A 57671-nucleotide genomic window follows, 5' to 3' on the forward strand; every position below is an offset into this window, starting at 1 on the left:
CAACGGCCCGTTTCCGCATGCCAGCCGACATCACCCGATTCCTCGACCTCGACGAATCCAAGATCAAACCAACGTGTTGATTCCCGGCAAGCCCTAAGCGGCAGCTCAAACTGCGATGAGGATGGTGTAGTCGACGTAGAACTTCGTGTCCTCGTCATTCGCGAGCTGGTAGATGAGGAACCGGAGCTGCTCGTTGGAGACGTCGCCGATCTTACTGTCGTTGTCGAAGCGGTGCAGCTGAGGCATGGTTCGGGAGTCCTCCTGTCCAGTCAGGTTAGGGTCAATGCCGCCCGGCGCATCCTGGGCCACACCAGCCTCGCCGTTTCGGTTGCGGCGGGCCCGGCTGGTGGAGCTCCATCCCAACTCCCCCAGATGCGTGGACTGCACGGCGGTGCGACGCTAGAAAGAGCGGACCGCACTGCCTGCCATCCGCCCCTATGTGGGAGAGAGGCCGACATGGCAACGACACCTCACGCCGGCTCCAGCACTGACATCTGCGCCAAGATGAGGCGCGATGCCGAGCTAAGCAAAAAGGAACTAAAGGATGAGAGAGAAAAGCTCTCCGCGCTCAAGCTCAAGCATGAAACGGATCCAATGAAGGCTCAACAGTTGAGGGAGGAAATTGAAGAACTTGAAGTTAGCATAAAGCTCGACGAAGCCCAACTCCAGGTGCAATTGGAAGACATTGCCGCCAATTGCAGTGGCCACTAACAGCGGCTCACAATGTGAGCCGCGTCGGCCTGGACGCCGCTGTGTCCTCGGCTGCTCACCGGCGATCTGTGGACCGTCAACACGATGCTCGCGGCCGCGCCCACGCCTGTCATCAGCAAGGTCCACCGCGGCACCGTAATTCGGACCGGGACGGCGGACAAGATCGGCGGCGGGACGGGCACGTCGATCGTGTCCACGGACATCGGCTCACCCGGGGCGCGATCAACCCTCGGCAGATGCGCCGCCGGCCCCCAGGCGGTCGGCCAGGCAGGCGAGGTACAGGGCCATGGTGGTGCGGTGTTCGCGCAGGGGACGGCCGGTGATCTGCTCGATCTTGTTCATCCGGTACACGACCGTGTTGCGGTGGATGTGCAGCGCCGAGGACGCGCGTACGAGGTTGAATCCGCTCTCGCACCAGGCGGTGATCGTGTCGCGCAGCACCGGCCAGTCGGGCTGGGCCCGCAGGTTCGCGGCGGTGCGCTCGATCAGGCGGTGGCGCGCCGACTGGCCGACGGCCGCCAGGACCTGGTGGACGCGCAGATCGGTGATCAGGTGCACGGGTGAGTCGCCCGCGGTACGGGCCCCGAGGCGGAGCGCGTCGCAGGCGTCCTGGTAGGAGTCGTGCAGGCCACCGACCGACGCGGCCGGTTCACCGATCCCCGCGCGCGCCGTCAGGCCGTCCTGCGCGGCGATGACGTCGATGATCCGCCGGCAGTCGCCGATCAGGGTCGTCACCTGGCGCGGGGCGGGGAGCCGGTGCAGTACACCGATCCATCCGGGAGCCGTGGAGGCGACGATGTCCTGGGGGTCGGCGAAGACCTCGCGGACCGTGCGGAGCAGTTCCGAGCGGACCAGGGCCATGTCCCGGGTGGGAGCGCTGTGACGCCGGGCGCCCTCGTCCGGCACCGTCACCTCGAACGCCATCGCGACCCGCCGCGGTTGCAGGTCGAAGCCCAGCTCGGCCGCCCGGAACACGAGGAAATCGCCCTCCACGACATGAGGGTCGTACGAGGCGATGTCGGCGAGCAGCTTCTCGGCCGCCCGCTCGGAGAGCAGGCGCGAGCGCAGCATCACGGACTCCCTGAGCAGGATCTCCGTCTGGCGCTTCACCAGAAGCCCGAAGCGGCGCACCTGGGCCGGTGTTCCGGTGATGCCGACCGTGCCCACCGCCTGCCCGTCCGTGACCAGCGGCAGGGTGACGCCGGGGCGCACTCCGCGCAGTTGCTGCGCCTGCGACGCGTTGTGCGTGGCGGGTTCCTGGGTGCGGATCACCTCGACGGACGCCTCGTGAAAGGTGCCGACCCGGCTGCTGTCGCCGCTGCCGATGACCACGCCCTCCGCGTCCGTGATCAGCACGTTGAAACCGATGACGGCGGAGGTGTCCCCGGCGATCTCCTGGGCGAGTGACGGGCTGAGCACGTGCGTAACCTCCCGTCGAGGGGGCCGGGTTGGACGCAGCGTACAGCCGGCCAAGCGTTTCCAGCCATAAGTTCATACGAAGTGAACGGTGACGCGTCGGTGACCTGGTCCTTAGCGTATGGGCCCATCACTTCCCCGCCCGGGGCACAGCGCGGTGACCGAGCGGGCCCCTTCAGCGCCGATCCGGAAGGACCAGGCCGATGACCCGTGTGCGTCCGCTTGCCGCCGCCCTGTCCGCGACCCTTCTCCTGCTGACCGCCTCCGCGTGCGGCTCGGACGGCGGCGACGCCCCGAAGAACGTCTCCGCCGGCACCGCCGCGCTGGGCACGCTCACGCCCGGCATCATCAAGGTGGCCGTGGAGCCGTACGCCCCGTACACCAGCGTCCGGGGCGGCAAGATCGTCGGCCTGGACGGCGACATCCTCAACTACGCGGCCAAGAAGCTGGGGCTCCAGGTCAAGCCTCAGGTGACGGACTTCGCCGGCATGCTCGCCGGGGTGCAGTCCCGCCGTGTGGACGTCACCATCGGCGGCGTCGCCTGGTCCGCCGACCGCCAGAAGCAGGGCCTGTTCACCGATCCGCCCTACTACTCGCCCCCGGCGATGGCCGTGCGAAGCGGGAAGACCTACAAGACGGTCGACGACCTCGAGGGCCTGAACCTGAGCACGGTCGAGGGCTATGTCTGGGTCAAGTCGATCCAGTCCGTGCCCGGCGCCAAGCTGCACGCCTACCCCGACGCCAACGGGGTGTTCGACGACCTCGGCGCGGGCCGGATCGACGTCGGCTTCCTCGACCCGCTGATCATCATCGCGGCTCAGAAGCAACGTCCGGACCTGAAAATCTCCACCGAGTACCTGACACCGCCGACCGCCGACCAGGTGAAGGCGAAGCCCGCCTACCAGTACTTCCAGCCGTACCAGACCGGCTTCTACCTCCCCAAGCAGGAGGCGAAGCTGGAGCAGGCGATCTCCGCGCAGATCGACGCCATGTACAAGAACGGCGAGCTGGAGAAGCTCGTGAAGAAGTACGACGGGGACCCCGAGCAGTTCCTCGTGCCGGACGCCGCGGCCGCCACCGCACGCCGGGGCGTGGACCGGCCCCAGGACTGGACGCCGCCGTCCATCGCCAAGTGAGGGGATGACACATGTCCGGCCTCTTCCAAGTGCCCTGGACCGGCTACGAGCACGAGCTCTGGCAGGCCGTCCGGCGCACCCTCTCCTACACGGCGGTGAGCTTCGCCGGCGCCGTCCTGCTCGGCCTGACGGTCGCCCTGCTCAGACTGAGCAGGGCGTGGCCCGCCCGGGCCGTCGCCGCCGTCTACACCGAGGTCTTCAAGAACGTCCCCCTGCTGGCCATCATCTTCCTGACCTACTTCGGCCTGGCCTCGGCCGGCATCCGGCTGGACGTGTTCACCGCCGGATGCCTCAGCCTGATCGTCTTCTACGCCGCCTACCTGTCCGAGATCTTCCGCTCCGCGATCAGCGGGGTGCACGCCGGGCAGACGGAGGCGGGCGAGGCGCTGGGCCTGGGCAGGGCGGGCATCTTCGGCCGTGTCATCCTGCCGCAGGCCGTCCGGCAGGCGCTGCCCGGCACCAACACGATGCTCGTCGACCTGCTGAAATCCACGTCGCTGCTCGTCACCGTCTCCGCCGCCGAGTTGATGTCGGAGGGCCGGCTGATCACCTCGGAGACCTTCCGGGCGCTGGAGGTGTATCTGGTCATCTCCGCCGTCTACTTCGCCCTGTGCTATCCGCTCTCCCAGCTCCTGCTGCTGCTGGAGCGCAAGGTACGGGCCGGGGTCCCGCTGTCCCCGTGGCGACGGCGGCGGGTGCGAGCGGCCCGCGCACTGCTCGCGGCCGACGCGCCGGACGGCATCAGCGGGACCGGCGGCACCGGTGGTACCGGCGGCGTCGAGAACATCGGCGACATCAATGACATCGCGCGGAAGGAGGCGACGGCATGACCGAGCCCGTCACGGCGAAGACGGTTGCACCGGCCCCCGCCGAGGCCATCGTACGGATCGAAGGACTGAGCAAGTCCTTCGACGGCCGCCTGGTGCTCGACAACGTGAATCTGGAGGTCGACCGCGGCCGCATCGTGAGCGTCATCGGGCAGAGCGGCGGCGGCAAGTCGACCCTGATGCGCTGCGTCAACCTGCTGGAGAGACCCGACCGGGGGGTGGTCCAGGTCGCGGGGCACGTCGTGCACAGCGGCGGCCGCACGGTCTGCCGCGACCTTCCCCGGCTGCGCCGCACCGTCGGCATGGTCTTCCAGCGGTTCAACCTGTTCCCGCACCTCACGGCCGTGGAGAACGTCGTCCTGGCGCAGCGCACCATGGGCGTACCTGAGCAGGAGGCCCTGGAGCGGGCCGTCACGCTGCTGCGCCGGGTCGGCGTCGCCCACCGCGGTCTCGCGCAACCCGAGCAGCTCTCCGGCGGCGAGCAGCAACGCGTCGCCATCGCGCGGGCCCTCGCCCTCAGGCCTGAGGTGCTGCTCTTCGACGAGCCCACGTCCTCCCTGGATCCGGAGGCCACCCGCGAGGTGCTGAGCGTGATGCGGGAACTCGCCGCGGACGGGATGACGATGATGCTGGTCACCCATGAACTGCCCTTCGCCCGCGAGGTGTCCGACCACGTCGTCTTCGTCGACGGCGGGCGGATCGTGGAGGAGGGGCGGCCGCAGGACGTCCTGGACGCCCCGGCTCAGGCCCGGACCCGGGAGTTCCTGGCCTCGTACGGGTCCACGACATGACCGGTCTGCCGCGAGCCGGCCAGGGCCCCGTCGTGGTCGTCGGGGGCGGTGTCGTGGGGCTGTGCACGGCCTACTATCTCGCCGAGGCCGGGCTTGCGGTCGAGGTCGTCGAGCGCAGCGGCCTGGGCTCCGGGGTGTCCCGGGGCAACGCCGGATGGGTCTGCCTGAGCCACTCGACGCCGGTCCCGGCGCCGGGTGTGGTGCGCTACGCCCTGCGTTCGCTGGGCCGGCCCGACTCGCCGCTGTATCTGCGTCCCCTGCCGGATCCGGCGTTCGTACGGTGGCTGTGGCGGTTCTGGCGCAGCAGCACACCTGCCGCGTTCCGGCGCGGTTACTCGGCGATCGCGGAGCTCAACCGCGACACCTTCGCCCTCTTCGACGGACTGCGTGAGGCAGGGGTGGCGACGACGCTGACCCGGCCCGGCATGGTGCACGCGTTCCTGTCGCCCACCGAGGCCCGCCATCACCTCGCGATCCAGCGGCAGATGGCCGACGACCACTACCCGATGCCCGACGACGTCACCACGGGGACCGAGGCACATCTGCTGGACGACGCCCTGTCGCCCAGGGTGCGGGCGGCCTACCTCGTCGAAGGGGAGGGCGTGGTCGACCCGGAGGCCTTCGCCCGGGGGCTCGGGGAAGCACTCGCCGCCACGGGAGTGAAGGTCCACGAGCACGCGGAGGTCATGGATTTCCGGACGGCAGGGGGGCGTGTCACCGCGGTGCGCACCACCCAGGGCGAGGTGCCCTGCTCGGCTGTCGTCATCGCCGCCGGCATGCGTTCTCCCCGGCTGCTGCACGCCCTGGGACACCGGCTGCCCCTCCAGGCCGGCAAGGGCTACAGCTTTTCGGTGGACCTGGATCCGGCACCGAGGCACACGCTGTACTTCGGTGAACGCAGGGCCGTCGCTTCACCCATCGGCGACACCACCCGGATCGGCGGCACCATGGAGCTGAGCGGCAACAACAACCGCCTCGACTGGCGCCGCATCGTCGCCGTCGCTCTCGCGAGCCGGCACTATCTGGGCCGCTGGTTCGACGATCCGGACGACCTGGTGAGCCTGATCCGTGACCCCTGGGTCGGTGGACGGCCGTTCCTGCCCGACGGACTCCCGGTGATCGACCGCCTCCCGGGACACGACAACGCCTTCACGGCCACCGGCCACGGCATGCTCGGCGTCACTCTGGGCCCCGCCACCGGTCACCGACTCGCCGAGTACGTCATCACCGGCCGCCGCCCCGACGTCCTCGCGCCGTTCCGCTTCGACCGTCTCCGCCACTGAGACAGCTCGAACTCCAGGTGCTCGATGTACGCCTCGATGTACACCTCCTTGAGCGCTTCGGCCACGATTTCCTTGAGCTGCTGCTCGGTGGCGCCGGCCTCCTGGGCGTCGAAGAGGCGGGCGGCGTAGCGGGACGGCAGCGGGGCGGCAGCGCGACGGTCAGGTGCCGGACGCGGTCCTGGTCCGTCGACCCGATCGGCGCGGTGCAGCCCACGCGGGCGCGGGTGTCGATGACGATGCCGCCGGTGGTCGCTGCCTTCGCCCGCGCCTTGACCCGGGCCTTCGCCCGCGCCTTGACCCGGATCTGCGGCTGCCAGCGTGCCTTCACCTCACGCTCCGGGCGGGCGGCGAGGTCCGGACGGGGCTTCCTGATCTGGTCCTTCACGTGCCGTTCCACGGTGCGTTGGGAGACTCGCAGCATCTGGGCGACGGCCTTCGTGCCCTTGAGCTGCTTGACCAGGTACCGCAGGCGCCGGGCGGGTGAACGCCTTCTGCACTGCGGCGTCCAGGCCGTCCCCGAACCCACTCATCGACTACGTACTCCCCGTTGTCATTGTTGGTGACCTCGCCCGACTTGTGATGTAGCGGGCGAGGTTGAGCTCCGGAGCCTTGTACTGCGCACGGACGCCCCCGCCCCACAGCACGCACTGGGTGCCCTCGTCCTTGACCATGCCGGGCGAGACGCCGATCCTCCAGCCGCCCGGAAGCGGCTTGCCCTCGCCGCGCGGCCGTTCCGCGAACTTGCCGATGGTGCCCTTCGCGGTCGCCTTGATGGCGTCCACGACAATCGCCGGCTCGGGGGCGATGGCCTCGTAGCTGCCCCGTACGGCGAGGAGCTCCTGCGGCGACAGGTCGGCGCTCGCGCCGAGGTCGGTCATCGAGTCGATGCAGGCATTGTCCTTCGGGACCGTTGCCGCCCTGCGGCGCCGATCCGGGGTGGCGCCGTGTGATGTGGGTGACGGGCCTCTTTCTGCCCGACTGAAACGCCACCCGTTGGGGCTAATCCGGGTGGCTGCAGGGAGCCGGAGGTGAGGGACTGAAGAGCACCCTTCCGTCCTCTGCCAGCTGTTCGCTGCCCTGAAAGACCGAGGTGATTGCGGGTGACCCCCAACTCCAGCACTCCCGTCAACGGCGACTACTACGACCCGAAGGACCTCACAGCCGCCACCACCTACCGGAGCGACGGCTCCGAGATCCTCCACGGCATCTCCCTGCGATGGACCACCGGAGGCAACTCCGGCGGCGACACCACCCCGCCGGACTGGGACGAAGGCCGGGCCCCGTACCCGCATGTGTACGAGGTGTGGCTCAACGGCCAGCCCGCCCAGACGCTCCATCTGGACTGGCCGACCTGGTGGGGCGGCTGGAAGCTCGCCGCCAACCACTGGGTCACGCTGGGAACCGATCCGGGCGACACCTACCAGGTCAGGATCCGGGCCAGGCGTGACGACGGCAGCTGGAGCCCGTTCTCCGAGGAGTGCACCGTGCCGGGCCGGGCCGACGACCCGTACCAGCCGATCCCGGTTGCGGTGCCCGACGACCGCGGCGGAGACCTCGCGCAGCCGAGGCACGGCAACATGGCCGACCCGCCGGGCCGCTCCGTGCTCACCCTGAAGCCCGGGGAGGGCGACAAGAGTCACGCCTGCACGAGCGCCTTCTGCGACCAGGTGCGTGCGGCCTGCGCTTCGGACGTGTGGTGGGCGGAAGTCGTCCCCGGCAAGGAGCGGATGTGCGCGGACTACCCGTGGAACCGGCACGGCCACTACCTGGAGTACCGGAAGTTCAGCGCCGGCGGCGACGACGGCAAGGTGGCCTCGGCGGGCAACCCCCGCTTCGCCGGCCTGGACCTCGTGGGTGACTGGCCCACCACCGCCCTCGACTCGGGCGCCCGGGACCTCACCTTCTCCTACGAGCACACCGCCAGCCACATCGGACCGACGTGGACGTACCAGTTCTTCGTCACCAGGGACGGCTGGAACGTGTCGGCCCCGCTGTCGTGGGCCGACCTGGAGCCGACTCCGTTCATGGTGGTCGTCCACGGCCGCGATCCCGAACAGGCATGGACCACGGCGGTGCTGGCCGGACGTAAGACGGGCCGGCACGCGATCGTGAACGTCTGGGGCGGTCACGGCGGCGTCTGCACCACCGGCAACCCGGAGAGGTGCTGCGACCACATCGACCAGGAGCAGCAGATGACCGGCGAGTTCTTCGTGTCCGTCTCGGACGTCGTCTTCGAGTGACCCCATGCGGGGGCTGCCCCGGTCCGGCTTCGCCCCCTGGGCGTCTCACGGCCGGCCCGACCATGGGGAGCGGTGAGGAGGGCCGGGGCACCCGGGCCCTCCTCACCAGTTGTCAGGGGCGGTGCCGACGGGTCAAGCAGGTCACGTGGGCCTGCCCGTATCGGCGCATTCGAGCGCGTGATGCTGCTGGTGACGTTGCGAGTGCAGGAGTTCGAGGTTCTTGAGGTCGTTCCCGCCGCCGTGATTGCGGTGCACGATGTGGTGCGCGTTGAGCGTCCGGCGGACGGCGTCGAACCAGGACACCGAGTCGTGGGACGCCTGCGCTCCGACGGCCGCCTCGAACACCTCGGACGCATCGACAGTCAGGTCAAGATCCGCTGCTTCCGGATCGAGCTAGACGAGATCCGCTCGGTGCTGCTGGAGGACCCGGGCGTCCGGACGGCAGCCGTGGTGGTGCGGCGCGACGACCCGGACGACGCCTTCTTCGAGCTGGGCGGCAACTCCCTGTTCGCTGTCCACTCGGGGCCGCCCTGCGCGCGAAGGGCTCGACCTCTCAGGACGGCTGAAGCGACCGAGGTACTCGCCGGTCAGGCATTGGCCCACTTCGCGCACACAGCACTGGCCGTAGTTGGTGAACCGTGGTCTCACCGCCGCGGCATCGGCTGTTTCCGCGTCGGCGTCGGCCACGGCCATGTAGGCGTCCGAACCGCCCGGTTCAGGTCCGGCCTCCATTCGCCTCCCGATGAGCTACATACATCAGGTCCCTGGCCCCGAGGCGCGCCTATACGGTGAAACGGCCTGGTCAAACAGGTCACAGCAGTCGTGGCCCGGCCCCGCGGCATGGCAGTAGGGTTTGCGGGTCAACCGCTGGAGACGCCGCTTGGGGAGAAGTACGTATGGACAGCGACGAGCAGGTGGCGGAGGCCTGGCGCTCCGGCACGCCGCTGCCCCGGTTGCGGGAACTGGCCGGGCGTGACGCCCGATTGGCTCGGATCGTGGCGTCCCGTATCGATCTGCCGTCCGAGTTCGCCGAGGAGCTCGCGGAGCGTGCGGCCGGGCTCGGCGCGCCGTGGCTGGGTGTACAGCGCGCGCTGGCCGCCCAACCCGCCACGCCCGCAGCCCGGTTGGCCCTGCTCGCGGCCCACCCCGACGCGTCCGTCCGCAGAGTGGTGGCCGTACACCGGGAGACTCCGGAGAAGTCGCTCACGGTGCTGGCCGACGACGAATCGGCCACCGTGCGTCGGTCGCTGGCGGCCCGTGAACGGCTCCCGTACGAGGTCGCCACCCGGCTGCTCGCCGATGAATCCGGCGAGGTCCGCCTCACCATGGTCCGTCGAGTCGACGCCCGGCCCGAGGAGCTGCGGGCGCTCGCCATCGACCCGGATGTCCGGGTGCGCCGGGTCGTCGCGGCGCTCGGGTACGCCGACGGCGCCGACCTGACCGATCCGGACGCGGGCGTGCGACGCAACGCCGTCCGCCGCCGCAGCTTCGCCGAACTCGCCCCGCGGCTTGCCTCTCTGGTACGGGACGAGGACCTCGGGGTCCGTGAGTTGGTGGCCGTGAGGTACCGCAACCAGGACCCCGTGGCACTGGCCGTGCTGGCCACCGACGCCGAGAGCAGCGTCCGGCGCGGGGCAGCGGGGAACCCGTTCACCCCGGTCGGGCATCTGATCGCGCTCGCCGATGATGCGGACCTGGAGGTGCTCTGCGCGCTCGGCCGCAACGAGTTCGCACCGGCGCAGGCGCTCGCCGGGCTGGTCGACACCATCACCGACCGCTACGCCGACGCGGCCCGGCAGGAGGGTTACGCTCTCGACCAGGTCGGCAATCTGGTCCACGACGTGCTCGGGCATCCGGCGACACCGCCGGAGTCGCTGCGCCGACTGCACGCTCTGGGGCCCTCCCACTTCCACGAGGGCAATGCCATGAGCCAGCCCAACTGGCCGGCCGATCTGCTGATCGACTTCGGTCTGTCGTACTGCGCGAGCACTGTCGACACCGACGAGGAGCGCGCGAGCTTCGCGGCGGTCGGCGCGGCCCGTCACACGGCGCCGTTGCAGGAGGTCCTCGCCTCGATGGTCCGCAGCCCGATCTACTACCTGCGCGGGGCGGTGGCCAACCGGCACGTTCCGCCCGAGGCGCTGGCCGAGTACGCCCGCGGAGCCGACCCTGAAGTGGATGGCTACCACCTGGACGACCTCGCCGCCAACCCCGCACTGCCTCTGGAGATCCAGCTCGCCTGGGCCACCAGCGGCAGCCGTTGCCGCGGGCTGCTGAAGAACCCGGAGCTGCCGGACGCCGTGCTGGCCGTCATCACCGAGGACGAACACTGGGCCGACGAAGCCCGCCTGATCGTGACCGTCCGCGCGCACCGCGCCGCAGGGGAGACTCCATGCTGACCATGTCCACCTGGCGGGCGCGCTTCGACCGCCTGCGCGACACCTCCGGGATCACCGAGCGGGTCGGCGGCCAGATGGCCGACTACCTGGAGGGCGACCACGCCTGGTATCTCCACCAGGGCGACCTGGTGGTGCCTGACGACCTCGATCTGGACATCGCGCTCATCGTCGACGGCGACCTGGTGGTGCACGGCTTCCTGGACGACTACGTCTCCGGCATCGGGGTGTTGGTCGTACTCGGCGACCTGGTGGTGCGTGACCTGGTGTCCTGGGGCTCGGTGTACGTCGAGGGCGACCTGCGGGCGCACGGCGTGGTCTACGGGTACTACAACGACTTCACCTTCGAGGTGAACGGCGCGGTGCACGCCCGGGCGCTGATACTCGGCGACAAGTCCGCCTCCTATGCGACCGGCGAGGTCGAGGCCGAGATCGACTCCTACCATCCCACCAAGGAGCAGTTCAGGACGGCCCGCGACATCCTGGTCCCCCAGGTGTACGACGGCTGGAAGAACCGCGCCAGGCAGGGGAAGCGTCCCAAGCTCCGCCGACCGAGCTACGAGCGTGTCTGCGCGCGGCTGCACGCGGGTGAGCCGCTGTTCCAGGACGACGAGAGGTGAGTCCGTCGTCAGGCGAGACTCCTGAACGGCCTATGCCGGTCGTGGTGAACACTCCCTCCGCGACCAGGAAGTGGCCAGCTTAGCCAGGCTCCAGTTCGAAAACGCAGGCCGTGCTTGGCCGGCCTGGACTTGGCGATCTTCTTGCCCCCTGCGGCGTTCGGAGGGTGAAGGTCTTCGGTCGGCCTCCCCGTACTTCGGGTAGAGAGTCGAAGCCGTCCGTGTCTTCGCCACCGGCCCGCCCTGCACGGACAGCACGATCGTTTGAGGCCGACGCCAGGTCACCACCGTTCCGGTGCCCTGGCGGAGAATCCACACCAGCCGTCGGCCCTCGCTGCCGCTACCTGACGCACTGCCAGCAGACAGCCCGCAAGTCGATCTCACGACTTGGGGAGTTCCCCCCGCTCGGTGATCATTCGCATCCACTCCTCCAGGGTGGCGACGAACTCCTCGAGGTCGGCAGTGGTGCAGGAGGCTCCCTCATGGTCCCAGTCCGGGTCGAGGACGACAACGCGGAAGCCGCAGCCGTAGTACCAGCCGGCGTCGATACTGATCTCCCGGGCCTGCAGGCCGCCCTTCCGCACCGCCTCCTGCTCGGTCAGCCACGGCGGTCGTGCGGTACGTGCCCAGTACAGATCCTCGGAGTCATTGACCTCGACTCTTCCATCCGGCAGGCGCCGGGCCATCAACGTGTTGTAGACGACGTTCCAGCCCATGGGGACGCGCAGCGGGAGCAGACTCCACTCCTCGGAAAAAGCCTCCGCCAGCGGGGATTGAGGCGGAAGCCGGAAGATCGCGTCCATACGCCGACAGCATAGCCAGGGGGTACGTCGTGCACACGGGTCGAGGCTCGAACGAGACCCTGACCCGTGGCGATGTCCGCGCCAGTCGGTGCCGCCGCCTCGCTGAGGCAGCCACGGACGGAACTTCCGGGCGGGTCCACGCAGCGCCGACGGCAGGCACCACTCTTCGACGGGCCGGTGATTCCGTAACGCCCCAGCGAGATGGGACGGCTGGCGGAGCGATCTCGTCGCGCGAGACGGAAGTGGCCTGACAACTGGGGACGTTCACCCGTACGCGACCGGGGAGAGAGACCCTCCGACAGCTTCGGCTGCCTCTCGGCTGACCCTCTACGTACATGCCCGGCCGGGCGCCCCGGGGCCTGGGGCTCCTGAGCGCCCTCCGCTCAGCCGGCGTTGAACGCCTCGGCGACGGTCAGCGTGTCCTCGTACAGGTGCATGCGAACGATCCGGCCGCCCTCGACCCCGAGGTGCATGGCCACCGGTGTGGTGAACTCCTTGCCGCTGGCCACGGCGGTGTGCGTGAAGACCGCCAGCAGCACCACGTCACCACCGTCGACGATGAAGCGCTCCAGCACGACCTTGCTCTGGCCGTGCGCGAAGTGCGGCCACATCGTGGTGAAGTACGGCGCGACCTCCTCCCGGCGGCTACGGCGCCCGGTCCAGGGCAGCACGTCACTGCCGGGGACATGCCAGTCGATCTCCTCGGAGAACAGTTCCTGGACGCCGTCGGGGTCCTGCCTGCCGAGGCGCTCCAGGAACTCCTCGGCCACGGTCCGCGATGTCCGAGTATCTGTTGTCATCGTTCTTGTCCTTGCCTCTTCATCAATGTAACTATTTTGGTTACATCGTTGGGTCTGGAATGCGGCTCCCCTCGATCAGGGAAGTCGACGTTTCGAGGTCAGGCGGCTTTCAAGACGTCCCGCAGCACGTCCTCCAGCGTGGTCTTGGCCAGCTCCCTGCGCAGGGCTGCCTCCACGTCGTCGTACACGGCGGTCAAGGCCGGCCCAATACCGTGGCCCACAACACACTCGGGGTCCGGTGCCGCGCGATGCAGGGCAAAGACCGGTCCCGGTTCGATCGCCTGGTAGACGTCGAGCAGAGTGATCGCCGCCAGGTCCCGCACGAGCATCCAGCCCGCCCCCGCACCTCGCCGTGAATCGGCCAGGCCGGCCCTGCGCAGCTCACCCAGCAGGCGGCGGATGACCACGGGGTTGGTGTTGACGCTCGTCGCGATCTGTTCGGAGGTGGCGACCTCGTGGCCGCGCCGTTGATACAGCCCGATCCACGTCAGGGTGTGCGCCGCGATGGTCAGCCTGCTGTTGGCACTCACGTCGGACTGCACCTCCCACACCTCTCGGCCCCAGTCGTAACTATAGATGTTACAACTTCATGCGACAGGACCCCAAGATCACCCGGTGGCGGGTTTCTGGCGTGTCCGGGTCATGCCCCGGTTCAGGGGCAAGGAGATGACGCCGGCCTTGGAAGCGATCAGTCGCGGACGGTTTCGCGGGAGGCCGGCTGTCCGTTTCTGCGTGAGCTTCGGCAGGTGATGTGCCTGGTCATGATGGTGATCACCGCCCAGGTGATCAGTGATTCCGAGTGCTGGATGAGCCGCCGGGGTGACCGCACAGCGACAGGCCCTTGGTGGGGACGACCAGGTGCCGCTTGCTTCCGCTGATCTTCTTCGCGCCGTCATTGCCGCGCGCGGATCACCCGAAAACAAAGGCACCCGAGGAACTCGTACGGAGCAGTCCAACACGCCGGAATTGAGCCGGTCACCGATATTTGTCAGAGAAGGTGGTACGGCCGGTTTTCTTCTTCGGTCGTGGACGCCGTGCGTCATGTAGTCGGCCAGGACGCACTAATGGCCGATTATCCGGCTCGGAATGAGTCGTTTCCGGGTGGATACCCTGTGCCGGAACCCCGGCCCGATTACGGCGGGCCGGGGTTCTGATCCTGCGAGGAGTGTCTGTCGCTGCGGTCAGACCACGCGGAAGCTGCCCACGATGATGCCGCCCGGAAGCGCGTCGAACGCCGGTGTGATCAGTCCGGGGACGGCATTGTTGGTGCTGCCGGGGCCGACCACGGCGACGGGAGCGCCTGCGTCGCAGGTGATCCCGCTGAAGAACTGGACGGTCCTCCTGCTGTTGTTGCGGATGTTGAAGCTGGTCGCGCCGGCGATCGGGTTGGCCACGTTGACGACCGCGATGCAGGAGGCGGGGTCTGCGAGGTACGAGCGTTCGTTGATCTGGATCCGGCCGTCGTCGTCCCTGGTGTTGTCCCGGTTGTAGCCGTAGCTGTCGTTGGCGTCACCGCCGAGCGGGGCACTGGCGGGTGCGGCCTCGTGGACGGCCTCGTGGACGGCGGGGGCGGATCGGGGTGGAGTCTCCGGGACGGCGTTGGCGTAGGTGACACCGGTGACGGCCGCGGCCGCCACACCCGCTGAAACAGCGATCACCGCGATGGTGCGAGCACGCATGACGTTCTCCTTTCTGTAAGGGGTCGGCAGGGCAGCCGACCGAGGATGAACGTAATGAGGCCCGTTTTCTGCTGTCATCTCGACATTCTTGGAATTCCCGGCGGATCGAACCTGACTGGGTGTATGGAAACGCGCCCCAATGAGCGACACAATCACCCCCTGACACACCGTCAAAAATGCGTTGAGCGTGAGCACTTCGAATGCCATAACCACCCGAGAGGGCTTTCCTTGACAGTCCGTCACTCTCCCGGATGCACCCTGCCCGCCCGGAAATGACGGAGCAGACCCCGGCCGGTGCACTGACGGGGCGAGCGGCGGGGTAGTCCGCTCGCTGGTGTGGGGTGCAGCACGCAGACCAGGAGGCCCGCGATGGCCAGGGCCAGTTCGGCCGGCCGAAGCATCACGCTTGCGGGCTAGGGCCGCCACGCACGGTGCCCTCCGCTGCCGGCTCAACAGCCCTAGCGCGCGCAGGCGCCACCTCCAGCCAGCGCGCCCCGCCGCTCAGTGCGCAACGCCGGGCCTCTTGCACCGCGTCAACGAAGTCCTGAGCAACAGCGTGCCGGCCATAGCGACTGCCGCAGTCGAGGCCAAGAGCGACAGCAAGGTCGCCGTCAAGGTCATGCACAAGGCCCCGGGCCAGGGGGAGGTCGCGGGCAAAGCAGTTCATGACGGCGAAGGCACAGGCGATGGATCTGCCGATCACGTTCCGGAGCCTCCGACCAGTCCGGGCCGCAGTACGAGCAGAGCGGTGTCGCTCCTGGCGGTCGCGCGGGCGGGGGCCTCGCGGCCGTTGTGCGCCATCGGGGTTCAGGCGGTGATATGGGCGGCGCCGACGGCCACACTCAACGGGGTCGGCGTCCTCGCACCAGGAACCCACCCAGCCCGCGGCTTCCGGCCGGGCCAGGATCGGATGGATCGTCCCTCGCTCCAGCCCCGCCGGGCGGCACGGCTCCAGCCCGTAGCGCTCCTGCACCGGCTTCTCCGGAGAACACGCAGAACCAGCTGGGCCGGCAGCGTCGTCCGCGGCGCCTGCGCAGAGCGTGGCCGACGCCTGCCCACAACACCCCGACGACCGTGCCCACACACGCCGGCGACACGCCGGAAAGGTTAAATCCAACGGACAAGTCAAGGGCTAATGGCGTTGCTAGTGTGACGCTTGGAGGTGAGCTCTCACATGGCGACCCAGGATGAGCTGTTCGCGTCGGTGGACGCGCTGCTGGAGGAGACGCCGCAGCTTCCGTCTCCGGCGGAGCGGGCGCGGCTGCGGGAGGAGGCGGGGATCACCCAGGCCCGTCTGGCGCAGGCCCTGAAGACGACGACGCAGACGGTGAAGAACTGGGAGAACGGCCGTTCGGAGCCGCGCCCGCCCCGCCTGGAGGCGTATCAGCGGCTGCTGGAGGGGTGGGCGGCGCGGCACCGCCGGAGCGAGTCCGACACCACCCTGCCGAACGCCCCCGTGCCCGCGTCACCGGCCCCCGCAGGCAGCGCACCCGCGTCCGGCGCCTCCGTCCCGGGCACCCCGGCGGCCGCTCCGCCTGCCCCCGTGGGTGACGGTCCCCCGGTCCCGTCGGGCGGGTCCGCCGTGCCGGTAGCAGCCACCACCGAGACGGAAGCCGAGCCCGCCGCAGCAGCCCCAGCCTCCCCGCCCCCTGCGCTCCCATCGACGGCCTCGGCAGCGCGCCGCCCGGCGCGCGCCCCAGCGCCCGCGCCCGCGCCGGTGGACGGGCGGTTCCCCAACGGGCCGCTTGTCGTCCTGGACGGCGACGGCAGCGCGTACGGGGCCGGCGGGATCGTGCTGGACTGCCCCGCCGCCACCGTGCCCGCGCTGGTGGAGTGGACGCTGCGGGAGGCGGGACTGGGTGCGGCGCGGCTGCACCGCAACGGCCGTGACGCCGACCCGCTCGTCGTCCTCACCCCGGCGGCCGCGGGGCGCCTCGGTCTGCCGGAGCGGCTGGAGGACCGCCGCGGGCTGCGGCTGCCCGAGGACCACCCGGTCGTCAGGCAGATCGGGCGGGCGAAGTGGAAGCTGACGCAGCGCGGGTTCGGGCCGTGGGCGCGGATCTACCGCCCCGCCGGCGGCGGCGAGCGGCAGTGCGTCCAGGTAGCGGTCATGGGCTGGGACGCGTTCGACGACCGGGCCTGGCCCGGCCTCTCCGCCATGGAGCCGGCCGAGGTCGCGCGTGTCCTCACCGTCTACGCCGCCCGCGTCATGACCCCGGTCGGGCCGACCGCGACCACCGGGCTGGAGCTGATGACCGCCCTGCGGCCGCCGACCCGCGCCGTGCGCGACAGCGGCACCGGCGGGTGGGTCTCCGGGCGCAACCCGGGATCGCTCGGTACGCAGCCGGTCGACCCCTCGCCGCCCGAGGCGCTGCCCGAGCACCCCGTGGCCCAGGGCTGGACCGGCGGCTTCCTCGACGAGGAGGCGTACCAGTGGGTACGCGATGTCGACCTGCTGACCGGCGAGGAAGCCGCCATGCCGTGGGCCCTCGGTCTGGATCTCAATACGGCGTTCCTCGCGGCCGCGGCCCGGCTGACGGTGGGTCTGTCCGGGCCCGCGCATGTCGTGGCGCCCCGGTTCGACAAGGGGGTCCCCGGGGCATGGCTGGTCGACCTCTCCCACGTCGACCTCGACCCGCGTCTTCCCAGCCCGTTCACCCCCAGCGGCACACGGCCGGACGGCCCGGCCTGGTACCAGACCCACACCGTCGCCTACGCCCAGGAACTCGGGTTCAACGTCGACCCGGCGGAGGCGTACCTGCGCCGTGAGACCGGCGCGTATCTCGATCCCTGGCACGACCGGCTGAAGGGCGCGTACGCGGCCACTCTCGCCGACCTCGGCGTGACACCTGAACTGAACGACGACGCGTTCCTCGCCGCGATGGAGCAGCACAAGGCCACCGACCCGGGCATGGCGGCCGTGCTCGCGGCGGTGAAGGCGACCGTCAAGGGCGGGATCGGCAAGCTGCGGCAACGGCCCCAGGGGCGGCACTACCGCGACGGCGAGCGCTGGCCCGCGCTGGAGCGGCCCACCTGGCGGCCCGACATCCGCGCCGCCGTCATCAGCAAGGCGCGCGTCAACATGCACCGCAAGCTCAACACCATGGCGCGGCTGACCGGTCTGTACCCGCTCGCCGTGCTCTCCGACTGCGTCGTCTACCCCTCGCCGAGTGCCAGCCCGGTCGACGTCCTGCCGCGCAGCGTCTCCGGCCGGCCCCAGACCGGCACCTTCCGCCTCGGCCCCGGCCCCGGCCTCGCCAAACTCGAAGGCGCACGCGCCATGACCTGGGCGGTCGGCCTCATGGAACAGGGCCTCAACCCGGCCCGGCACATCAAGAGCGACGGCCACGACGCCGTCATGGACGACGGGGAATAGACCGTGGGAGACATCGACGACGCCCTGGACCGCGCCGGGCAGGAGCAGTTCACCCGGGAACCGCCGAAGACGTTCAAGGGGCGCATCGACTTCCTGATGCGCCAGCTCAAGACGACGCGGGCCGTCGCCGCCGCGATCGGGGTGTCCCAGCGGTCGGTGGAACGCTACATCAAGGGCGAACGCAAGCACCCGCCGCAAGCGATCACCGACCGCATCAACACCGCCGTACGCGAACGCTGGCAGCCTCGCGTGCGCCAGCGCGCCCGCAAGAACGCGGCCGCCACCGGCGGCATCACCGTCGAACTACGCGCCCGCTTCGGCTACACCGCCGCAGGCGGATCCACCGACGACGCCCGCTTCCGCCGCCTCACCGTCCACCTCCCCGCCCCCTACGCCCAGCGGCTGTTCGACGCCCAGGGCCAGGACGCCAGCGACGCCGCCATGCGCGGCATCGTCGCCGAAGGACTGCAAGAGGTGTACTTCAAGGACGGCGGCCACCGCGCCGACGGCCTGGAGGTCGAGCTGAACGACATCGACTACATCGACGTGGCGTTCTAGACAGGCAGGCTTGTTGACACCGGCTTGGTGGCGTACGCGCGGTCTGGCGGCGGGTCTGCATCCTTCCGGCGGTGTGCCGGTGCCGCACGTGTGCCTGACGGTCCAAAAGGGCCGGCCCTGTCCCGTGTTGCAGCCGCAGGCGCTCTATCGGCGTGCAGGGCAGGTGATGTGTACTGAATGTCTGCTGCATCGAGGGGGAGGCATGCCGAACACGCCGGAGCCGCGAACACCGGAGTCAGCGCATGAGGAGGAGCCCTGGCTCAGCAGTGACGAAGTCGCGAAGCTGTGGCCGGTGCGCAAGGACTGGCTGCCGGGTGTCGCCCGTCGTGCGGATGTCCGTGTCCGCAGCTTCGGCGGGGCAAGCCGGGGCACGTGGGGAGCGGAGCCGACCTTCTACTCCTTCCACCCAGGGGATGTACGCAGGGCCGCGCCGGCCATCGCCGCGGGACACGTCGACATCCCGTCAGACTGGCGCACCGACACTCCCGACGGCCGGCGTGCAGAGTTCTGGGGCGCGTTGATTGCTCGTGTCGCCGGCACGCTCTTCATCGCGGCCGTACTGTGCGGGCTCTTCCTCTGCCTGGCCACGGTGGTCTTCTTACTGACAGTGGAATGATCACTAGCGCCGTCACCGACGGGCTTGTGAGGGAGGCCCGTCGCGGTGCTGGTGACAGAAAGGCTGCTGAATGAGCACGTATGACAGGCCGCGTGCCTCAGTGGTGACAACCGCGCTGCTTCGCTCGGTCTCGTTCGCCAGGTCAGCCGGCTCTGCCGGTGACAACTACTGAGCTTCGGCTCAACAGTGACCTCGTTGATGCTGGCTTTCGAGGCTGAACGGTGGTGGGTCGCATGGCGGTTCAGTGGCGGGCGACAATCGTCGGGGGACTGAAGCGAGCGTGGTGCACGTTTTCCTCTCCCGCGGCCGGTTCTCCTCGTGTGAAGACATCCGCGACTACGTCGATGAGATGTGGTCGGAGGACGGGGACGCGGAGTCGTCCGTTTTCATGAGAGAGGCCGGGATTGCCGAACTCGAACCGATGTGCGTCGAGGCCATTCATGCCCAGGACGACGGCCACCTCGTTCCGGTTGTCCCTGAGGTGCTCCTTCGAGGGGCCTCGTACGCCGACCAGTGGCTCCCACAAGTGGAGTCGACCGAGCTGGCCGACGCTGCGATCTGCGTCTTCGCTCCCCATGCGGTCGCCAACCCGCACGGCACCTCTCTGCACTACCTCGGCAGGTTCGCCTATCGCGTGTGATGGTCTAGCGAACGGCGAGCTTGCCGTACCTCGTTGCCACAGCGCGGTGCCGCTTGGGGCGATTGATGCGGCGGGCGACATCGGCTTCTGGGCCTGCTCGACCGCCAGGTGGGAGCTTGGCGGTCAGCCCGCCCCGGGAGCGTCCGAGCCCGTGGTCGTCGACCTCGAAGATGCGGTGCCAGGTGCCGTCCCGTCCCGCTGCCAACGCCGGAGCAGTCCGTACCCCGTTGCCCATGGACCCCACCGCTCGCGCACCTCCCCCATAGGCACGCTTGTTGTCACCGGGACCACTCCTTCAGCGCACTGCGATCCGGGCGGTGACCGGCAAATGATCGCTGCCTGTGGGGGGCATGGTGCGGATATGGCCGACGGTCGCCGAGCGGGCCATGATCTGGTCGATCCGGGCCACAGGGAAGACGGCCGGGAAGCTGAAGGCGAAGCCCCGCTCCGCCACGTTCATCCGTGAGGTCAGCGGGGCCAGCCCACGGTCGTCGACTGTGCCGTTGAGGTCGCCCAGCAGGATTACCGATGCCAGCTTCTCGGCGGCGACGGCCCTGCCCGGCAGGCCGGCGCTTTCGTCACGCCAGGAGGATGCGAGGCCGCTCGCCCGGACACGGACCGAGGGCAGGTGCGCGACGTACGCCGCGATGTCGCCGTACGGCGTGTGGACCACGGTCCGCAGCCCGCGACTCCAGGTCTCCGTGATCTCACGGGGCTTGATGTCCACCACGCGGACACCCGTGAGCGGATACTTCGACCAGAGTCCGACAGTGCCCTGGACCGTGTGGAACGGGTAGTCCGGGGCGAGAGTCCTCTCGTAGACCGGCAGGGCCGGGCGCACCAGCTCCTGCAGCGCGATGAGATCGGGCTCGGCGTCGGCCAGGACGCGGGCCGTGCCCGCCGGGTCGGTGTTCTCGTCGCTGACGTTGTGCTGCACCACGACCAGATCGCGCGCGCCGGGCTTCGCTCCGGGCAGGAGCAGCCCGCCGAAGAGGTACGTCCAGGCCGCCGCCGGCAGGAGCAGCGCCACCAGCGCGGTGGCTGAACGGCACAGCAAGGCCCGCCCGAGCAGCGCCACGACCACCAGGCCCAGCCAGGGCAGGAACGCTTCCAGCAAACTGCCCAGGCGGCCAACGGAGTTGGGCACCGACCGGTGGAACGCCAGCAGCCCGGCCGTGAACACCGCGAAGGCGGCAGGCACCCGCCCCCGCGTCCACACCGACCCCCCTGTCCCCTCCCCCTTCTCGCCCTTGCCGCCAACCCACTGCGCGGCGCGGCGTCGCTCCCGTCGGAGCAGCGCTGCCTTCGCTGTGGATCTCACACCGCTGTCCGCCCGCTCCATCCGGCTTCCCGTCCGCTTGCCCTCGCTCCCCAGGACGAGCAACCAGTTGAATCGGTTTCCGCCTGCCTGCAAGTGCGTGCCTCGTCCTCCGGTGCTGATCCGGTGACAACCACCGTGCCTCGCCACCACGGAACGGCGGGTCGGCCGCTCTCGTGGGTGGCACCCCGGCACCGGAATACACCCGTCCGTCAGGCCGGCACGACAGGAGTGTCCATGCCCAAACCGCGCACCGATCTCGCCGACCTGGGCACCCGCCCCGGCGGCCCCGCCGGGTCCTTGGACACCACGGAGGTGCGTATGGGTGGACAGACGACCGCAGAAGACGGCTACGCGTGGTGGACCGACCAGCTCACCCGCCACCAGGCATGGCTCTCCCCCTCACCCTGCCGAGATGGCCTCGCCCCCAGCTCTACGGCTTGCATGAAGGACCTGCGAGCACCGCCTGTTCCCCGGGATGCCCCGCCCGCACCTGAAGCGCGCCCGGTCGATGGTCAAGGCCCGCCCACGGTCGTGACCTCGGCATCCCCTACCCGAAGAGCGGCCTCGTAGGCTCCGCTCGTCGGTCCGTCCGGCGGTCACGCGTGTTCTGGCGGCGTTGCGCGGCACATAGGCTGGTGTCCATGGCCCCGGTGGAGGAACGTCCGCGCGCACTGCTCGCAGGGGCCTCACGGGGGTGGGTGCGAATACTGCCGTGGGCTCTGGCGTTCGTGCTCTGCGTCGCCCTGCTGCCCACCACCATCGTGGTCCTCACCGCCGACTACGGCCTGAACGCAGGCGTCGCCGCCGGGTTGGCCCTCGCGCAGGCCGCGCCGTTGCTGCTCGCCGTCGTACGGCCGCTGCAGGCCTGGTGCGTGGTCTTCGCCGCGGACGTCGCCGGGGCGCTGGCCCTGCTCGCCGCCGGCTTCGAGGAGCGGCTGCTGTGGCCGTTGCCGCCCATGGAACTCGTCGGGTACGTCGCCCTCAGCCTCGCCCTGGGGCTGCGCGAGCGGCGCCGGACGCTGGTGCTGGTGTGGCTCGCCACGGCGGGCGCGAATGTCGGCCTGGCCTTCGTCGCGCCGCACGGCTTCGGGGCCGAGGAGTTGCTGTTCACCATCCTCGGCGGCGTCGCGCTCCTGCTGGGCGGCGTGCTGCGCGAGCGCTACGAGGTGCAGCGCAGGCTGGCCGAGCAGAAGACGATCAGCGAGGCGGAGCGCGGCCGGCGGACGCTGCTGGAGGAGCGTGCCCGGATCGCCCGCGAGCTGCACGACGTGGTGGCGCACCACATGTCCGTCATCACGGTGCAGGCGGACACCGCGGAGTACCGCCTCGACGGGCTGCCGCCGTACGTGCGGGAGGAGTTCACGTCCATCGCGGCGACCGCGCGGGAGTCACTCGGCGAGATGCGCCGCCTCCTCGGTGTGCTGCGCGACGAGGAGGCGCACGGCGAGCTCGTGCCCCAGCCGGGCCTGCGGCAGGTCGGGCAGCTGGTGGAGGCGACGGCGAGGACCGTCGGGCCGGTGGAGTTCACCCCCTGCGACGCCGAGGTGCCCGAGGCGGTCGGCCTGTCCGCGTACCGGATCGTCCAGGAGGCCCTCGCGAACGTCGTGCGGCACGCGCCGGGTGCCCGCACGCAGGTGTCGCTGTCGGTGACGGCGCCCGATCCGCAGGACGGTGCGCGACTCACCGTCCTGGTCGTCAACGGACCTGCGCCCCGGCCGCCCGGCGGGCCGTCCGGCGGGCCGCTCGAGGCGCACGGAACCGGGCACGGGCTCGTCGGCATGCACGAGCGGGTGCGGCTCGTCGGCGGCAGCCTCGACACCGGGCCGCTGCCGGACGGCGGCTTCCGGGTCGCCGCCCGACTTCCTCTCAACTCCCCCTGACTGGAAAGGACTTCACGTGACGACGCGCGTCATCATCGTCGACGACCAGGCCATGGTGCGGGCCGGCTTCGCGGCGCTGCTCGCCGCCCAGAGCGACATCGACGTGGTGGGCGAGGCCCCCGACGGCGCGCAGGGCGTCGAGCTGAGCCGCCGTACCCACCCGGACGTCGTACTGATGGACGTACGGATGCCCGAGATGGACGGACTGGAGGCCGCACGCCGCCTCCTGGCGCCGCCACCAGGGGTGACGCACCGGCCGCGTGTGCTGATGCTCACCACGTTCGACGTCGACGACTACGTCTACGAGGCCCTGCGGGCCGGAGCGAGCGGCTTCCTGCTCAAGGACGCGCCGCCGTCCGACCTGATCGCGGCGGTCCGCGTCGTGGCCTCGGGCGACGCTCTGCTCGCCCCTTCCGTGACACGCCGCCTCATCGCGGACTTCGCCAAGCAGCGTCCCGCCGCCCGGGGCAAACCCGCACTACGGCTCAACGGTCTGACGGAACGCGAGACCGAGGTACTCACCCTGGTGGCCCGCGGCCGGTCGAACGGAGAGATCGCGCAGACGCTGGTGCTGGCCGAGCAGACGGTCAAGACACACGTCAGCCGCGTCTTCACCAAACTCGACCTGCGCGACCGCGCTCAGGCGGTGGTCTTCGCCTACGAGTCGGGGCTGGTGACCCCGGGCGAGTAGGACGGCCCCGCCTCTCCTCCACCCCCTACCGGGGTAGCACCTCCACCTTGGCTCCCCCGCTCGCGGGTGCGGTCGTGGACGGCCGGGAGTTCTGCGTCAGCCGGCCCGAAGACCGACCGCCAGCGTCAGTTCGAGGACCCGGTGCGGTGAGGCGAGGTCCGGGAACAGTTCCCGCAGCTGCGACATCCGGTACCGGACGGTCTGGGGATGGACGAACAGCGCCGCCGCCACCTCGTCCCGTCTGCCCTGGTGCAGCAGCCACTCCCGCAGCGTCTCCTCCAGCCGCCGTGCGGTCGCGACGGGCAGGGTCCGCAGCGGTGCGAGGGCCCGGGCACGCAGGTCTGCGAACGCGTCCGCGTCGGCGCTCAGCACCAGCTCGGGCAGGTGGTCCTCGGTGTCGCGGATGCCGGAGGAGAGGGAGCGGGCGCGCACGGCTCGTGCGTACGAGGCGGACGCACGGGTCCAGGGCCGGGCCGGGCCGGCCACGGCGGTACGGCCGGTCAGCTGCCGCAGGAGATGGGGCCGGTCGGCGTCGGGGACGAGCAGCACACCGGTGGCGTCCGGCAGATCGTCGAGGACGAGGGTGTTCGGGTCGAGCGCGCGATAGGCGGGCCGGGCCTGGTCCGCGGGCAGCAGGACCACGGTCAGCGAATCCGGAGGCTGCCACGCGGCCCGCTGGGCAGAGGCCAGCAGCGTGTCCGGGCTCGCGCCGGCGAGGAGGTCGCGGGCCAGGTGTTCCAGGTGGCGCTCGTGGGCCCTGCCCCGGGCGGCCAGTTCGTCGGCGTGGCCCGCGGCGCTCGCGGCGGAGAGCTCGTCGATGTAGGCGAAGGTCAGTTCGGCGAACCTGGCGACCTCTGCGGCAGGCAGACCTGCGGGTACCGCACCGGCCGCCAGGCACCGCCAGGCCACGCGGGCGCCAACGCGGTAGGCGCTGAGCAGGGCGTCCATCGAGCGGCCGTCGCGGACCTCGCCGCGGCCCAGCTCGTAGGCCGCGTCACCGGCGTCGCCGCTTGTGGCGTTCCCGCTCGCGAGGTCCAGGTAGTGCCCCAGGGCGGTGCGGACGGCGCGGCGGATGGAGCCGCCCATACGGCCCGAAAGGGCGCCCGCGTAGGGAGGGACCTCGTCGATGATCGCCTGGACGACCTCGTCGGCGGTGGTCCTCAGCGCGGCCCGAAGCACGGTGACCGTCGTCTCGTCCAGGGCCGGTTCGCCGGCCCTCCGAATTGCATGACTCACGTTTTTGTTCCCTGCGAACAATCCAGCCGACCAGATTCACATCCTGCGGTCAGGACTTTACGCCCTGCGGCGCAGCAAGCTGGGCTCATGACGAGTACAGCCCTCCGCGGCAGGACGTGGAAACTGCTGGAGATGGTCACGACGCCGCTGCTGCCGTCGGACTACCTCGACCTGGTCAGCCCGCTGCGTGCGGGCGCCGACCTGCGAGGGCGCATCGAGGCCGTGCACCCCGAGACGGGTGACGCCGCGACCGTCGTGATCAGGCCGGGACGGGGCTGGCGCGGCCACACGGCCGGTCAGTACGTGCGGATCGGGGTCGACGTCGACGGGGTGCGCCTGTGGCGTGCCTACTCCATCACCTCGCCGACACACCGCAAGGACGGCCGGGTCACGATCACCGTGAAGGCGATCCCGGACGGCAAGGTCAGCAACCACCTGGTCCGCCGGGCAGAACCGGGCACGCTGATCCAGCTCGACCAGGCGACCGGTGACTTCGTGCTGCCGCAGGCCCGGCCCGCCAAGGTGCTCTACCTGACGGCCGGCAGCGGCATCACGCCCGTGATGGGCATGCTGCGCGACACCGAGCTCGACGACGTCGTCATGGTCCACTGCGCGCCGCAGCCGCAGGACGTGATCTTCCGCGACGAACTGCATGGCCTGGTCGCGGACAAGAAGCTGCGGCTCGTCGAGGTGCACACCGACACGGACGGCCTGCTCGACATCGCCCGTCTCGGCGACCTCGTGCCCGACTGGGCCGAGCGCGAGACCTGGGCCTGCGGGCCCGCGGGCCTGCTCGACGCCGCCGAGGAACACTGGCGCGAGCACGGCGTCCACGAGCGCCTGCACACCGAACGCTTCCGCCCCACCATCGTCGCCACCGGCGACGGCGGCGAGGTCACGTTCAGCGCCACCGGCAGGACCGTCGACGCGGACGGCGCCACGCCGCTGCTGGACGTCGGCGAGGAGGCCGGCGTGCTCATGCCCTCCGGGTGCCGCATGGGCATCTGCTTCGGCTGTGTCACACCGCTCAGGGCGGGCGCCGTCCGCGACCTGCGCACCGGCGAGATCACCGAGGCCGAGCCGGGCGTCCTCATCCAGACCTGCGTGTCCGCCGCGGCGGGCCCGTGCGACATCGAACGGTAGGAGCACCTTGACCGCCACCGACCCCACCGCCCACCTGAGCGCGGAGCAGATCGAGGAGCTCGGCCGCGAGCTGGACGCGATCCGCGACGAGGTGATCGCCAGCCGGGGCGAGAAGGACGCCGCCTACATCCGCAAGGTCATCTCGGCGCAGCGCAAGCTCGAGCTGGCCAGCAGGGGCGTGCTGCTGTTCTCGTTCTTCCCGCCCGCGTGGCTGCTCGGCACCGCCGGCCTGTCCGTGGCGAAGATCATGGACAACATGGAGATCGGCCACAACGTCCTGCACGGCCAGTGGGACTGGATGCGGGACCCGAAGATCCACTCCACCACCTGGGAATGGGATCACGCCTCGCCGTCCGAGCAGTGGAAGCACTCGCACAACGAGCTGCACCACACGTACACCAACGTGATCGGCAAGGACAACGACCTCGGCTACGGCATCATGCGCGTCGACGAGGACCAGAAATGGCACCCCTTCCACCTCGGCCAGCCGTTGTGGAACTTCATCAACGCCTGCTTCTTCGAGTACGGCATCGCGGCCTACGACCTGGAGCTCGGCAAGAACCTGCGCAAGCGCCGCCGCAAGAACCCGGAGTTCCGGGCGCGGGCCAGGGCCGTGGGCCGCAAGATCCGCAAGCAGGTGCTCAAGGACTACGTGATCCACCCGCTGCTGTCGGGCCCGTCGTTCCTCACCACGCTCGCCGCCACGTTCACCGCGAACCTGGTCCGCAACATCTGGACCCACTCGGTCATCATGTGCGGGCACTTCCCCGAGGGCGTGCAGGTGTTCGAGCGCCGGTCGATCCAGGGCGAGACGCGCGGCCAGTGGTACCTGCGCCAGATGATGGGCTCGGCGAACATCAGCGGCAGCCGGGCCATGCACTTCATGACCGGCAACCTGTCCCACCAGATCGAGCACCACCTGTTCCCGGACCTGCCGAGCAACCGGTACGCCGAGGTCGCGGTGAAGGTCCGCGCCCTGTTCGAGAAGTACGAGCTGGAGTACGTATCCGGGCCCCTGCCCAAGCAGGTGTTCTCCGCGTGGCACAAGGTCTTCCGGCTCTCGCTGCCGAACAAGAAGACCAAGGCCACGACACCGGACCGGGAGCGGGAGCTCGTCGCGGCCTGATCCCCGGCATCGGTTCAGATCCTCCGGCCGCACCGGCCGCACCGCCGGTGCGGCCGGTGCGGCGCGTCCTCGCGCAGCCGGCGGCCCGCCGGTCTCGGCGGCGATCCGTGTGTTGCTGTGCGGGTGAAGTCGTAGAGATCTCAGGTGACGGGCGGGACGGTCGCGCGGCGCGTCTGCTGGACCAGCACGGTGGTGGCTCTCTCCAGGAGGTCACAGAGCGCTGCGTGTTCGGAGGGTGTGAACGCGTCGGTGAGCGCGCGCTCAAGGATGATCACCTCCTGGTAGGCGCGGTCCATGAGCGCCCGGCCCTGGTCCGTGAGGCCGGCGATCTGCACCTTGGCATGCACCGGGGACGCCTGGCGGCGGATGAGCTGTTTGGTCTCCATGTTGGCGAGCACACTGCTCATGCTCTGCTGGGTCACCCCGCAGGAGCGGGCCAGTTGGGAGCCGGACATGCCACCCTCACGCGAGAGGGCCAGCAGCACCGTGTACTGGGTCATGGTCAGGCCGTACGTGCGCAACACCGCCTCGTGGTGCGCCATCAACGCCTGTTCCGACCGCCTGATCCGGGTGCAGAGGTCGTCTTCGACCGGGGCTTCCGCCATGACTCCCACTCCATTGACAGATTCATGTGTTGACTCAGGAACCTTATACACCTACGGTCCTCAACAGTCAGGATACTGAGTCACCACAGGGGGCTGTGACCATGAAGGCTGTCCTTCTCGACGCCGAAAACCACTACCGCATCACCGAAGTCGACGAGCCCGCACCCGGCCCCGGCCACGTGGCGATCCGCGTCGCGTACGCGGGGATCCAGTGGGGCGACACCATGGTCCGGGACGGCCACTTCCCCGTGCCGCGTCCCTTCGTCCCCGGCTTCGAGGCGTCCGGGCACATCGTCGCGGTCGGCGACGACGTCGACCCGGGCCGTATCGGTGAACCGGTCGCCGCACTGACCACCGCGGGCGCCTACGCCGAGGTGGCCGTGGCACCCGCCGTACTCACCCTGGACATCGGCGACCTGCCGCTACGGACGGCGGCAGGTCTCGGCTGGGGCGCGCCGACCGCCTACGACCTGATCCACACCGCCTCGCGTGTACGGCCCGGCGAGAGCGTGCTGGTCCACGCCGCCGCCGGCTCGGTGGGAACCCTGGCCGCCCAGTTCGCCCGGCTGGCCGGCGCCGGTCGAATCGTCGGCGTGGCAGGCAGCCCCGCCCGGGCCGACTACGCCGCCCGGTTCGGCTACGACCAGGTCCTGCTGCGCGAGGGGTTCCCGGCGGGACTCCGCGACGAGAGGTTCGACGTGATCCTCGACCCGGTCGGCGGCCCCACCCGGCACGCCGGCCTTGAACAGCTCGCCGCACACGGCCGGCTGGTGGCGTACGGCAACCTCGGCACCTACGAACCGGTCCTGGCCGACACCAACGACCTTCTCATGCAGGGGAAATCCCTCATGACCTACAACAGCAACCTGCTCAGCCAGACCCATCCGGAGCAACTCGCCGACAGCGCCCGCCGCGCCCTCGCCCTCATCGCCGACGGCCAGGTGCGCACGGACATCACCGCCGAATACGACCTCGCGGACCTGGCCAGTGCCGTACAACGGCTCGCCGATGGTTCCACCCACGGCAAGAGCGTCCTCCGGGTCGCCTGACCAGGCAGCCCACGGCTTTCAGTGCGGTGCGGCGGTGCTTCGCGGACCGCTTGTCGTACCCGCCCGCCGACGCCTGCGGGGTGCCGTCCGGATCGGTCCACAGCAGACCGTAATTCTGCGTCGCGCTCGTCACGGAGATCATCGCTTCCCCGTCCCCGGCAGCCATGAGCATGGCCCGGGTCTCTCAGCGGCAGGACCGTCTGTGGCCTCGGGCCGCAGAGAAAGAGTGTGGTCGTGAAGGGCGGTCGCCTACGCGGCGAAGGGCTCTGCGGGGCTTCAGCCGGACGATCGTCCCCGCAGGCAATAGGTGAGGCCCGGGGACACTGTCCCCTCCACGACCACACCGTCCACAACACAGTCCGCCGCATGGGCATTCCCGATGACGGAGCTCCGCCGCGCCGTCGACGATCCGGTGGTCTGGGCGCCGATCCATCGGATCGCCGGGACGCTGGACAAGACCCTTCCCGAGCTGGGGGCGCCCGGGATCTCGCCGAGACCGGTGAGGTCTCCGGTGATGGCCGTCCGTTGGAGAGTTGGCGATCCTTCAGGTGCCCGCACCCGCGGTGCGGGCGAGTTGGGCCACGTGGGACAGGGTCGGCTTGTCGATGATCGTGAGGAGGTTCGCCATGAACGCCTCCTCTCCGCCCTGGGCCAGAAGATCACGGCTGACTCCGGCGAGCATGGAGAGCAGGGCCAGGGAGTCCCCGCCCAGCCGGTGGAAGTCGGCCTGCTCGTCGAGTCGTTCCGGGGGGATGGCGAGGACCCGGGACCAGACCTCGGCCACGGCCCGGGTGACCGGGTCGGCGGGCGCGGATGCCGTACCCGCCGTCGTGTCGGTCGCCGTCGGGCCGTCCTCGGTGGCGAATGGGTCGGGCAGCGCACGGGCGTCCACCTTGCCGCTGACGGTGTAGGCCAGTTCGGAGACGGTGACGAACGCCGCCGGCACCATGTAGGGCGGCAGCAGCCCTGCCGTGTGCTCCTCCAGCTCCTTCGGGGTGACGGGGGAACGCGGGATGACGTACGCGCAGAGCGTCTTGCCCGTACCACCGGGCCGGGTCCTGGCCACCACCACGGCGCGCTCCACCGAGGGATGCCGCTCCAGCGCTCGTGCCACCTCGGCCGGCTCGACCCGGTTGCCGCGCACCTTGACCTGGTCGTCGTTGCGGCCGACGTACGCGAGGTCGCCCGAGGGCAGGACGGTGGCCAGGTCGCCGGTCCGGTACACCCGGGTGCCGTCGGCCAGCCGCACGAACCGCTCGGCGTCCAGGTCGGGACGGCCCAGGTAGCCGCGTGCCACCTGGGCGCCGCCCAGGTACATCTCCCCCGTCTCGCCGGGCGCGACGAAGCGACGCCGCTCGTCGAGCAGGTACACCGCGGAGTTGTACCCGGGGAGCCCGATCGGCACCGCGGTCGCGCCGCCGTCCCTGGCGTCGTCGAAGACATGCGCCGTGCAGCCGACGGTGACCTCGGTCGGGCCGTACTGGTTGATGATCCGGCACTTCGGCCCGAACATCCGCTGCGCCCGGGCGGCGACCTCCACCCGGAGCTGCTCACCGGTGATGATCACACCGGTGCAGTCGGTGGGCCGGAGGTCCAGCTGGCCGATCAGATCGAGGTGGGAGGGGGTGAGGTTGAGCATGGTGGCGCCGGATCGTTCCAGCAGTCTGCGCAGCGTGAGGTGGTTGATGCGGTCGGGCACCAGCACGATCGCCCCGCCCGCCATGGCCGGTCCGAAGACCGATGTCATGGAGACGTCGAAGGACAGCGAGGTCATCAGGGTGAGTCTGGTCTGCGGACCGATCTGGAACATGTCCAGGGCCCAGTGCAGATAGTTCAGCAGGTTCCCGTGCTCGATCAGCACGCCCTTGGGCCGGCCGGTCGATCCGGAGGTGTAGATCACGTACGCCAGGTCGTCCGGCCCCGGCCGGACGTCGGGGAACTCGGCCTGGTCGGGCTCGTCTCGGGAGAGGTCGTCGAGCGGCAGCGGGGCGCAGCCGGACGGGAAGAGGTCCCGTCCCTCGTACCCCTGTTGGACCAGGCAGTGGCGCACGCCCGCATCGGCCAGGACGTCGGCGAGCCGGTGGTCCGGGTGCAGCGGGTCCAGGGGAAGGAAGGCCGCCCCGGCCCGGAGGACTCCCCAGATGCCCGCGACAGCCGCCACCGTGCGGTCGGCGAGCAGCCCTACAACGGAGTCCCGGCCCACACCGAGGCGGCGCAGTGCGTGGGCCACGGCGTCGGCGCGGCGACTGATCTCGTCGTACGTGACGTCGCCCTCGGGGCCGGTGAGCGCCACCGTGTCCGGCGCCTGCCGTACCTGGGCGCGGATGAGCTCCATCAGGCCCTCGGTGCGCACCGTGTGTGCGGTCAGGTTGCCGTCCCAGTGGCGGTTCCGGGACGGCGACAGCGCCTCCTCCACCGTGTCGAGCAGTTCCTCCGCGCGTTGCGCCACGCCGGGGGCGTCCAGCCAGGAGACCGTGACCTCGGTGCGGTCGCCGGAGTCCATCAGGTCGACGGCCGGAGGAGCGCCGGGGCCGGTGCCGCCCAGGGTGTACATCGCGGTGGCGCGGAAGCCGTCGGTGGAGACGTCGGCGAGGTCGAAGGTGCCGAGGTGGGTGACGAAGGCCAGCCCCGAGTAGCGGTCCGAGCGGGCGGCCGCCCGGGCGACGGCCTTGGAGAGCAGCCGTATGGCCGCCCTCGGCACACGCATCATGTTCGGCTCGGTACGCAGGGCGACCTCTTCGCCGTCGGCCAGCGCGGTGAGGAGTTTCCGGTGGATGTGCTCCCAGTCGTCGCCGCCGTCGACGTCGAGGATCACCGCCTGCGACAGCCACGCCGTGGACCGGATGTCCGGAGCGTGACGGCGCAGGTCCACCGGGACGAAGAAGCTCCCTCTCCCTTCCGGGCCGTAGGCGGCCGCGAGTGCGGCGGCGACCTTGGCGGTGGCGGCCGGGTGGGTGCCGTCGATGGTCCTGTTGCGCCACATCACAGTGCGGCTGCTTCCTGGCAGGCGGCCGAGCGGGGACGGCCACTCCAGGGCACCGGCGCCGCGTGGGATCGGGGGCAGTCCCTGTGGATACAGCGCCTCGAGGAACTGCGTGCTGTTGAGGGTCGACGCCGCGCCGACGGGCTCCTGCCCGCGCAGGACGCGGAAGACGTCCTCGATCCACAGGGCGAGGCCGCGGGCGTCGGTCACCTCGTGTCGGCCCCTGAACACGACGGAGGCCGGGTCGCCGGGGAACAGCAGCACTTCCAGGGGTGTGTCACGACGGCCGGCATGGGCCTGGAGGGCCTGGCAGTCCAGGCGTCGCCGGTCCAGGGGGCGGTCCATGACCCGCACGGCCGGGCTGACCCCGCTGTCCACCCACAGCTTGCCCCGCCGGACCAGCCGTGTGCCGGGCGACGCCGCCGAGGCCAGGCCGACGGCCCTGATGACGTCGTCCGGGGAAAGGGCGCCCTCGCCCTCGATCACATACTGGATGTCCTGGGGCATGGGCAGGCCGAGATAGGTCCACTCGGCCGGGGTGATGGCGCGGTGATAGGGGCGGCCGACTGCTGTGTTCTTCATTCGATCTCCAGGCGGGCGTGCGCATGCCACACCGGCAGGCGCCCCCATGATGGGGTGCTGATCGCTAGGGAAATCTCCAGCTCTGACCGAAATAGGTCAAGAAGTGGTATTGCGTCGACCATGAACCGGTATGGGGCCCTTGGGCCCCGGAGTGTCGGGCTCGGCCGAGCCCACCTAGGCCGTGGCGGTCTGGGGCGTGCCGTGGGGGGCTCGGACCTGGCGTGCCGCCGTGTGCAGCAGCGACGGGAGGGACATGCCGCGGGGAGCGGGGACGAGAGGGCTGACGGCAGAGGGGTCCCAGGGGTCCGACGCGGCCGCCGTCGTCGGTTCGGGCCAGGTCAGACCCGCGCTGCGCTGGAACCGGGTGACAGCGGCGACGGCGAGGGCCGCTCGCAGGGTGGACAGGCCACGCAGCCCGTCGAGACGCTGGCCGGTGAGCAGGCCGATCCGCTGAAGGCGCCGGTCCAGCGTGTTGCGGTGGATGCCCAGCCGCTCGCAGGCGCGGTGGCGGACACCGTCGGCGGCGATGAGGGCGGTCAGGGTGTCCCAGAGGACGGGCTGCTCGTTCAACGGCTCGACCATTTTGAGAAGCCGCTCGGAGACAGCCGGGGTCTCCGCCGCCCCGTACTCGACCAGGACGTCGTCGAGGCCGTACACCCCGGGCGGACAGTCGAGGGCGAGGAGCGTGGCGCAGATCCCGTCGGCGACCGTCACTCCGCCCGCCTCCTGTTCCGCCCCTGCGTCCGGCGTACGGACGGACAGGTCCTGCCAGTGCACCGCGATCCAGACCTCGCCCGGGAGATCCTTGTGGGCTTCGCGGGCGAGGGCGACGGCCTCTTCCTGAGAGGCCGCCGGCAGCAGCACGTGGGCGCCTTCGTCGGAGACCGGCACCACCGCGGCGGCCAGACCTCGGAAGACCCGGTCGATGTCGGCGATCGTGCAGGACAGGGCGCGCACGGCCAGCAGTGCGCGGGCCTGGCCGGCCACCCCCTGGGTGGGGTGCGCGGGGCCCTCCTCCCGAGGAGGCTCCGGCTCGTACGCACCGCCGGTCCCCACCTCGAAGAAGCCGCAGTTCAGCTCCCGGGCCACGAGTCGGCCGGCGTCACCGAGCCGCAGCACCATCACCTCGTGCGTCAGGGCGTCCGTGTCCCGGGCGCCCACCGTGCACCGGTTGATGAGATGGCGGGTCAAGCCGCCCACCATGCCGAGCAGTTCGTCGAGCGAGCGGCCGCGTCGCGCCCACGCCCGGCCCTCCGCACGGGTACGAGCCGCGCTCTGCCAGCTCCAGTCCCCCTGGCCGGACACCACCTCGGTCAGCGCCGAGAAGATCTCCCACCGGACTCTGCGGCGTCCTTCGTCGACATCCTCGATCCCCTCCGGGGTGAAGAGAGGATGAAGGTCAGGTACGGCCTCCGCGTATGTGGTCATGTCGGGAGAGCAAAGTCCACGAACTTCAGAGATACATCAAAGTCTGCTCAGAGCACGATCGGAAAACGATCTGCGGGATCGTCCCTGTGCCATCATGACGAGGACAGCAGGTGATCCCGTCTTCCTCGATTCCGCGGGCAGCTCTCGACAACAATGGGTTCTTACCGACTTCATGGTGCGCACACGATGAACCAGAGCGACACGTCCTCGAAAACGACCGTGCTCGTCGTGGAGGACGAGTCCAGCATCGCCTCCATGCTCTCCATGGCGCTGCAATTCCTCGGATTCGAGGTGGTCACCGCCGGCCGGGGAAGCGAGGCCCTCACCCTGGCGACCCACCGCGCCCCGGACGTGATTCTGCTCGACATCGTCCTTCCGGACATGGACGGATTCGCGGTCTGCCGGGGGCTGCGGGGCGCGGGCGTCAATGCCCCCGTCCTGTTCGTGACCGCCCGCGACGCGATGGAGGACAAGGTCCGGGGCCTCGAACTCGCCGACGACTACGTCACCAAGCCGTTCGACCTCAACGAGGTGGTGGCCCGGATCCGGGCCGTCATGCGCCGCGGACGTGAGCTCGTGCCGGTCAACGGCCGCAGGCTGCGCGCCGGTTGGGTGGAGCTGGACCAGGACACGCGTGAAGTCTGGCGGCACGGCGAGCTCGTGCAGCTGTCGTCGACGGAATTCGCGTTACTGCGCTATCTCCTGAAGAACGCGGACCAGGTCATCTCCAAGGCGCAGATGCTGGACCACGTGTGGAGCTACGACTTCCGGGGAGAGTCGGGAATCGTCGAGACGTACATCTACTACCTGCGCCGCAAACTGGGCGACACCGACCAGACGCTGATACACACCGTTCGCGGGGCGGGCTACCTTGTGCGGTCGGCCCCTCCCGAGCCCCTCAGGGAGGACTGAGGTGCCCACCGCCGCGTGCGCCGCCCCGAGGGGTGGCAAGGGCCGGGGCGCCCGGGTCCGTCCCGCTCCCAAGTCCGCGGTCCGCAGGCTCACCTGGGGCTTCCTCGTCATCGCGGCGCTCAGTGTGCTCGGTGCCGACCTCTACTGCGCGTCCGCGCTGGCGCACCGCCTGAGGGAGCGCACCGACCAGCAGATCACCCAGAGCCACCGCTTCCGGCTGGAGGCACTGCGTGCGGGGAAGGGCCTGTCTCCGGCGCAGGACGGCTCGGCGTCCCTGGTGGCCGACGGCCAGGGTGCCGTACGCCTGTCCACGGGGCCCGCGACCCTGCTCGACTGCCTTCCGTCATCGGCGAAGCAGTTGCGGGAGCGGGCCGGCACCGATCACCCCCTGCCGGTGGAGGGCGAAGCGGCCCGGGCGATCGTGGACCGGCTGCCGGACGGCGCGTACCTGGTGACCGCGCGGTCCACGAGCGCGGACGCGGCGACCGTGCGGACGCTGGTGGGCATCGAGACCGCCACCAGCGTCCCCCTGATCGTCATCCTCTCCTCGGCTGCCCTGTGGGGCAGCCGGCGGGCCTTCCTCTCCATGCGCGAGACGTCGCGCGACGCCCGGCGGATCGAGGAGAGCCGTACCGAGCCCGCACCGGACGTTCCGGCCGTGACGCAGCCGCTCAGGGACTTGCGGAGCGCCGCCGACACCCACAACTACCTGCTGCGGCGCATCGAGGAGGACTCGGTGCGCCGGCATCGGGAGGAGTTCTGGCTGTGCGAACTCGTGGACGCCGCCAGCCATGAACTGCGTACCCCTCTCACCACCATCACCGGATACACGCAACTGGCCCTGATCAGGGCACTGGACGACCCGAAGCGACGGGACCAGGCGATGGAGCAGGTCCAGAAGGAGTCCCAGCGCCTGATCGGCCTGGTCGAGGACATGCTGCTGCTGGCGCGGCTGGGGCTCGGCGGAGTGCTCGACCAACGTCCGGTGGATCTGGCCCAACTGTGCCTTCAGGCGGTGACCCGGGCCCAGCGGCTCGGCACTCCGCGCACGCTGCGCTGCGTGGTGGAGTCCTTCCCGCACTGGGTGAAGGGGGATCTGCGAACGCTGCAGCGGGCGATCGACAACCTGCTCTCCAACGTGCTGGCCCACACCCCCGAGGAGACCTGCGCCCAGGTCCGGTTGGGCCTGGACGGTGACCGCCATGTCATCGATGTGATCGACGACGGTCCCGGCGTGGCCGAGTCCGTGCGGGACCGCATCTTCGAACCCTTCTTCCGCGCGGCGAGCGCCGCGCCGAAGGATCCGCAGGTGCCCCAGCGACCGGGCCGCGGACTCGGGCTGAGCGTGGCGGCCGCGGTGGTCACCGCACACGGCGGTTCGATCCGTCTCGAACCGTCCGAACGGGGCGCGTGGTTCCGTATGAGTCTGCCCGCCACGGGAAAGGGGCGGCTCCTCGACACCGCCTCACCGGGGCAACGGCCCTGATCCGGACCGACGCGGCAGGGCCCTGCACACGGGCCGGACCCACGCCACGCACCCCGGTGAAATCCAGGGAATCCCCTAGATCCACGCAGCGGGAGTGCGTCACGGACGCCCGTGTTGCCTGCAATCCGGCCGGGGGATGGACCCGAGGACCCCGGGGACCCCGTGTCGGACCGCCCCGCCGCTCGACGACGCCCTTGACCAGCGTCTTCCTCCCGGGAGCCGCCGTGCGGGCGGACGGCTGCGGGTGCCTCACCGCCTGACGTACGGTCAGCAGGACTGCCCCGTCGAGAGGATCGGTGCCCCGACGCCCCGACGCCGCGACGCAGCGCCTCGATGACCGCCCCGCCCCTTCCCACCTGGCTTTATGGCGCCGTCGACACCCATGGCGCGTTGTAACGTCCGCATCACGCGCAGACTTGCCGTCACGAGAGGGCGCTTGGGTATCGTGCCGCCAAGCAAGGCTTGTTTTCGTTGTGTTGGCGCAAGGCACCTGGAACGGGCGGTGAGGTGTACCTTCGACAGACCAGCGAGGAGGCCGCGATGCCGGTGCCTCAGCTCCTGACCCCGCCTCGGACCCGGTACAGACGGGCGGCGGTCCGCATCCTGTCCCTCGTGGTCGTCCTTTTCGCCCTGTCCAGCGGGCCGACGCCGGGCAGAGGGCCGGCTCCGGCGGCCGGGGCGGGCGCCGCGTACGCGACGAACCGCCACCCGGTCGCCACCGGTCGCGGCGAGCGGGTGGCCGTGCTCGACATCGGCGCGTCCACCATGGGAGCGATGGGGCCGCTGTCGACGCTGCGGGTCCCCGGTTCCGGAGCGTTGCTCAAACTGGCCCTGCTCTGCGTGCCGTTGCTGTTCGCCGTCGGGCTCGGCGCCGAACTGCGCAGGGAGCGCGACCGACGGCGCAAGTCCGAACAGCGCCTGATGGCGTTCGTGGCGACCGCCTGCCATGAGTTGCGCAATCCGCTCACCGCGATCTCCGGTTATGTCCAGTTGGCCCGGTTGAGCGGACTCACCGACGAGGAGAAGTTCGACCTGGTCATGGCCCGCATGGCCGACGAGACCCGCCGCATGTCGGGACTCCTGGACGAGTTGATGCTGCTCGCCCGACTCGACCTGGGCCAGCCGCTGCGTCGTGAACCGGTCAACCTCGCGCAGTTGTGCCGCGAGGCGGTGGCCGACGCCCAGGCCTGTTCCCCGCACCATCCGATCCGGCTCACGATCCTGCCGGGCACCCACGGGGTCCGCGGTGACCGGGACCGTCTCTACCAGGCGGTCGCCAACCTGCTGGCGAACGTGCGGCATCACACGCCCGGCGGCACCCGCACCGCGCTGGGCCTCGGCACCGAGGACGGTTTCCGGGTCATCGAGGTCATCGACGACGGGCCCGGCATACCCGCCGAGTTACGCCAGTCGGCTTTCGAGCGGTTCGTCCACGGCGGACAGGCGGCCTCCCCGGCAGGGGAGGCGGACGCCGGCGGCGGAAACGGCCTGGGGCTCAGCGTCGTGGCGGCCATCGTCGCCGCGCACGGCGGCACGGTGTCCCTGGAACCCGGCCGCCGCGGGGCGTGGTTCCGCATCCGACTGCCCGCCTGAGCCCCATTCCCGTCGGCACCGGTACGGGAAATGCCCTGCGCGCAATGCCCGCAAGTCAGCCGCCCTTGGAAATGGACTCAAATTCAAGGTTATTCACAGGCCACGGACCGTTCACACCTCCTCCACATCCGAGCGAATTGGGTGAACCGGACACAATGCCCACCGGCGCAGACACTTCAGGACTTTCCCCGGCGCCGCCACGAGACAGACCCAAACCATTCCGATCGCGGGTCCTTCACAGGCCCCCATGTTGACAGAGCGAATCGGCTACAATCCAGAGCGTTGTGTGTGCCGACCGTGAACCAAGAACAAAGCGTCTTAAACCGTTTACAAAACGGTGGGCGCCTTATGCCCTTCACCCATGGGCCTTGTGAGCCGAAACCTTCGGCTGCCGTTGTGCGCACCCAACCTTCCCGCTCCATTTCCCTCCCCGCACCGAGCCCATCAAGTGTCCGTCCCCCACAGAACATTCGGTGGCCCCGTGAACCTCACCTCGGCCTTACCGGCCCATCGATCACCGAGCACGAGTGAGACCCCGGCCGAACCCCTGGTGGGCAGATCCGCGCTGCTCTCGGCGCTGGTGGACCTCATCCCCCGGACCGGCTCGGGGTCGGTCCCGGGCATGATGCTGACAGGACCTGCCGGAATCGGCCGCAGCGCACTCCTGCGAGCCTTCTGCGACCTCGTGGCACCCCGGACGTCCGTGCTGCGCGCCGGCCTTGCGGACGGAACCTGGTACGACTCCGCCGGTGCCGTACGCGGGCACACGTCCCTCGGCCGGGATCCGCGGGCCGAGAGCCCGCTGTCGTGCCATCAGCTCCACGAGACGGTGGTGGCACTCTGCCGGCGCGGACCCGCGGTTCTGGCCGTGGACGACGCGCATCTGTCCCGCCCGCAGTCACTGCGCGCCCTCGACTACGTCCTCCGCAGATCCCTCGGGCTGCCGCTGCTGCCGGTCATCACCGCCGCCCCCGTCGCCGAACCACCGGGCCTCGTCTCGCTGCTCACCCACCACGCGTGGACCACGGTCGCATTGGCTCCCCTCCCCGAGAACGACATCGCCGAACTGCTCACCCGGAGGCTGGGACACGCCCCCTCCCCGGCCCTGCTGCGTGCCTGCCTGGAGCACTCCGAGGGCATCCCCTCGGCCGTACACGCCTTCGTCGACCGGCACTGCGGCGCGCAGGGTGCGACAGGCGCCGGGACGGGCCCGGGCCCCACCACGTGCCCAGGCCCGGAGGTTCTCCCCTCCTCCGCCTCCACCGTCCTGTCCGCCGTGGCCGTACTGGGGTGCTCCGACGCCGAGTTGGTCAGCGAACTGATCCGGATGCCGCTGCCCGCCGTACGGCGGGCTCTGGACCACCTCACCGAACGCCGGCTCCTCCCCCTCGCCCCGGGAGCGTCGGCGGAGGACCCCGCCGACCATGTACCGGACGGCTTGTCCCGCGACGACCTCATTCCGCTGTACGCCCGCGCCGCCCGCCTCCTGGAGGACGCCGGCCGGCCGCCGGCCCAGGTGGCGGACGTACTCCTGCGGATCCGGTACGGCGGCGCGCCGTGGATGCTGGAGGCGCTCTACAGCGCGGCCCTGTACACCCCGTCGCCGAGCGCCGCCGTCCGCTACCTGTCGCACGCCCTGGACATCGGTGCCGGCGAGAACACCCACATGCTCCGCCGGATCAGGGCCCTGCTGGCCGACACGCTCAGCACCACCGCACCGAACCTGGCGGTCCACCACCTGAGCACCCTGCTGACGAGCAGCACCGACGGACACGAACTCGCCGACATCGCCCTGCGGTACGCCGACACCCTCGTCGTCCTCGGCCGCGGTGACGACGCGGCCCGGCTGCTGGCCGACGTGCTGGAGCACCGGGCCGGTGCGCGCAAGGTCGTCGTTCCTCAGGAGTGCAGGCCCGCCCTGGAGTCCGCCCTGCTGCTCACCGGTGCGCTGGGCCCCGAGACCATGCACTGGGTCAGGGAGCGTTCCCGGGTGTGCGGCGAGCCCGCCGGCAACAGCCCCGGCGACCGCCGGCTGCGGCTCGCCCGCGCCACGCTGTCGGTCCTCAGCGGCCGCCCCGTGGACGAGCCCCCCCGCCTCCCCGCGGTCGAGGGCCCCAGCACGCCTTTGGGTGATCTGTCCCTGATCGCCTCCGCGGTCGTCACCAACCTCACCGACGACAACACCACGGCACTCGAGACACTCGACCGGCTCCTCGGCAACCCGCTCCGGGGGGAACTCGACCCCAGCCGGATCCACGCCCTCACGGTCCGGGCCCTGGTACTGAGCGCGACAGGAGACCTGCCCGCGGCGGAGCGGGACAGCCGGCACGCCCTGGAACTCGAACGCCGGCGCGAGGGCCCCGCCGTCACATCGGCCGCCGTCTTCGCCTACGTACTCGCCCAGCGCGGCACCATGGCCGCCGCCGCGGCCGTCCTTTCGCAGGTCGACTCCGCGGAACTGCGGCGGCTCTCCTACATCCACCCCGTGTACTACTGGGCGACGGCCGCCGTGCGACGGTCCCGGGGCGACCTGCGCGGCGCGCTGATCGCGCTGCGCGCCAGCGGCCGGGCCCTGGGCCCGGACGGCGCCGAGTCCCCGCTGGTGCTGCCGTGGTGGCTGGAGGCGGCAGATCTGCTGACGGAACTGGGCCGCCCGGCCGAGGCCCGCCAGGTGGCGTCCCAGGGCGGCGCGCACGGCGCCCGCTCCGACACCCCGCGCGGCGCCGGACTGATCCTGCTGGCCCGCGGCCTGGCCACGCCGGGCCGCGCGGGGCACCGGCTCCTCGACGACGCCTGCGCGCGGCTGGCGGAATCCCCCGCCCGGTTGCTGCGGGCGCGCGCCGAGTACGCCCTGGGCTCCGCCCTGCTCGACGACGGCGACCCCCTGGCCGCCCGGCCCCGGCTCCGGACCGCGCTGGACCTCATGACCGGGTGCGGGGCGGGCAACGCCGCCGAAGGCATCCGGCTCCGGTTCACCGAGGCGGGCGGGCGGCCCCGTCGGCTCACCAACCTCCCCGACGACGCGCTGACGGCGCGGGAGCGCCGGGTCGCCGCCCTCGCGATGGCCGGCCGCTCCAACCGGGAGATAGCGGAAGCGCTCTACATCACGCGGCGCACGGTCGAACTGCACCTGACCCACACCTACCAGAAGCTCGGCGTGAGCGGCCGGGAGGAGCTCCCGGACGTCCTGCGGGCCCCTTCCCGGCCCCGTGCGACCCGGACCCGTGAGGGGGAGCTGTGAGCAGCCCGCCGGACCGCCTGACGACACCTCGAAAGCCCTTCCTGGCTCAGGTGGCCCCGCTGGACGGCTTCACACCGCTGTACGGACGGCAGGCCGAACAAGCGGCGCTGATCCGTATGACGAACCGGCTGGCCGTCGGACACCCCGGTGTGACGGTGGTCCACGGTGTCCCGGGCGCCGGACGCAGCCGCCTGCTGCGGCGGGGCATGTCCCTCGCCCGGGTCTCCGGTGTCCAGGTGCTCACCGCGGTGGGCACGGCCCCGTCGCCGCCCGCCCCGTATGCCTTCGTACGACAGCTGCGGTCGATCCGGTCCGCGGCGGGCGGCCCGGCCCTCGCCGCGGAGCCGCCCACGGAGGACTCGGTGCAGGGGTGGTGCCGCTACCTCCTGGCCACGAGCCGGCCGACACTCCTCGCCCTGGACGACGTCCAGTGGGCGGACCCGGAGTCGGTACAGGTGATCTCGGGGCTCCTGCGGCGGCTGGCGTCGGCGCCGCTCGGGGTGCTGCTGTCGGTCACCAGCGCCGACGGCGAGTTCCCCGACGCCTGCGCGGGGCTCCTGGACCAGGCGGCCGCCTTCCCGGACAGCCGCGGGCTGTCGCTCGAACTGGGGCCGCTGGGTGTGCCGGAATTCCACGCCATGTGCACCGCGGCGGCACTGCCCGTCCCGGAGGCGTCCGACGGCACCTGGTGGGAAGGCGTCTTCCCGCTGACACGTGGCAGGCCCTGGGTGATGCTGCGGGCCCTGGACACACTGCGCCGCGAGCCCGCCCTGGTGTCCGCCGTCGGCCTGCGGACGGCGCTCTCCCAGCAGATCGCGACCGCGGACAGGGACCGGGCCACCGAGTCGGCCGCGAAGCTGAGCGCCGGACCGCTCGCGCTGATCCAGGGTCTCGCCGTCTGCCGCGGGCTGCTCCCGCTGGACCGGGTCGCGGCCCTCGTAAGCCTGGCCGACACCGAACTGTCGTGCGCCGTGAGGACGTTGCGGGTGCACGATCTCATCCACCCGGATGATCCGCCGCAGCTGCGGATGACCGGCTGCACGGCCGGGCTGCTGACCGGCGTGGACGGCGACGAGCGTAAGCGGCTGCACGCGCAGGCGGCCCGCTGGGCGCACCGCTGTGACGCCGACGAGGAGGCGCTGGCCGGTCTGCTCCTGAACACCGTGCCGCTGGGTGAGCCCTGGGTTCCGCCGGTGTTGCGCCGCGCCTCCCGCACCCTGCTCGGTCGCGGTCGGCACGCCGAGGCGGCGGAACTGCTGGAGCGGACGCTGCGCGAGCCGCTGCACCTGGCGGAGCGCGCCGAAGTACTCCTGGAGGTCGCCGAGGCGTACGCGGTGATCGCGCCCGAGGCGTCGGACCGCAGGATCGCGGAGCTGTTGTCCGCGTCGCAGGTCCGTCGGCAGGTACGCGCCGCCGCCACGGACCTCCTGCTCAGCCGCGGCGAACCCCATCCCATGCTCACCGGGTCGGCCCGGTTCCGCGTGCGGTACGGCGTGGGGCCGACGGGTGTCCCCCCGGTGGGCTCCCCGAGCCGGCCGACGGACGTCCTGCGCCCCGGGCCGTCCACGGCACACGGGGCCTGGACGGCTGCCGGGCCCGAGCCGGGTCCGGACACCCGTGCGGCCCTGCTCGCGGTGAAGGCGTGGCGGCAGACAGCGCGGGGACACGACGCGGCCGCGGTGCGCGAGATCTCCCTGGAGGCCTTGCGGGAGCCGCTCGACGAGGCGCTGTCCCCCCGGTTCACCGCCTGCTGGGCGTTGTCCGTCGCGGACGCCCACGACGCCGCTCGCGACGCGCTGGACGTGGCGCTCGCCGAGGCCGGACGTCGCCACAGCCCCGCCCTCGTGGGGTGGGGACGGCTGCTGCGCGCCCAGCTGAATCTGCAGGCCGGCGCCCCGGACACGGCCGTGCACGACCTCAGCTCGTGCCGTTCCCTGGCACCGGCCGAGGTGTGGGGTCCCCGACGGCTCCCCCTGCTCCGGGCGATGGAGATCCGCCTGCTCGTGGCGCGGGAACGCTACGCGGAGGCCGGCCGGCTGGCCGGTGAGGAGCTGCCGCCCGGTGCGGACGAGAGCGGAACCTGGATCCATCTGCTCTACGCCCGCGCACAGTTGTACCTCTGCCAGGGGCGCCCCCGGCAGGCGCTGGCCGAGGCCGAGGAGTGCGGTCGGCGTACGGCGGCACGTGGGTGGTCCAACCCCGGACTGGTGGCCTGGCGCTCCCTGGCCGCCCTGGCCCACCTGGGCTGTGGTGACACCGGTCGGGCTGCGGAGCTCTTCGCCGAGGAGGCGCGGCTGGCCGAGCGGTGGGGTACCGGCTCCGCCCGGGCCTGGACCGATCTGCGCCGTGGTTTCGGCTCTCCGGCGCCGCAGACGACACGGCTGACCGACCGCGCGCTGCGCGGGCTCGGGCCCGACCTGGCCTCCCGGCGTTTCGTCCAGGCCGTCGTCGCCCGGGAGGCGGCCGGATCGCGCCAGGGGCGACGGGCCGACAGCGCGTCTCCGGCACCCGAGACCCAGGACGGCGGCCCTTCCAGGGGCCCATGACGCCGCGCACCCGAAACACCCCGCACTGCTCCCAGGCTCAACCACACCGCGCAAGGAGGCCGCTGGCATGCTGCTCGAGCGGCAGAACGAACTGCAAGAGGCGGCCGAGGCTCTCCGGCTCGCCGCGCACGGCAATGGATCCATGGTCGTGATCAGCGGTCCGCCCGGAATCGGCAAGTCGGCCGTCCTGTCGGAGATCGGTGAACTCGCCGCGGGCCTGGCCACCGGCCCGGTGGCCGGCTCCGCGGCGCCCGGCCGCCCCCTGGTGATGCGTGCCTATGCGGCTCCCTCGGAGCGTTCCTTCTCCTTGGGTGTCACCCGCCAACTGCTGGAACCGGTGCTCAAGTCGGGTGCGTTCGTCGGCAGATGGTGCTCGGGGCCCGCCCGGCCCGCGCTCGCCTTCCTCCAGGGCGACCCCGAGTCGCCCCGGCAGCATTCGGCGACGACGGTCCGCGCTCTGCTGTCCATGGTGGAGAACATGAGCCAGGACCGCACCCCGGTCCTGCTCATCGACGATCTTCACTGGGCGGACGAGGGCACGCTGGACTGGCTGGACCAGTTGGCGCACCAGGTGCCCCATCGGGGAATCCTGGTCGCCGCGACCGTCTGCGAGGGAGAACCCGCGGCGGAGCCGCCCGGTGTCCGTCCGGTCGCCGCCGCCGAGCACACCCTGTTCCCGGCCCCGCTCGGCACGGCGTCGGTGGACGCCCTGATCCTGGAGCGCCTGGGTGTGGCGGCCGACGCCGAGTTCACCGCCGCGTGTCACGACGCCACGCGCGGGAATCCGCTGCACCTGGTCTCGCTTCTCCAGGAATGTCAATCCCGCGGCATCGCCCCGGTGGCGGCCGAGGCGCCGAAGGTGGCCACGCTGGTGCCGCCGGCCCTGCGCCGGCGGCTGCTGCTGTGTCTTCGGGAACAGCCGCCGTCCGTGCTGACCGCGGCTCGCGCGTTGCAGGTCCTCGGGGACGAGGCCGATCCGGAGGTGGTGGGTGAACTGGCCGGTCTCGACCGGGTGGACCGGGAGGCCAGTCTCTGGCGGCTGCGCCGGCTGACACTGCTCGTCCGTCGGGGCACCACTCTCGGACTGGCCCATCGGGCGGTGCACGAGGTGATCGAGGACTCCACGCCACCGGGCGAACGCAACCGGCTGCATCTGAGGGCCGCCGCACTGCTGCGTTACCGGGGCAGTACGCCCGAGCGGGTGGCCGGCCATCTCCTCGCCACCACCGCCCCGCTGGACGACGACTCGATGACGGCGCTGCGCAGCGCCGCCGAGGCGGCCACGCTGCGCGGGGCCCCGGAGACGGCGGCGCGTTATCTGCGCCGGGCGCTGCGCGACGTACCACCGCACAGCGAGGAGCGTGCCCTGTTGCTCGTGGAACTGGCGACGGTGGAGCGCAGTTTCGCACCGTCGGTGGCGGTCCGGCACATCACCCAGGCGTTCCCGCTCCTGACCGGCGCCCGGGCCCGGGCCGAGGCGCTGCTGACGCTGACCCCGGTGGCGACCGGTGCCACGCTGCTGTCGCTGGGGGACGTGATGCGGCAGACGGCGCAGGAGCTGACCGCCGCAGAGGCACGGACGACCGGCCGGCAGTCGCTGCAACCGCTGCTGGAGGCCCGGCTGCACCATCTCTGCGACATCGATCCGTCGGTGCTCGCGTCGGCCGCGGACCGGCTGACCGGACTGGGCCGGCGGCCGGACATGTCGCACGCGGGCCAGCGGGAGTTGCTGGTGGCTCTGCTGTACACCCTGACGGTGTCCGCCGCGCTGCCCGCCGCGCAGATCAGGACGCTCGCGGCCCGGGTACGGGAACACGAGCCGGCGCGCGCGGCCCATGTGCACACCATGCTGCCGCTGGTGGTGCCGGTCTCGGTCACCGTCGACTCGACCGCCGGACTGATGCCCTGGCTGGACACGGCCCTGGCCGACGCGGAGCGCCGGGGCGGTCTGCTGGAACAGTCGGTGGTGCTCAGTGAGCAGGCGCTGGTCCTGCTCGCCCAGGGCAGGCTGACGGCCGCGCGGGAACGGGCGGTGCGAGCCTGCTCGGTGATCGGAACCGAGGAGGCGAGCACGCTCTCGATCATCGCCCTGGTCATGGTGGCGCTGCGCACCCGCGAGGCGGAACTGCTCGACGGGCTGCCGGAACGGATCCGCGCGGTGCACGAGAACTGTGTGCTGACCGGGCTGCTCACCATGGTGCGGGGCATGCAGGCGGAACGGCGGCACGAGCCGGCCATGGCCGTGGAGTACTTCCTCGACGCCGAGTACGCCCTGGATCGCACCGGCTGGCGCAATCCGGTGCTGGCGCCGGCGGCGTACTGGGCGGCGCGCGCCTTGCACTGTGCGGGCGAGGCCGAGCGAGCCGAGCAGGTGTGCGAGCGGCATCTCGAACAGGCACGGGCCTGGGGTGCCCCCTCGGGGCTCGGCCGCGCGCTGGCGCTCCAGGCGGCCGTGACGGGCGCGGCCTCGGCACCGAGGCTGCTGCGGGAGGCCGCCGGGGTGCTGGAGGGCTCCTCCGATCTCCTCACGAGGGCGTCGGTTCTGCTGCGGCTCGCGGAGGCGGTGGCGCCCCGCCATGCCGCGGAGGCGGAGGCGGCGCTGCGCACGTCGTACGAGCTGGCCGTGGAGTGCGGCGCGTCGCGGATCGCGGCTCGCGCGCAGGAGCTGCTGGGACCGGCGGCGGCCGGTGTCCCGACGCGGGGGCGGCTGACGGCGGCGGAGCGGATGGTGGCGCGGATGGCCGTGGAGGGTCTGACCAACCAGGCCATCGCGGACACCCTCGGTGTCTCCCGGCGGGCCGTGGAGAAACATCTGACGAGCTGCTACCGCAAGATGTCCACGTCGGGCCGTTCCGGGCTCGCGAGCGCCCTCGAGGAAGCGGTCCTGCTGGACCCGACGGGCCCGTCGGGTCCGCCCGCCGAAACGATCCGCCCGCAGGGAGCGGCCTGACCGCGCGGCGGGTGGTGGGCGACGGGCGGCCGCTCGCAGGGGGAACGCCGGTCAGGTGTCCTGGAGCGCGGTCCGTGCGGTGAAGTGGTCGTCGAGCGCCTTCAGCACGTCCGCGGCACGGCTGTTGAGGTAGAAGTGGCCGCCCGGCATGATGCGCAGGTCGAAGTCCGCGGTGGTGTGCTTCTCCCAGTCCTGGGCCTCGTCGACGGACGTCTTGGGGTCGCTGTCGCCGACGAGCGCGGTGACCGGGCACTCCACCGTGGCGCCGGGAGCGGACCGGTAGGTCTCCACGGCCCGGTAGTCGCCGCGGAGCGCCGGGAGGATCATGCGGATCAGTTCCTCGTCCCCCAGCAGCCGGTCGTCGGTGCCGCTCATCGACTTGACCTCGGCGATGATGCCGTCGTCGTCACGGCGGTGGACGTTCTCGTCGCGGTGACGGGAAGGGGCACGCCGGCCCGAGGCGAAGAGCCGTACCGGGCCGCCGCCCTCCCGTTCGAACCGCCGGGCGACCTCGAAGGCGACGAGCGCGCCCATGCTGTGCCCGAAGAAGGTCAGCGGGCGGTCGTCCCAGCCGCGCAGCGCCTGGTGCACCTGGTCCGCCAGGGTGCCGATGTCGTCGATCAGCGGCTCGTTGCGCCGGTCCTGACGGCCCGGGTACTGCACGGCGACGACATCGACGCGCGGGCTGAGCGCGGTGGCCACGGGCCGGTAGTAGCTGGCCGAGCCGCCGGCGTGGGGGAAGCAGACCAGGCGGTGGGCGGCCTCGGGGGCCGGGTCGAACCTCCGGCACCACAGGCCGTCGTCTGCGGGGAAAGCACTCACGCTGTTCGTCCGTCCTCTGTCAGTGGATTGCGTCGCTCCGGATCACGGGCGTGCTCCTCAGGGGGTGTGTCGCCACTATCGGGCACGTCCGGCCCGTGCCGGCCCCGGCGGCGGGAAGTCTGGTCGTTTCCCCCGTAGTTGGGCCCGTGGGGCGGCTGAGCGTTGTGCGGCGGGAGAGGAGGGTGGCATAAAGCTGAGCGCCGGACGCGCATCCGAGGCGCCGGACCGCCAGCAAGGAGCTCCCATGCCCACCACCACCGATCCGCGGCCCGTGACGGGCGAGGCAGCACAACGGTGAGCCATGTGCCGGGCGGCAGGCTCTACGCGGTCAGTGACCTGCACGTCGCCTATGAGCAGAACCGTGCCGTCGTGCGGCGGCTGCGCCCGTCCGATCCCTCCGACTGGCTGATCGTCGCGGGGGACATCGGGGAGCTGACGGCGGACGTCGAGTGGGTGCTGCGGCTGCTCGCGGAGCGGTTCTCGACCGTGGTGTGGGTACCGGGCAACCACGAGCTGTGGACGCACCCCGACGATCCGGTGCCCCTGCGCGGCGAGGCCCGCTATCGCAGCCTGGTCGAACTGTGCCGGTCGCTGGGCGTGCTGACCCCGGAGGACCCGTACGTCCAGTGGCCCGGACCGGACGGGCCGGTGGTGATCGCGCCGCTGTTCCTGCTGTACGACTACTCCTTCCTGCCGCCGGGCGCCACCGGCACCGCCGATGGGCTGGCCCGGGCGGAGAAGGCGGGGGTGGTCGCGACCGACGAGTTCCTGCTGCACAGCGACCCCTACCCGGACCGCGCGGCCTGGTGCCGGGCCCGGGTGGCGTACACCCGCGGGCGGCTGGACGCCTGTCCGCCCGATCTGCCGACCGTGCTGGTGAACCACTTCCCGCTGGTCCGCGAGCCCACCCGCATCCTGCGGTACCCGGAGTTCGCGCTGTGGTGCGGGACCACCGCCACCCACGACTGGCACCGGCGCTACCGGGCGGCCACCGTCGTCTACGGCCATCTGCACATCCCCCGCACCACCTGGCACGACGGGGTACCGCACCGCGAGGTGTCACTGGGGTACCCGCGCGAGTGGCAGGCCCGCGGCATGCCCGATCCGTTGCTGCGCGAGATACTGCCCCGGCGAGGTGCCCGATGACGTCGCTGATGCGCCGCCTGCTGCCGGACACGGTCGAAGTGACCGAGGTGCGGGGGGAGTTGACCACACCTCCGCTGTTCGCGGAGGAGGAGGCGGTGGTGGCGCGGGCCGTGGACAAGCGCCGGCGAGAGTTCGCCACCGGGCGGCGCTGCGCCCGTCTGTCGCTGGCCGCGCTGGGACTCGCGGCGCAACCGCTGCTGCCCGGTCCGCGGGGAGAGCCCGGCTGGCCCGCCGGAGTGGTCGGCGCGCTGTCCCACTGCGAGGGCTACCGGGTGGCGGCGGTCGCCCGCGCCACCGATCTGGCGGCGCTGGGCGTCGACGCCGAGACGGCGGCCCGGCTGCCGGACGGTGTGCTGGAGGCGGTGTCGCTGCCCGAGGAGCGCGACGACCTCGCCCGGCACGGGCGGACGGCACCGGAAGTGCCCTGGGACCGGCTGCTGTTCAGCGCCAAGGAATCCGTCTACAAGGTGTGGTTCCCGCTCGCCCGCCGACCGCTGGGGTTCGAGGAGGCGCGGCTGCGCTTCACCCGGGAGCGGGACGTCGCCGGCGCGGCGTGCGGCACGTTCGAGGTCGGGCTGCTCGTGCCGATTCCCCCGGAATTCTCGGCTCCGGTGGGCGGCGCCGGGCTCACCGGCCGATGGCTGGTCGCTGACGGGCTGGTGCTGACCGCGCTGGCGCCCGCCGCGCGCCGGTCCGGTGACGGGCCGGGCCCCGTCGAGCCGACCGGCCGGGCCGCGGTCCGGCACCCGGGGTGACGGTCCGCCCCGGCATCTGACGCCCCCGCGTCGGCCCCTGGCTCCACAGGCCCCCAGGCAGTTGCCGGGGGCGCCTCGATCCGATGACGATCCGATGGAGAGGCAGCGATGCCCCAGCTCAACACGACCGGTCCCGAGCCCGACACCGACGCGGTCCTCGCCGCCCGGCTGGCCCTCTCCGCGACGGCCGTCGGGGGCGAGGTGATGTCCGACGTCGAGTTCTTCGACTGGTTCGACCAGCGCCGCCGCACCCACAGCCAGCGGGTGCGCCGCAGCACCTTCGCCGACATGTCCGGCTGGGACTTCGTCCCGGACACCGGCGATCTGGCGCATCGCAGCGGGCGGTTCTTCACCGTGCGCGGTATGCGGGTGCGCACCGACTTCGGTCCGGTGCCGGAGTGGACCCAGCCGATCATCAGGCAGCCGGAGATAGGCATCCTCGGTCTCGCGGTCCGCGAGACCAACGGGGTGCTGCACTGCCTGATGCAGGCCAAGTCCGAGCCGGGCAATGTCAACGGGGTGCAGCTGTCGCCGACGGTGCAGGCCACCAGGAGCAACTACACCAGGGTGCACGGTGGTGCGTCGGTGCCCTATCTGGACTGCTTCCGGGAGCCGGAGGCGGAAGGCCGTCGGGTGCTGGCCGATGTCCTCCAGTCCGAGCAGGGCTCGTGGTTCTTCTGCAAACGCAACCGCAACATGATCGTGGAGGTGGGTCCGCAGGTGGAGGCGGGCGAGGACTTCTGCTGGTTGACACTGCGTCAGGTCAACGCGCTGCTGCACTACGAGAACCTGGTCAACATGGACGCGCGCACGGTGCTCTCCTGCCTGCCGGACTGGCACCACGGCGCCGGACCGGCCACCGGCGTCCACTCGGACGTGGCGATCCGCAGCTGGATCACCACACAGCAGAGCGAACGCGAGGTCAGCGCCTCCCTGTTGCCCCTGAGCGAGGTCGAGGGACGCGACTGGTTCCGCGCGGAGGACCGCATCTCCCACGAACGGGGCCTGTTCTTCAGCATCGTGCCGGTGGACGTCCTGTCCAACTCGCGTGAGGTGACCTCCTGGTCGCAGCCGCTGCTCGAACCGCACGGCATCGGCGTGGTGGCGATGCTGGTGCGCCGGATCGACGGCGTGCCGCACTGTCTGGTGCACGCCCGGGTGGAACCGGGCTATCTCGACGTGGTCGAACTCGGCCCCACCGTGCAGTGCACCCCCGAGAACTACGCCCATCTGCCGGTGTCGGCCCACCCCCGCTTCCTCGACCTGGTCACGGAGGCCCGTCCGGAGCAGGTGCTGTTCGACACGGTGCTCTCCGAGGAGGGCGGCCGGTTCCTGAACGCGCAGAACCGGTACCTGATCATCGAGGTGGACGACGGCGTGCCCGCCGAGGTCCCCGGCGACTACCGCTGGGTGACCCTGCGCCAGCTCGGGGAGCTGCTGAAGTACAGCCACTACGTGAATGTGCAGGCGAGGACGCTGGTCGCGGCCCTGCGCAGCGTCGCGGGGATCTCCCCCGGCCTGCCCCTGGCGGGCGTCGGCGGAGCCACGGCGGTCGCCGCCGGGGAGGGGGCCGGCGGTGCGGATCATCGGTGACGGTTTCCTGGCCCGCAACCTGGGTGAGGCCTTCGGGGACCGTTTCCCCGACGTGACCGCGATCGCCTCCGGGGTCTCCAGCACGGCCACCACGGCACCCTCCGAGTACGACCGTGAGGCCGGGCTCCTCTACGAGGTCCTGGAGGAGTGCCGGACGGCCGGCCGCAGGCTGCTGTTCCTCTCCACCGCCTCCTTCTCCATGTACGGCTTCACGGACGAGGCGGTGAGCGAGGCCGGCCCCCTGCGGCCACCGACCACGTACGGCCGGCACAAGCTGGCGCTGGAGAGCGTCGTGCGTTCCTCGGGCGTCGACCACCTGATCCTGCGGGTGAGCCACGCGGTGGGCCACCATCAGAGGCCGCACCAACTGCTGCCGACCCTCGTACGGCATGTCTCGGAGGGCCGGGTGACGGTCCATCAGGGAGCCCACCGGGACCTGCTGGACGTACGGGATCTCGTGCACGCGGTCGACAGGCTGCTGGCGGACGGCGTGTCCGGCGAGGTGGTGAACGTGGCTTCGGGCGTCCCGCAGCCGGTGGAGGCGATCGTGGCGGCCATCGAGGACCGTCTCGGTGTCACGGCCCACCGTGTGCTCCGCCCCGGCCCGACAGCCGTCACGCGGGCGGCCGTCGGACGCCTTCGGCAGTTGGTGCCGGACTTCCGTGCCGCGTTCGCGGATCCGGAGTATCTGGGCGCGCTGCTCGACGCGTATCTGCCGTACTACACCGCCCCGTCGCGGGACCTGACGGCGCTTCCCTCGCGATGACCGCGCCGCAGTCTGGGAGAACCCCTAGACAAATCCCCATCGGTACCGGTTGGAGGCGGTGGCTCCGCCTAGCGTGGACCACATGATCGAGCTTGCAGGAGTGACCAAGCGGTACGGCGAGAAGGTGGTGGTCGACGACCTCACCTTCACCGTCCGGCCAGGCTGTGTCACCGGTTTCCTCGGCCCCAACGGAGCGGGCAAGTCCACCACGATGCGGATGATGCTCGGTCTGGACCGCCCCACGGGCGGCCGGGTCCTCATCGACGGCGAGCCCTACGCCCGGCTGAGGCAACCGCTGCGCCGCATCGGCGCCCTGCTCGACGCAAAGGCGATGCACGGCGGCCGGAGCGCGTACCAGAACCTCAGGTGTCTGGCCCTCAGCAACGACATACCGCTGTCACGGGTCGACGAGGTGCTCGAGGAGGTCGGGCTCGGCGCGGTGGCCACGAAGCGGCCCAAGGGCTTCTCGCTGGGCATGGGGCAGCGGCTCGGTATCGCCGCGGCGCTGCTCGGTGATCCGGAGATCGTGATGCTGGACGAGCCGGTCAACGGACTCGACCCCGAAGGCATCCACTGGATCCGGACCCTGATGAAACGGCTCGCGTCGGAAGGCCGCACGGTGTTCGTCTCCAGCCATCTGATGAGCGAGATGGCGCTGACCGCCGATCACCTGGTCGTCATCGGCCGCGGCAGGCTGCTCGCCGACACCGGCATGCAGGAGTTCATCGACCACAACTCCCGTTCGTCCGTACGGATCCGCACCCCCGAGCCGGAGAAGCTGCGGGACGTCCTCGAGGCGGCCGGCATCACGGCCACCGAGAACGCCGCGGGGGCCTTCGAGGTGACCGGGACCCCGGCGGAGCGGCTCGGTGAGCTGGCCCTGGAGCACAGCGTCCTGCTGCACGAACTGAGCCCGCAGCACGCCTCGCTGGAAGAGGCGTTCATCGCCCTGACCGGTGAGGCGGCCGAGTACCGCACGGGCGCGCCCGCCGCCGACGGCGCGTCGAGCGCCGGCGAGAACACGCCGAAGACCACCGGAACGGAGTCCTGACCCATGTCCGCACCCACCGCGACCCTGCGCTCCGAGTGGGCCAAACTCACCACCGTCCGCTCCACGGGGTGGACCCTGTTCGCCGCGTTCGCCGTGACCGTGGCCTTCGGCACGCTGGTGAGCGCGCTCTCCAACGCCAACTACGACGACCTCTCGGAGCAGGACAAGCTCGCCTTCGACGCCGCCGGGACCAGCTTCACCGGCGGCCTCCTCGGCCAGCTGGCGTTGATCGCGTTCGGGGTCATGGTCATCGGCGGCGAGTACAGCACCGGCGCGATCCGCAACTCGCTGGCGGCGGTGCCGCGGCGCGGCCTCCTCTACGCCGGCAAGGTGACGGTGGCGGCGGGGGCCGCCCTCGTCGTCAGCATCGCCACCAGCTTCGTGACCTTCTTCGCCGGGCAGGCCGTGCTCGGGTCGCACAGCACCACCATCGGCGCGCACAACGTGCTCCGCGCGACCCTGGGCGCGGGGCTCTACATGACGCTGATGGCCGTGTTCTCGATGGGCGTGGCCACCATGCTGCGCAGCTCCATGCTGTCCATGGGCATCCTGATGCCGTTCTTCTTCCTCGTCACCCAGATCCTCGCCTCGGTGCCGGGCGCGAAGAAGGTGGCGCACTACCTTCCCGACCAGGCCGGTGAGGCGATGGCGCGGGTGGTGCCGAGGTCGGACGTGCCCTACGGGCCGGGCGGCGGTCTGGTCATCATGCTGCTGTGGGTGGCCGCGGCGGTGCTCGGCGGGTACCTCGTGCTGCGCAACCGGGACGCGTGACCGGGACGCGTGACCTTCCCGGAGGACCCGGCACCACGTCCGCGTGGTGCCGGGTCCTTCTGCGTCAGGCCTGGGCCCAGTCCGGGATCTCCAGAACGGTCAGCACGGCCGAGGTGGAGACCCAGCCGGCCGCCGACGTCGTCATGAGGATGTTGTCGCCCGGCGACACCAGCCCGTTGACGAGCAGGTGGTTGAGGGAGACCGCCATGTCACAGGCGCCCATGTGCCCGTACTCCTTGCCGAAGTGGGCGGTGGAGCGCGACATCGGCAGACCCAGCGGCTGCATCTTCGTCTGCTCGACCATGAGGGAGTCGCTGTTCGCGGCGACCACCCAGCGCAGGTCCGACGCGTTGAGCCCGGCGTCGACCAGCGAGCGGTGCACCAGATCCAGCTCGAAGTCCCTGATCATCTCCATGCACTTGTCGAGCGGCATCACGTGCTGGTTGAAGTACATCAGCAGGTCCAGCGTGCCGGAGGCCTTGCGCTCCTCCCCGCGGAACGGCAGCAGCGACTCCTCCCCGCGGTGCCACTGCTCCAGCTCCGGCATGGTGCCGGAGTTCACCGCCCGCAGCGCCGCGAACCCGCTCTCACCGCTGAGCAGGACGGCGGCGCCGCCGTCGCTGGCGGTGAAGCCGGTGCCGAAGCCGCGCCACCGGTCGATCTGCGGGCTGGTGAAGTTCTCCGCGGCCGTCACCAGCGCGGTCTCGGCGCCCGCGGCGCCCGTCAGTTGTCCGACGGCGACCTCGATCCCGGCCAGCAGCCCGTTGGAGTGCTGTCGCACGTCCGTGCTCGCCACTCCGCTCGCACCGAGCTCCCGCAGCACGTACCCGGGCGGGTAGAAGCCCTCGGGGCCGTGCTGGACAGCGGTGCAGTGCACATGGAAGTCGAGGTCGTCGATCTCGTTGCCGGACCGGCGGAACGCGTTCCGGGCGGCGCGTACGGCCATGTCCAGCGCGGGCAGGTCGCCGGCGATGTAGGCGGTGGTGAGGCCGGTGGCGTACTGGATGGAGAACTCGTCGTAGAGACCCTGCTCGACGGCCTCCTCGACGGTCACCCGCTGCTCCGGGATGTACACCCCGACCGTGTCGACATAGACGCCGTTGGTCTTCATCTGTGGTTGTTCTCCTTGGTTGTCGTCAGCAGTTCGTCTTTGAGGCGCGACACCAGCAGTACGGGCGTGTCGGCCTCGAACAGCAGCGCGGCGGGCAGCCGGAGCCCCGTGGTCTCGCGCAGCCGGTTCCGCAGGGCGAAGGCGGTGAGCGAGTTGAGGCCGATGTCGCGGAAGGCACGGGTGTCCTCGACGGCTTCGGGCGAGGCGTAGTCGAGCACCGCCGCGACATCGGCGCGCACGAGGTCCATGAGGACGGCGTCGCGCTCCGCGTCGGTCAGCGCGGCGAGGCGGCGCCGGAGCATGCTGAGGGCGCCCGCGTCCCCCGGCCGGCCGGCCCGGCGTCGCGCCGGTGGTCCGGCCAGGCCCCGCAGCGGGGCCGGCAGGCTCGCGTCACCCGACCGGCCGCGGAGCGTCCCGGTGTCCGGACGGAGCAGGACGGCGGTGGGGGCGTCCGCTGCGCAGGCGGCGTCGAACAGGTCCCGGCAGGCGGCCGCGGACAGCAGTCCGACCCCCTTCGGCGCCGCGCCCGCGGCCCGGTCCTGGCCGTCCCAGGGGCCCCAGGCCACCGACAGCCCCGGCAGTCCCTCGGCATGGCGGCGCCGGGCGAGCGCGTCGAGAAAGGCGCCCAGGGCGGCCTCGTCGTCCCGCCCCGCGGCCCCCAGGGTGCCGGCGGCGGACGAGAGGAGGACCAGGGGCACCGCGGCGGGGCCGGTCCGGCCGGGCGCGGTCAGCTCCGCGAGGTGCAGGGCCGCCCTCAGCTCCGCCTCCAGCATCGGCTCCGCGTCCGCGCCGTCCTCCTCGCGGCGCTGCGGCACCTGGGCCGCGTGCACGACGGCGGTCAACGGGTGCCCGGCCGGCAGCGCGGCAAGGAACGCGGCCGGTGCCCCCGGGGAGGCCGGGTCGTACGCGGCGACGGTCACCTCGGCACCGCGCTCGGTCAGTTCCGCCTCGAGCCGGACGAGTTCGTCCGCCCGGCCCGGGGCGGCGAGCAGCAGGCGGCGCACGTCCCATCGGTCCACCAGGTGCCGCGCGATCTCGGCGCCGACGGCGCGGTCGGCTCCGGTGACCAGGACGGTCCCCTGCGGGTCGACGGGCAGCAACCCCACACCGTCGTCGGCGCGGGTGGGCACAGGGGCCAGTCGCGGAACGCGTACCGAGCCCTGGACCAGGGCCAGTTGGGGCTCCCTCAGGGCCAGCGCCGCCGCCAGGAGCCGCCAGGAGGCGCGCTTGCCGTCCAGATCGGCCAGCACCAACCGGTCGGGGTCGGCCGACTGGGCGGAGCGGATCAGGCCCCAGACGGCGGCGACCGCCGGGTCCGGCGCCCGGGTGCCGTCGTCGGCGAGCGAGCCGGAGGTCAGGACGGTGAGCCGTACGTCGGCGAACCGGTCGTCGGACAGCCACTCCCCCACGAGTCCGGCGACCTCGCGCACCGCGGCCGCACCGGTCGGGTCCGCCGGCCCGGGCACGCAGCCGGTCAGGACCGCCTCGGGCATGGCCGCCCCGGAGTCGAGGGCCTTGGCGAGGGCGGTGAGACTGTCGTACGCCTCGGTGTAGACACCCGCCTTCATCAGCGCGGCGCGGGCGCCGAGCGGATCGGGTCCGACGAGCGCCCAGCGGGGTTTCTCCGCCGGGGCCGCGCACCCGATCTCGGGCCATGCGAGCCGGAGCAGCGGACCGTGGTGTGCAAGGCGTGCGCGGGTGAGCCGTGCCGGGTCGACGGCCCCGAGCCGTATCTCCTCGATCGACGCGACGGGCCGCCCGGTGTCGTCGGCGGCCTGCACGGCGACGGTGTCGGTCCCGGTGCGGGTCAGCCGGACCCGCAGCGACGAGGCGCCGACGGCGTACAGCGTCGTCCCGTGCCAGGCGTCGGGCAGGTACGGCGTGTCGGCGCCGGGGGCCTCCCCGCCGAGGGTGAGGGTGCGCAGGGCCGTGTCCAGCAGCGCCGGGTGCAGACAGAAGGAGGCACCCTCCGGCCGCTGCTCGGCGGTCAGGGCGACCTCGGCGAACAGGTCGTCACCCCTGCGCCACAGACCCAGCAGCCCCTCACCGGACTGCACCGGCAGACCGGCCGGGTCGGCGGGCTCGGCGTCGGCGGGCGGCCAGACCTCCAGGTCGAAGGCGGCCGGGCCGTCCGCGGGGCCCAGCACCGCCCGGGCGTGGCACGTCCAGGGCGTGCCGGGCAGGGCGCCCGCGCGCCGGGAGTACACGCGCAGGAGGCGCTGCCCCGACGGCTCCGCCTCACCGACCGTGACCCGCAGCCGGACCTCGTCCCGTTCGGGCAGGACCAGGGGATCCGCCGCGGTCAGTTCGACGACGCGGTCGCACCCGACCCGTTCGCCGGCCTGAAGGGCGAGTTCGACGAGCACCGTCGCGGGCACGGCCTGCGGGGCGGCGGCGGGGCCGGAGAGCGTGCCGGTCAGCACGAGCCCGCCCGGCTCGGGCAGTTCGACGACCGAGTCCAGCAGCGGGTGCCGGTCCGCCGGGCCCGTGGTGGTGCCGGCGGCGGAGTGGGGGGCGGCGGCCATCCAGTAGGGGCGGCGGTGGAAGGCGTACGTGGGCAGCGGGACCCGGCGTGCCCCGGTGGGTGCCAGCACGGTGTCCCACCGGACCTCGACGCCCCGCACGTGCAGCTGTGCGAGGAGGGGCACGAGGTCGAGCCCGTCCTCGCCGGTGAGCGGCAGCAGGTCCGCACGCGCGTCGTGCCCGGTGCCGCCGTCAGGGGCTTCGCCCGCCCTGTCCGGCCCGCTGAGGACGACCAGTGTGCGGTGGCCGCTGTCCAGCAGCGTTCTCAGCGCCTGCTCGGGCCGGCCGTCGTCCCGCGCCAGACCGGCGGCCCACCGGTCGGCGCCGGTGTCCTCCCCGTCCAGCCAGCCACCGGTCGCGGCCGAGCAGAAGGGCGTGGCGCCGGGCGTGAAGCCGACCGGGGGTGCGGGCTCGTCCGTCGTGCGGGCGTGGTGGACCGCGAGCCGGGCGCCGGCTTCGAGCGGGAGCAGTC

The 57671-nt window shown here is 71.3% G+C and carries 46 protein-coding genes and 3 pseudogenes (1 of these 49 running past the window's edge); 30 read left to right on the forward strand and 19 right to left on the reverse strand.

Going from position 1 to position 57671, the window contains the following annotated elements; all coding sequences use genetic code 11:
• Positions 1 to 105: 105 nt before the first annotated feature.
• Complete coding sequence (locus tag ABZ490_RS44645) at positions 106 to 246, reverse strand: hypothetical protein (protein ID WP_359004076.1); 141 nt, start codon at positions 244 to 246, stop codon at positions 106 to 108.
• A 210-nt stretch (positions 247 to 456) separates the two neighbouring features.
• Between ABZ490_RS44645 and ABZ490_RS44650 the strand changes: the two genes are divergently transcribed.
• Positions 457 to 711: a hypothetical protein gene (locus ABZ490_RS44650; RefSeq protein ID WP_359004079.1), complete on the forward strand. Its 255-nt coding sequence runs from the start codon at positions 457 to 459 to the stop codon at positions 709 to 711.
• A gap of 222 nt (positions 712 to 933) precedes the next feature.
• On the opposite strand, the gene ABZ490_RS44655 is transcribed toward ABZ490_RS44650, so the two are convergent.
• Positions 934 to 2130, reverse strand: coding sequence for a sugar diacid recognition domain-containing protein (locus ABZ490_RS44655; RefSeq protein ID WP_359004082.1), 1197 nt, complete (start codon positions 2128 to 2130; stop codon positions 934 to 936).
• 200 nt (positions 2131 to 2330) lie between these two features.
• Here ABZ490_RS44655 and ABZ490_RS44660 point away from each other — a divergent pair, with 200 nt between their 5' ends.
• From ABZ490_RS44660 to ABZ490_RS44675, 4 genes are read left to right on the forward strand one after another with little or no spacing between them, the layout of a single operon-like run.
• On the forward strand, positions 2331 to 3263 hold the full coding sequence (locus ABZ490_RS44660; RefSeq protein ID WP_359004085.1) for a transporter substrate-binding domain-containing protein: 933 nt from the start codon (positions 2331 to 2333) through the stop codon (positions 3261 to 3263).
• Between the two features lie 11 nt (positions 3264 to 3274).
• Entirely contained in the window at positions 3275 to 4093 is an 819-nt protein-coding gene (locus ABZ490_RS44665; RefSeq protein ID WP_359004088.1) for an amino acid ABC transporter permease, read from the forward strand.
• Positions 4090 to 4881 (forward strand): amino acid ABC transporter ATP-binding protein, encoded by a 792-nt coding sequence (locus tag ABZ490_RS44670; protein WP_359004091.1) that lies wholly within the window; start codon positions 4090 to 4092, stop codon positions 4879 to 4881. The genes ABZ490_RS44665 and ABZ490_RS44670 overlap by 4 nt, the downstream gene beginning before the upstream one ends.
• Positions 4878 to 6164 carry an FAD-dependent oxidoreductase gene (locus tag ABZ490_RS44675; RefSeq protein WP_359004093.1) on the forward strand — a complete coding sequence of 429 codons (1287 nt, stop codon included), beginning with the start codon at positions 4878 to 4880 and terminating at the stop codon, positions 6162 to 6164. The genes ABZ490_RS44670 and ABZ490_RS44675 overlap by 4 nt, the downstream gene beginning before the upstream one ends.
• A gap of 32 nt (positions 6165 to 6196) precedes the next feature.
• Here the strand turns inward: ABZ490_RS44675 and ABZ490_RS44680 are convergent.
• Together ABZ490_RS44680 and ABZ490_RS44685 are read right to left on the reverse strand one after the other, a co-directional pair.
• Positions 6197 to 6694, reverse strand: a pseudogene (locus tag ABZ490_RS44680) (XRE family transcriptional regulator); the annotation flags it as partial.
• A gap of 3 nt (positions 6695 to 6697) precedes the next feature.
• Positions 6698 to 7042 (reverse strand): hypothetical protein, encoded by a 345-nt coding sequence (locus tag ABZ490_RS44685; protein ID WP_359004096.1) that lies wholly within the window; start codon positions 7040 to 7042, stop codon positions 6698 to 6700.
• 222 nt (positions 7043 to 7264) lie between these two features.
• Between ABZ490_RS44685 and ABZ490_RS44690 the strand changes: the two genes are divergently transcribed.
• Positions 7265 to 8404 (forward strand): lytic polysaccharide monooxygenase auxiliary activity family 9 protein, encoded by a 1140-nt coding sequence (locus ABZ490_RS44690; RefSeq protein WP_359004099.1) that lies wholly within the window; start codon positions 7265 to 7267, stop codon positions 8402 to 8404.
• A gap of 141 nt (positions 8405 to 8545) precedes the next feature.
• Here the strand turns inward: ABZ490_RS44690 and ABZ490_RS44695 are convergent, their stop codons facing one another.
• Positions 8546 to 8749: an HNH endonuclease signature motif containing protein gene (locus tag ABZ490_RS44695; protein WP_359004102.1), complete on the reverse strand. Its 204-nt coding sequence runs from the start codon at positions 8747 to 8749 to the stop codon at positions 8546 to 8548.
• Between ABZ490_RS44695 and ABZ490_RS44700 the strand changes: the two are divergent.
• Positions 8714 to 8881: pseudogene (locus ABZ490_RS44700) on the forward strand (non-ribosomal peptide synthetase); the annotation flags it as partial. The gene ABZ490_RS44695 and the pseudogene ABZ490_RS44700 sit on opposite strands and share 36 nt — an antisense overlap.
• On the opposite strand, the gene ABZ490_RS44705 reads toward ABZ490_RS44700, so the two are convergent.
• Positions 8798 to 9136 carry a hypothetical protein gene (locus ABZ490_RS44705; protein WP_359004208.1) on the reverse strand — a complete coding sequence of 113 codons (339 nt, stop codon included), beginning with the start codon at positions 9134 to 9136 and terminating at the stop codon, positions 8798 to 8800. The pseudogene ABZ490_RS44700 and the gene ABZ490_RS44705 sit on opposite strands and share 84 nt — an antisense overlap.
• A 164-nt stretch (positions 9137 to 9300) precedes the next feature.
• Here ABZ490_RS44705 and ABZ490_RS44710 point away from each other — a divergent pair, with 164 nt between their 5' ends.
• On the forward strand, positions 9301 to 10803 hold the full coding sequence (locus ABZ490_RS44710; protein WP_359004105.1) for a hypothetical protein: 1503 nt from the start codon (positions 9301 to 9303) through the stop codon (positions 10801 to 10803).
• Entirely contained in the window at positions 10797 to 11420 is a 624-nt protein-coding gene (locus tag ABZ490_RS44715) for a hypothetical protein (protein WP_359004108.1), read from the forward strand. Before ABZ490_RS44710 ends, ABZ490_RS44715 begins: the two co-directional genes overlap by 7 nt.
• 49 nt (positions 11421 to 11469) lie before the next feature.
• On the opposite strand, the pseudogene ABZ490_RS44720 reads toward ABZ490_RS44715, so the two are convergent.
• From ABZ490_RS44720 to ABZ490_RS44740, 5 genes and pseudogenes are all read right to left on the reverse strand, one after another.
• Positions 11470 to 11783: pseudogene (locus ABZ490_RS44720) on the reverse strand (IS630 family transposase); the annotation flags it as partial.
• Between the two features lie 14 nt (positions 11784 to 11797).
• Positions 11798 to 12220: a hypothetical protein gene (locus ABZ490_RS44725; protein ID WP_359004111.1), complete on the reverse strand. Its 423-nt coding sequence runs from the start codon at positions 12218 to 12220 to the stop codon at positions 11798 to 11800.
• Between the two features lie 383 nt (positions 12221 to 12603).
• On the reverse strand, positions 12604 to 13020 hold the full coding sequence (locus ABZ490_RS44730; RefSeq protein ID WP_359004114.1) for a nuclear transport factor 2 family protein: 417 nt from the start codon (positions 13018 to 13020) through the stop codon (positions 12604 to 12606).
• Positions 13021 to 13118: 98 nt separating this feature from the next.
• Positions 13119 to 13550: an Rrf2 family transcriptional regulator gene (locus ABZ490_RS44735; protein WP_359004205.1), complete on the reverse strand. Its 432-nt coding sequence runs from the start codon at positions 13548 to 13550 to the stop codon at positions 13119 to 13121.
• Positions 13551 to 14201: 651 nt separating this feature from the next.
• Positions 14202 to 14699 (reverse strand): hypothetical protein, encoded by a 498-nt coding sequence (locus tag ABZ490_RS44740; RefSeq protein WP_359004117.1) that lies wholly within the window; start codon positions 14697 to 14699, stop codon positions 14202 to 14204.
• 1174 nt (positions 14700 to 15873) lie between these two features.
• Here ABZ490_RS44740 and ABZ490_RS44745 point away from each other — a divergent pair.
• From ABZ490_RS44745 to ABZ490_RS44760, 4 genes are all read left to right on the forward strand, one after another.
• Positions 15874 to 18075, forward strand: a complete 2202-nt coding sequence (locus ABZ490_RS44745; RefSeq protein WP_359004120.1) for a helix-turn-helix domain-containing protein — start codon at positions 15874 to 15876, stop codon at positions 18073 to 18075.
• Positions 18076 to 18078: 3 nt separating this feature from the next.
• Positions 18079 to 18633: an XRE family transcriptional regulator gene (locus tag ABZ490_RS44750; protein WP_359004123.1), complete on the forward strand. Its 555-nt coding sequence runs from the start codon at positions 18079 to 18081 to the stop codon at positions 18631 to 18633.
• Between the two features lie 202 nt (positions 18634 to 18835).
• Positions 18836 to 19249 (forward strand): hypothetical protein, encoded by a 414-nt coding sequence (locus ABZ490_RS44755; protein WP_359004125.1) that lies wholly within the window; start codon positions 18836 to 18838, stop codon positions 19247 to 19249.
• Between the two features lie 280 nt (positions 19250 to 19529).
• The gene (locus tag ABZ490_RS44760) at positions 19530 to 19889 is read left to right on the forward strand and encodes an immunity 22 family protein (RefSeq protein ID WP_359004128.1); all 360 of its coding nucleotides are present in this window, start codon (positions 19530 to 19532) and stop codon (positions 19887 to 19889) included.
• 295 nt (positions 19890 to 20184) lie between these two features.
• Here ABZ490_RS44760 and ABZ490_RS44765 read toward each other — a convergent pair whose 3' ends face one another.
• Entirely contained in the window at positions 20185 to 21090 is a 906-nt protein-coding gene (locus ABZ490_RS44765; protein ID WP_359004131.1) for an endonuclease/exonuclease/phosphatase family protein, read from the reverse strand.
• Positions 21091 to 21851: 761 nt separating this feature from the next.
• Here ABZ490_RS44765 and ABZ490_RS44770 point away from each other — a divergent pair.
• Together ABZ490_RS44770 and ABZ490_RS44775 are read left to right on the forward strand one after the other, a co-directional pair.
• Positions 21852 to 23090, forward strand: a complete 1239-nt coding sequence (locus ABZ490_RS44770) for a histidine kinase (protein ID WP_359004134.1) — start codon at positions 21852 to 21854, stop codon at positions 23088 to 23090.
• A gap of 16 nt (positions 23091 to 23106) precedes the next feature.
• A complete protein-coding gene (locus ABZ490_RS44775; protein WP_359004137.1) occupies positions 23107 to 23781 on the forward strand; it encodes a response regulator transcription factor in 675 nt (224 codons plus the stop codon).
• Between the two features lie 96 nt (positions 23782 to 23877).
• Here the strand turns inward: ABZ490_RS44775 and ABZ490_RS44780 are convergent, their stop codons facing one another.
• Complete coding sequence (locus ABZ490_RS44780; protein WP_359004140.1) at positions 23878 to 25017, reverse strand: helix-turn-helix domain-containing protein; 1140 nt, start codon at positions 25015 to 25017, stop codon at positions 23878 to 23880.
• 87 nt (positions 25018 to 25104) lie between these two features.
• On the opposite strand from ABZ490_RS44780, the gene ABZ490_RS44785 reads away from it, so the two are divergent.
• Together ABZ490_RS44785 and ABZ490_RS44790 are read left to right on the forward strand one after the other, a co-directional pair.
• The gene (locus ABZ490_RS44785) at positions 25105 to 26160 is read left to right on the forward strand and encodes a ferredoxin reductase (protein WP_359004143.1); all 1056 of its coding nucleotides are present in this window, start codon (positions 25105 to 25107) and stop codon (positions 26158 to 26160) included.
• A 7-nt stretch (positions 26161 to 26167) separates the two neighbouring features.
• Complete coding sequence (locus ABZ490_RS44790; protein ID WP_359004146.1) at positions 26168 to 27286, forward strand: acyl-CoA desaturase; 1119 nt, start codon at positions 26168 to 26170, stop codon at positions 27284 to 27286.
• A 140-nt stretch (positions 27287 to 27426) separates the two neighbouring features.
• On the opposite strand, the gene ABZ490_RS44795 is transcribed toward ABZ490_RS44790, so the two are convergent.
• Complete coding sequence (locus ABZ490_RS44795; RefSeq protein ID WP_359004149.1) at positions 27427 to 27891, reverse strand: MarR family transcriptional regulator; 465 nt, start codon at positions 27889 to 27891, stop codon at positions 27427 to 27429.
• Positions 27892 to 27992: 101 nt separating this feature from the next.
• Here ABZ490_RS44795 and ABZ490_RS44800 point away from each other — a divergent pair, with 101 nt between their 5' ends.
• The gene (locus ABZ490_RS44800) at positions 27993 to 28940 is read left to right on the forward strand and encodes a zinc-binding alcohol dehydrogenase family protein (RefSeq protein ID WP_359004152.1); all 948 of its coding nucleotides are present in this window, start codon (positions 27993 to 27995) and stop codon (positions 28938 to 28940) included.
• A gap of 544 nt (positions 28941 to 29484) precedes the next feature.
• Here ABZ490_RS44800 and ABZ490_RS44805 read toward each other — a convergent pair.
• Entirely contained in the window at positions 29485 to 32505 is a 3021-nt protein-coding gene (locus tag ABZ490_RS44805; protein WP_359004155.1) for a non-ribosomal peptide synthetase, read from the reverse strand.
• 174 nt (positions 32506 to 32679) lie between these two features.
• Positions 32680 to 33933, reverse strand: coding sequence for a helix-turn-helix domain-containing protein (locus tag ABZ490_RS44810; protein WP_359004157.1), 1254 nt, complete (start codon positions 33931 to 33933; stop codon positions 32680 to 32682).
• Between the two features lie 186 nt (positions 33934 to 34119).
• Between ABZ490_RS44810 and ABZ490_RS44815 the strand changes: the two genes are divergently transcribed.
• The 6 genes from ABZ490_RS44815 (at position 34120) to ABZ490_RS44840 (ending at position 46661) form a co-directional block, all read left to right on the forward strand.
• Positions 34120 to 34845, forward strand: coding sequence for a response regulator transcription factor (locus ABZ490_RS44815; protein ID WP_359004160.1), 726 nt, complete (start codon positions 34120 to 34122; stop codon positions 34843 to 34845).
• Between the two features lies 1 nt (position 34846).
• Positions 34847 to 36331, forward strand: coding sequence for a HAMP domain-containing sensor histidine kinase (locus ABZ490_RS44820; RefSeq protein WP_359004163.1), 1485 nt, complete (start codon positions 34847 to 34849; stop codon positions 36329 to 36331).
• Between the two features lie 540 nt (positions 36332 to 36871).
• A complete protein-coding gene (locus ABZ490_RS44825) occupies positions 36872 to 37924 on the forward strand; it encodes a HAMP domain-containing sensor histidine kinase (protein WP_359004166.1) in 1053 nt (350 codons plus the stop codon).
• A gap of 481 nt (positions 37925 to 38405) precedes the next feature.
• Positions 38406 to 41165 (forward strand): LuxR C-terminal-related transcriptional regulator, encoded by a 2760-nt coding sequence (locus ABZ490_RS44830; protein ID WP_359004169.1) that lies wholly within the window; start codon positions 38406 to 38408, stop codon positions 41163 to 41165.
• Positions 41162 to 43711 carry an ATP-binding protein gene (locus tag ABZ490_RS44835; RefSeq protein WP_359004172.1) on the forward strand — a complete coding sequence of 850 codons (2550 nt, stop codon included), beginning with the start codon at positions 41162 to 41164 and terminating at the stop codon, positions 43709 to 43711. Before ABZ490_RS44830 ends, ABZ490_RS44835 begins: the two co-directional genes overlap by 4 nt.
• A 67-nt stretch (positions 43712 to 43778) precedes the next feature.
• Complete coding sequence (locus ABZ490_RS44840) at positions 43779 to 46661, forward strand: AAA family ATPase (protein WP_359004175.1); 2883 nt, start codon at positions 43779 to 43781, stop codon at positions 46659 to 46661.
• A gap of 51 nt (positions 46662 to 46712) precedes the next feature.
• Here the strand turns inward: ABZ490_RS44840 and ABZ490_RS44845 are convergent, their stop codons facing one another.
• Positions 46713 to 47483: a thioesterase II family protein gene (locus tag ABZ490_RS44845; RefSeq protein WP_359004178.1), complete on the reverse strand. Its 771-nt coding sequence runs from the start codon at positions 47481 to 47483 to the stop codon at positions 46713 to 46715.
• A gap of 294 nt (positions 47484 to 47777) precedes the next feature.
• Here ABZ490_RS44845 and ABZ490_RS44850 point away from each other — a divergent pair, with 294 nt between their 5' ends.
• The 6 genes from ABZ490_RS44850 to ABZ490_RS44875 all read left to right on the forward strand — a co-directional run bounded on the left by ABZ490_RS44850 (position 47778) and on the right by ABZ490_RS44875 (position 53565).
• Complete coding sequence (locus ABZ490_RS44850; protein ID WP_359004181.1) at positions 47778 to 48629, forward strand: metallophosphoesterase; 852 nt, start codon at positions 47778 to 47780, stop codon at positions 48627 to 48629.
• On the forward strand, positions 48626 to 49384 hold the full coding sequence (locus tag ABZ490_RS44855) for a 4'-phosphopantetheinyl transferase superfamily protein (protein WP_359004184.1): 759 nt from the start codon (positions 48626 to 48628) through the stop codon (positions 49382 to 49384). The genes ABZ490_RS44850 and ABZ490_RS44855 overlap by 4 nt, the downstream gene beginning before the upstream one ends.
• A gap of 108 nt (positions 49385 to 49492) precedes the next feature.
• Positions 49493 to 50977 (forward strand): NDP-hexose 2,3-dehydratase family protein, encoded by a 1485-nt coding sequence (locus tag ABZ490_RS44860; protein WP_359004187.1) that lies wholly within the window; start codon positions 49493 to 49495, stop codon positions 50975 to 50977.
• On the forward strand, positions 50961 to 51743 hold the full coding sequence (locus tag ABZ490_RS44865; RefSeq protein ID WP_359004190.1) for an NAD-dependent epimerase/dehydratase family protein: 783 nt from the start codon (positions 50961 to 50963) through the stop codon (positions 51741 to 51743). Before ABZ490_RS44860 ends, ABZ490_RS44865 begins: the two co-directional genes overlap by 17 nt.
• An 82-nt stretch (positions 51744 to 51825) precedes the next feature.
• Complete coding sequence (locus ABZ490_RS44870) at positions 51826 to 52794, forward strand: ABC transporter ATP-binding protein (RefSeq protein WP_359004193.1); 969 nt, start codon at positions 51826 to 51828, stop codon at positions 52792 to 52794.
• A gap of 3 nt (positions 52795 to 52797) precedes the next feature.
• The gene (locus ABZ490_RS44875) at positions 52798 to 53565 is read left to right on the forward strand and encodes an ABC transporter permease subunit (RefSeq protein WP_359004196.1); all 768 of its coding nucleotides are present in this window, start codon (positions 52798 to 52800) and stop codon (positions 53563 to 53565) included.
• A 64-nt stretch (positions 53566 to 53629) separates the two neighbouring features.
• Here the strand turns inward: ABZ490_RS44875 and ABZ490_RS44880 are convergent, their stop codons facing one another.
• Both ABZ490_RS44880 and ABZ490_RS44885 read right to left on the reverse strand, forming a co-directional pair.
• Positions 53630 to 54676 carry a ketoacyl-ACP synthase III family protein gene (locus ABZ490_RS44880; protein WP_359004199.1) on the reverse strand — a complete coding sequence of 349 codons (1047 nt, stop codon included), beginning with the start codon at positions 54674 to 54676 and terminating at the stop codon, positions 53630 to 53632.
• Positions 54673 to 57671: the final stretch of a type I polyketide synthase gene (locus ABZ490_RS44885; RefSeq protein ID WP_359004202.1), read on the reverse strand. 6274 nt of this gene lie beyond the right edge of the window; only the last 2999 of its 9273 coding nucleotides appear in the window; its start codon lies off the right edge, out of view; it ends in the stop codon at positions 54673 to 54675. The genes ABZ490_RS44880 and ABZ490_RS44885 overlap by 4 nt, the downstream gene beginning before the upstream one ends.

It is taken from the genome of Streptomyces sp. NPDC005811, assembly GCF_040630405.1.
Lineage (GTDB): Bacteria > Actinomycetota > Actinomycetes > Streptomycetales > Streptomycetaceae > Streptomyces.

What these genes read in the sequence shown, in the direction of transcription:
- ABZ490_RS44875 (WP_359004196.1), top strand. Translation starts at nt 52,798, where the DNA reads ATGTCCGCACCCACCGCGACCCTGCGCTCCGAGTGGGCCAAACTCACC.
- ABZ490_RS44730 (WP_359004114.1), bottom strand. Translation starts at nt 13,020, where the DNA reads ATGACAACAGATACTCGGACATCGCGGACCGTGGCCGAGGAGTTCCTG.
- ABZ490_RS44645 (WP_359004076.1), bottom strand. Translation starts at nt 246, where the DNA reads ATGCCTCAGCTGCACCGCTTCGACAACGACAGTAAGATCGGCGACGTC.
- ABZ490_RS44860 (WP_359004187.1), top strand. Translation starts at nt 49,493, where the DNA reads ATGCCCCAGCTCAACACGACCGGTCCCGAGCCCGACACCGACGCGGTC.
- ABZ490_RS44770 (WP_359004134.1), top strand. Translation starts at nt 21,852, where the DNA reads ATGGCCCCGGTGGAGGAACGTCCGCGCGCACTGCTCGCAGGGGCCTCA.
- ABZ490_RS44795 (WP_359004149.1), bottom strand. Translation starts at nt 27,891, where the DNA reads ATGGCGGAAGCCCCGGTCGAAGACGACCTCTGCACCCGGATCAGGCGG.
- ABZ490_RS44675 (WP_359004093.1), top strand. Translation starts at nt 4,878, where the DNA reads ATGACCGGTCTGCCGCGAGCCGGCCAGGGCCCCGTCGTGGTCGTCGGG.
- ABZ490_RS44660 (WP_359004085.1), top strand. Translation starts at nt 2,331, where the DNA reads ATGACCCGTGTGCGTCCGCTTGCCGCCGCCCTGTCCGCGACCCTTCTC.
- ABZ490_RS44740 (WP_359004117.1), bottom strand. Translation starts at nt 14,699, where the DNA reads ATGCGTGCTCGCACCATCGCGGTGATCGCTGTTTCAGCGGGTGTGGCG.
- ABZ490_RS44810 (WP_359004157.1), bottom strand. Translation starts at nt 33,933, where the DNA reads ATGACCACATACGCGGAGGCCGTACCTGACCTTCATCCTCTCTTCACC.
- ABZ490_RS44855 (WP_359004184.1), top strand. Translation starts at nt 48,626, where the DNA reads ATGACGTCGCTGATGCGCCGCCTGCTGCCGGACACGGTCGAAGTGACC.
- ABZ490_RS44815 (WP_359004160.1), top strand. Translation starts at nt 34,120, where the DNA reads ATGAACCAGAGCGACACGTCCTCGAAAACGACCGTGCTCGTCGTGGAG.
- ABZ490_RS44725 (WP_359004111.1), bottom strand. Translation starts at nt 12,220, where the DNA reads ATGGACGCGATCTTCCGGCTTCCGCCTCAATCCCCGCTGGCGGAGGCT.
- ABZ490_RS44870 (WP_359004193.1), top strand. Translation starts at nt 51,826, where the DNA reads ATGATCGAGCTTGCAGGAGTGACCAAGCGGTACGGCGAGAAGGTGGTG.
- ABZ490_RS44755 (WP_359004125.1), top strand. Translation starts at nt 18,836, where the DNA reads ATGCCGAACACGCCGGAGCCGCGAACACCGGAGTCAGCGCATGAGGAG.
- ABZ490_RS44840 (WP_359004175.1), top strand. Translation starts at nt 43,779, where the DNA reads ATGCTGCTCGAGCGGCAGAACGAACTGCAAGAGGCGGCCGAGGCTCTC.
- ABZ490_RS44880 (WP_359004199.1), bottom strand. Translation starts at nt 54,676, where the DNA reads ATGAAGACCAACGGCGTCTATGTCGACACGGTCGGGGTGTACATCCCG.
- ABZ490_RS44805 (WP_359004155.1), bottom strand. Translation starts at nt 32,505, where the DNA reads ATGAAGAACACAGCAGTCGGCCGCCCCTATCACCGCGCCATCACCCCG.
- ABZ490_RS44825 (WP_359004166.1), top strand. Translation starts at nt 36,872, where the DNA reads ATGCCGGTGCCTCAGCTCCTGACCCCGCCTCGGACCCGGTACAGACGG.
- ABZ490_RS44650 (WP_359004079.1), top strand. Translation starts at nt 457, where the DNA reads ATGGCAACGACACCTCACGCCGGCTCCAGCACTGACATCTGCGCCAAG.
- ABZ490_RS44685 (WP_359004096.1), bottom strand. Translation starts at nt 7,042, where the DNA reads ATGACCGACCTCGGCGCGAGCGCCGACCTGTCGCCGCAGGAGCTCCTC.
- ABZ490_RS44800 (WP_359004152.1), top strand. Translation starts at nt 27,993, where the DNA reads ATGAAGGCTGTCCTTCTCGACGCCGAAAACCACTACCGCATCACCGAA.
- ABZ490_RS44785 (WP_359004143.1), top strand. Translation starts at nt 25,105, where the DNA reads ATGACGAGTACAGCCCTCCGCGGCAGGACGTGGAAACTGCTGGAGATG.
- ABZ490_RS44705 (WP_359004208.1), bottom strand. Translation starts at nt 9,136, where the DNA reads ATGGAGGCCGGACCTGAACCGGGCGGTTCGGACGCCTACATGGCCGTG.
- ABZ490_RS44670 (WP_359004091.1), top strand. Translation starts at nt 4,090, where the DNA reads ATGACCGAGCCCGTCACGGCGAAGACGGTTGCACCGGCCCCCGCCGAG.
- ABZ490_RS44745 (WP_359004120.1), top strand. Translation starts at nt 15,874, where the DNA reads ATGGCGACCCAGGATGAGCTGTTCGCGTCGGTGGACGCGCTGCTGGAG.
- ABZ490_RS44715 (WP_359004108.1), top strand. Translation starts at nt 10,797, where the DNA reads ATGCTGACCATGTCCACCTGGCGGGCGCGCTTCGACCGCCTGCGCGAC.
- ABZ490_RS44710 (WP_359004105.1), top strand. Translation starts at nt 9,301, where the DNA reads ATGGACAGCGACGAGCAGGTGGCGGAGGCCTGGCGCTCCGGCACGCCG.
- ABZ490_RS44665 (WP_359004088.1), top strand. Translation starts at nt 3,275, where the DNA reads ATGTCCGGCCTCTTCCAAGTGCCCTGGACCGGCTACGAGCACGAGCTC.